The 56,883-nt window shown below is 66.0% G+C and carries 51 protein-coding genes (1 of these 51 only partly in view); 30 read left to right on the top strand and 21 right to left on the bottom strand.

The window, feature by feature from the left end; all coding sequences use genetic code 11:
* From EV560_RS00255 to EV560_RS00175, 17 genes are all read left to right on the top strand, one after another.
* A protein-coding gene (locus tag EV560_RS00255; RefSeq protein ID WP_165923250.1) for an ABC transporter substrate-binding protein crosses the window boundary here: on the top strand, positions 1–1,100 show its 3' portion. Its footprint begins 457 nt before the window's first position; 1,100 of the gene's 1,557 nt are visible here — the last part of the coding sequence; the start codon falls outside the window, past its left edge; the stop codon is at positions 1,098–1,100.
* A gap of 201 nt (positions 1,101–1,301) precedes the next feature.
* On the top strand, positions 1,302–2,279 hold the full coding sequence (locus EV560_RS00250) for an ABC transporter permease (protein ID WP_131852845.1): 978 nt from the start codon (positions 1,302–1,304) through the stop codon (positions 2,277–2,279).
* On the top strand, positions 2,276–3,112 hold the full coding sequence (locus EV560_RS00245; protein ID WP_131852843.1) for an ABC transporter permease: 837 nt from the start codon (positions 2,276–2,278) through the stop codon (positions 3,110–3,112). Before EV560_RS00250 ends, EV560_RS00245 begins: the two co-directional genes overlap by 4 nt.
* On the top strand, positions 3,112–4,719 hold the full coding sequence (locus tag EV560_RS00240; protein WP_131852841.1) for an ABC transporter ATP-binding protein: 1,608 nt from the start codon (positions 3,112–3,114) through the stop codon (positions 4,717–4,719). The genes EV560_RS00245 and EV560_RS00240 overlap by 1 nt, the downstream gene beginning before the upstream one ends.
* A 32-nt stretch (positions 4,720–4,751) precedes the next feature.
* A complete protein-coding gene (locus EV560_RS00235) occupies positions 4,752–5,627 on the top strand; it encodes a DMT family transporter (protein ID WP_207907928.1) in 876 nt (291 codons plus the stop codon).
* 83 nt (positions 5,628–5,710) lie between these two features.
* A complete protein-coding gene (locus EV560_RS00230) occupies positions 5,711–7,165 on the top strand; it encodes a methyl-accepting chemotaxis protein (RefSeq protein ID WP_131852839.1) in 1,455 nt (484 codons plus the stop codon).
* Positions 7,166–7,247: 82 nt separating this feature from the next.
* A complete protein-coding gene (locus EV560_RS00225) occupies positions 7,248–7,715 on the top strand; it encodes a response regulator (protein WP_131852837.1) in 468 nt (155 codons plus the stop codon).
* 188 nt (positions 7,716–7,903) lie between these two features.
* On the top strand, positions 7,904–8,185 hold the full coding sequence (locus tag EV560_RS00220; RefSeq protein WP_165923249.1) for an STAS domain-containing protein: 282 nt from the start codon (positions 7,904–7,906) through the stop codon (positions 8,183–8,185).
* A gap of 5 nt (positions 8,186–8,190) precedes the next feature.
* On the top strand, positions 8,191–8,550 hold the full coding sequence (locus EV560_RS00215) for a response regulator (protein ID WP_207907927.1): 360 nt from the start codon (positions 8,191–8,193) through the stop codon (positions 8,548–8,550).
* 18 nt (positions 8,551–8,568) lie between these two features.
* Positions 8,569–10,920 carry a chemotaxis protein CheA gene (locus tag EV560_RS00210; RefSeq protein ID WP_165923248.1) on the top strand — a complete coding sequence of 784 codons (2,352 nt, stop codon included), beginning with the start codon at positions 8,569–8,571 and terminating at the stop codon, positions 10,918–10,920.
* Positions 10,921–10,922: 2 nt separating this feature from the next.
* Positions 10,923–11,432 carry a chemotaxis protein CheW gene (locus EV560_RS00205; protein WP_165923247.1) on the top strand — a complete coding sequence of 170 codons (510 nt, stop codon included), beginning with the start codon at positions 10,923–10,925 and terminating at the stop codon, positions 11,430–11,432.
* Positions 11,433–11,503: 71 nt separating this feature from the next.
* Positions 11,504–13,489, top strand: a complete 1,986-nt coding sequence (locus tag EV560_RS00200) for a methyl-accepting chemotaxis protein (RefSeq protein ID WP_131852830.1) — start codon at positions 11,504–11,506, stop codon at positions 13,487–13,489.
* Between the two features lie 23 nt (positions 13,490–13,512).
* Positions 13,513–14,361 carry a CheR family methyltransferase gene (locus EV560_RS00195; protein WP_131852828.1) on the top strand — a complete coding sequence of 283 codons (849 nt, stop codon included), beginning with the start codon at positions 13,513–13,515 and terminating at the stop codon, positions 14,359–14,361.
* Positions 14,358–14,951 (top strand): chemoreceptor glutamine deamidase CheD, encoded by a 594-nt coding sequence (locus tag EV560_RS00190; protein WP_131852826.1) that lies wholly within the window; start codon positions 14,358–14,360, stop codon positions 14,949–14,951. The genes EV560_RS00195 and EV560_RS00190 overlap by 4 nt, the downstream gene beginning before the upstream one ends.
* Positions 14,951–16,054, top strand: coding sequence for a chemotaxis-specific protein-glutamate methyltransferase CheB (cheB, locus tag EV560_RS00185; protein ID WP_131852824.1), 1,104 nt, complete (start codon positions 14,951–14,953; stop codon positions 16,052–16,054). The genes EV560_RS00190 and cheB overlap by 1 nt, the downstream gene beginning before the upstream one ends.
* 10 nt (positions 16,055–16,064) lie before the next feature.
* Positions 16,065–16,448: a response regulator gene (locus EV560_RS00180; protein WP_131852822.1), complete on the top strand. Its 384-nt coding sequence runs from the start codon at positions 16,065–16,067 to the stop codon at positions 16,446–16,448.
* Between the two features lie 189 nt (positions 16,449–16,637).
* A complete protein-coding gene (locus EV560_RS00175) occupies positions 16,638–17,207 on the top strand; it encodes a glutathione peroxidase (RefSeq protein ID WP_131852820.1) in 570 nt (189 codons plus the stop codon).
* Positions 17,208–17,323: 116 nt separating this feature from the next.
* Here the strand turns inward: EV560_RS00175 and mog are convergent, their stop codons facing one another.
* Positions 17,324–17,869: a molybdopterin adenylyltransferase gene (gene mog / locus EV560_RS00170; RefSeq protein ID WP_131852818.1), complete on the bottom strand. Its 546-nt coding sequence runs from the start codon at positions 17,867–17,869 to the stop codon at positions 17,324–17,326.
* 139 nt (positions 17,870–18,008) lie between these two features.
* On the opposite strand from mog, the gene EV560_RS00165 reads away from it, so the two are divergent.
* The gene (locus EV560_RS00165; RefSeq protein WP_131852816.1) at positions 18,009–18,977 is read left to right on the top strand and encodes a hypothetical protein; all 969 of its coding nucleotides are present in this window, start codon (positions 18,009–18,011) and stop codon (positions 18,975–18,977) included.
* Here EV560_RS00165 and EV560_RS00160 read toward each other — a convergent pair.
* The 3 genes from EV560_RS00160 to fliK are packed head-to-tail and all read right to left on the bottom strand — an operon-like array spanning position 18,928 to position 22,069.
* Positions 18,928–20,100, bottom strand: a complete 1,173-nt coding sequence (locus EV560_RS00160) for a GNAT family N-acetyltransferase (protein ID WP_131852814.1) — start codon at positions 20,098–20,100, stop codon at positions 18,928–18,930. The two genes, EV560_RS00165 and EV560_RS00160, sit on opposite strands and share 50 nt — an antisense overlap.
* Entirely contained in the window at positions 20,097–20,390 is a 294-nt protein-coding gene (locus tag EV560_RS00155) for an EscU/YscU/HrcU family type III secretion system export apparatus switch protein (protein ID WP_131852812.1), read from the bottom strand. Before EV560_RS00155 ends, EV560_RS00160 begins: the two co-directional genes overlap by 4 nt.
* Positions 20,387–22,069: a flagellar hook-length control protein FliK gene (gene fliK, locus EV560_RS00150; RefSeq protein WP_131852810.1), complete on the bottom strand. Its 1,683-nt coding sequence runs from the start codon at positions 22,067–22,069 to the stop codon at positions 20,387–20,389. Before fliK ends, EV560_RS00155 begins: the two co-directional genes overlap by 4 nt.
* 164 nt (positions 22,070–22,233) lie before the next feature.
* Here fliK and EV560_RS00145 point away from each other — a divergent pair, with 164 nt between their 5' ends.
* Entirely contained in the window at positions 22,234–23,247 is a 1,014-nt protein-coding gene (locus EV560_RS00145) for an aldo/keto reductase (RefSeq protein WP_131852808.1), read from the top strand.
* A 170-nt stretch (positions 23,248–23,417) separates the two neighbouring features.
* Here the strand turns inward: EV560_RS00145 and EV560_RS00140 are convergent, their stop codons facing one another.
* Positions 23,418–23,789, bottom strand: a complete 372-nt coding sequence (locus EV560_RS00140) for a SpoIIAA family protein (protein ID WP_131852806.1) — start codon at positions 23,787–23,789, stop codon at positions 23,418–23,420.
* A 162-nt stretch (positions 23,790–23,951) separates the two neighbouring features.
* Complete coding sequence (locus EV560_RS00135) at positions 23,952–24,563, bottom strand: TetR/AcrR family transcriptional regulator (RefSeq protein ID WP_131852804.1); 612 nt, start codon at positions 24,561–24,563, stop codon at positions 23,952–23,954.
* Positions 24,564–24,665: 102 nt separating this feature from the next.
* Here EV560_RS00135 and EV560_RS00130 point away from each other — a divergent pair, with 102 nt between their 5' ends.
* Entirely contained in the window at positions 24,666–25,406 is a 741-nt protein-coding gene (locus EV560_RS00130; RefSeq protein ID WP_131852802.1) for a 3-oxoacyl-ACP reductase family protein, read from the top strand.
* Positions 25,407–25,434: 28 nt separating this feature from the next.
* Here the strand turns inward: EV560_RS00130 and EV560_RS00125 are convergent, their stop codons facing one another.
* The gene (locus EV560_RS00125; protein WP_131852800.1) at positions 25,435–25,755 is read right to left on the bottom strand and encodes a hypothetical protein; all 321 of its coding nucleotides are present in this window, start codon (positions 25,753–25,755) and stop codon (positions 25,435–25,437) included.
* 247 nt (positions 25,756–26,002) lie between these two features.
* On the opposite strand from EV560_RS00125, the gene EV560_RS00120 reads away from it, so the two are divergent.
* On the top strand, positions 26,003–27,112 hold the full coding sequence (locus EV560_RS00120) for an acyltransferase family protein (protein ID WP_131852798.1): 1,110 nt from the start codon (positions 26,003–26,005) through the stop codon (positions 27,110–27,112).
* Here EV560_RS00120 and EV560_RS00115 read toward each other — a convergent pair.
* Together EV560_RS00115 and EV560_RS00110 are read right to left on the bottom strand one after the other, a co-directional pair.
* Entirely contained in the window at positions 27,090–27,899 is an 810-nt protein-coding gene (locus tag EV560_RS00115; RefSeq protein WP_131852796.1) for an MBL fold metallo-hydrolase, read from the bottom strand. The genes EV560_RS00120 and EV560_RS00115 overlap by 23 nt on opposite strands.
* A gap of 91 nt (positions 27,900–27,990) precedes the next feature.
* Positions 27,991–28,545, bottom strand: coding sequence for a hypothetical protein (locus tag EV560_RS00110; RefSeq protein WP_131852794.1), 555 nt, complete (start codon positions 28,543–28,545; stop codon positions 27,991–27,993).
* Between the two features lie 140 nt (positions 28,546–28,685).
* On the opposite strand from EV560_RS00110, the gene ettA reads away from it, so the two are divergent.
* Positions 28,686–30,338, top strand: coding sequence for an energy-dependent translational throttle protein EttA (ettA, locus tag EV560_RS00105; protein ID WP_131852792.1), 1,653 nt, complete (start codon positions 28,686–28,688; stop codon positions 30,336–30,338).
* Here the strand turns inward: ettA and bchE are convergent.
* The 4 genes from bchE to EV560_RS00085 all read right to left on the bottom strand — a co-directional run bounded on the left by bchE (position 30,298) and on the right by EV560_RS00085 (position 34,789).
* On the bottom strand, positions 30,298–31,854 hold the full coding sequence (gene bchE, locus EV560_RS00100; RefSeq protein WP_131852790.1) for a magnesium-protoporphyrin IX monomethyl ester anaerobic oxidative cyclase: 1,557 nt from the start codon (positions 31,852–31,854) through the stop codon (positions 30,298–30,300). The two genes, ettA and bchE, sit on opposite strands and share 41 nt — an antisense overlap.
* A 132-nt stretch (positions 31,855–31,986) precedes the next feature.
* On the bottom strand, positions 31,987–32,865 hold the full coding sequence (locus EV560_RS00095; protein ID WP_131852788.1) for an SDR family NAD(P)-dependent oxidoreductase: 879 nt from the start codon (positions 32,863–32,865) through the stop codon (positions 31,987–31,989).
* A gap of 103 nt (positions 32,866–32,968) precedes the next feature.
* Positions 32,969–33,538: a TetR/AcrR family transcriptional regulator gene (locus EV560_RS00090; protein WP_131852786.1), complete on the bottom strand. Its 570-nt coding sequence runs from the start codon at positions 33,536–33,538 to the stop codon at positions 32,969–32,971.
* A 105-nt stretch (positions 33,539–33,643) separates the two neighbouring features.
* On the bottom strand, positions 33,644–34,789 hold the full coding sequence (locus EV560_RS00085) for an alpha-hydroxy acid oxidase (protein WP_131852784.1): 1,146 nt from the start codon (positions 34,787–34,789) through the stop codon (positions 33,644–33,646).
* A gap of 249 nt (positions 34,790–35,038) precedes the next feature.
* On the opposite strand from EV560_RS00085, the gene EV560_RS00080 reads away from it, so the two are divergent.
* The gene (locus tag EV560_RS00080) at positions 35,039–37,255 is read left to right on the top strand and encodes a glycoside hydrolase family 3 N-terminal domain-containing protein (RefSeq protein ID WP_131852782.1); all 2,217 of its coding nucleotides are present in this window, start codon (positions 35,039–35,041) and stop codon (positions 37,253–37,255) included.
* Between the two features lie 134 nt (positions 37,256–37,389).
* A complete protein-coding gene (locus EV560_RS00075; RefSeq protein ID WP_131852780.1) occupies positions 37,390–37,593 on the top strand; it encodes a cold-shock protein in 204 nt (67 codons plus the stop codon).
* 326 nt (positions 37,594–37,919) lie between these two features.
* Here EV560_RS00075 and EV560_RS00070 read toward each other — a convergent pair whose 3' ends face one another.
* On the bottom strand, positions 37,920–38,783 hold the full coding sequence (locus EV560_RS00070) for a DMT family transporter (protein WP_131852778.1): 864 nt from the start codon (positions 38,781–38,783) through the stop codon (positions 37,920–37,922).
* Between the two features lie 104 nt (positions 38,784–38,887).
* Here EV560_RS00070 and EV560_RS00065 point away from each other — a divergent pair, with 104 nt between their 5' ends.
* Positions 38,888–40,291 carry an aminotransferase-like domain-containing protein gene (locus EV560_RS00065; protein ID WP_131852776.1) on the top strand — a complete coding sequence of 468 codons (1,404 nt, stop codon included), beginning with the start codon at positions 38,888–38,890 and terminating at the stop codon, positions 40,289–40,291.
* 73 nt (positions 40,292–40,364) lie between these two features.
* Here EV560_RS00065 and EV560_RS00060 read toward each other — a convergent pair whose 3' ends face one another.
* The 6 genes from EV560_RS00060 to EV560_RS00035 form a co-directional block, all read right to left on the bottom strand.
* On the bottom strand, positions 40,365–40,853 hold the full coding sequence (locus tag EV560_RS00060) for a hypothetical protein (protein WP_131852774.1): 489 nt from the start codon (positions 40,851–40,853) through the stop codon (positions 40,365–40,367).
* 135 nt (positions 40,854–40,988) lie between these two features.
* Entirely contained in the window at positions 40,989–42,767 is a 1,779-nt protein-coding gene (locus EV560_RS00055; RefSeq protein WP_131852772.1) for a glycoside hydrolase family 2 protein, read from the bottom strand.
* The gene (locus EV560_RS00050) at positions 42,767–43,906 is read right to left on the bottom strand and encodes a hypothetical protein (protein WP_131852770.1); all 1,140 of its coding nucleotides are present in this window, start codon (positions 43,904–43,906) and stop codon (positions 42,767–42,769) included. Before EV560_RS00050 ends, EV560_RS00055 begins: the two co-directional genes overlap by 1 nt.
* Positions 43,907–43,938: 32 nt before the next feature.
* Positions 43,939–44,796, bottom strand: a complete 858-nt coding sequence (locus EV560_RS00045) for a carbohydrate ABC transporter permease (protein ID WP_131852768.1) — start codon at positions 44,794–44,796, stop codon at positions 43,939–43,941.
* Complete coding sequence (locus EV560_RS00040) at positions 44,793–45,722, bottom strand: carbohydrate ABC transporter permease (protein ID WP_131852766.1); 930 nt, start codon at positions 45,720–45,722, stop codon at positions 44,793–44,795. Before EV560_RS00040 ends, EV560_RS00045 begins: the two co-directional genes overlap by 4 nt.
* 131 nt (positions 45,723–45,853) lie before the next feature.
* On the bottom strand, positions 45,854–47,137 hold the full coding sequence (locus tag EV560_RS00035) for an ABC transporter substrate-binding protein (RefSeq protein ID WP_165923246.1): 1,284 nt from the start codon (positions 47,135–47,137) through the stop codon (positions 45,854–45,856).
* 123 nt (positions 47,138–47,260) lie between these two features.
* Between EV560_RS00035 and EV560_RS00030 the strand changes: the two genes are divergently transcribed.
* The 5 genes from EV560_RS00030 (at position 47,261) to EV560_RS00010 (ending at position 54,639) form a co-directional block, all read left to right on the top strand.
* Positions 47,261–48,295, top strand: a complete 1,035-nt coding sequence (locus EV560_RS00030; protein ID WP_165923245.1) for a LacI family DNA-binding transcriptional regulator — start codon at positions 47,261–47,263, stop codon at positions 48,293–48,295.
* A gap of 137 nt (positions 48,296–48,432) precedes the next feature.
* Positions 48,433–49,431: an ArsR/SmtB family transcription factor gene (locus tag EV560_RS00025; RefSeq protein WP_131854670.1), complete on the top strand. Its 999-nt coding sequence runs from the start codon at positions 48,433–48,435 to the stop codon at positions 49,429–49,431.
* On the top strand, positions 49,431–50,342 hold the full coding sequence (gene metF / locus EV560_RS00020) for a methylenetetrahydrofolate reductase [NAD(P)H] (RefSeq protein WP_131852760.1): 912 nt from the start codon (positions 49,431–49,433) through the stop codon (positions 50,340–50,342). The genes EV560_RS00025 and metF overlap by 1 nt, the downstream gene beginning before the upstream one ends.
* Before the next feature lie 131 nt (positions 50,343–50,473).
* Entirely contained in the window at positions 50,474–54,226 is a 3,753-nt protein-coding gene (metH, locus tag EV560_RS00015; RefSeq protein ID WP_131854669.1) for a methionine synthase, read from the top strand.
* Positions 54,166–54,639 carry a GNAT family N-acetyltransferase gene (locus EV560_RS00010; RefSeq protein WP_131852758.1) on the top strand — a complete coding sequence of 158 codons (474 nt, stop codon included), beginning with the start codon at positions 54,166–54,168 and terminating at the stop codon, positions 54,637–54,639. Before metH ends, EV560_RS00010 begins: the two co-directional genes overlap by 61 nt.
* A gap of 67 nt (positions 54,640–54,706) precedes the next feature.
* On the opposite strand, the gene EV560_RS00005 is transcribed toward EV560_RS00010, so the two are convergent.
* Positions 54,707–56,140, bottom strand: a complete 1,434-nt coding sequence (locus EV560_RS00005; protein ID WP_131852756.1) for a DUF1254 domain-containing protein — start codon at positions 56,138–56,140, stop codon at positions 54,707–54,709.
* Between the last annotated feature and the right edge of the window lie 743 nt (positions 56,141–56,883).

The following is a 56,883-nucleotide window of genomic DNA, read 5'->3' as shown; positions in this document are numbered from 1 at the left end:
GGCCGATGATCCTGTCACAGGAAGTCGCTTCGGCGCCGATGATCCCGAAGCACATCTATGACGGCACCGATTACCGCGCCAACCCGGCCAACAACACGCCGATCGGTACCGGGCCGTTCAAGCTGAGGGAATGGAAGAAGGGCTCCTACATCCATCTCGTCCGCAACGAGAATTACTGGCTGAAGGACCGGCCCTATCTCGACGAGATCTACTGGCAGATCATTCCCGATGCGGCGGCTCGCGCCGTTGCCTATGAGACCGGCAAGGTCGATGTGCTGACCGGCGGTTCGGTCGATGTCTACGATGTCGCGCGGCTGGCGAAGCTGCCGAATACCTGCGTGACCACCAAGGGCTGGGAGATGTTCGCACCCCACGCCTGGCTGACCCCGAATGTGCGCAACGGCATTCTCGGCAACAAGCAGTTCCGCCAGGGGCTGATGTACGCGATCGACCGCGAGTTCGGAAAGGATGTGGTCTGGGGTGGGCTCGGCAAGCTGCCGACCGGGCCGATCTCGTCCAAGACCAAGTTCTATTCGGCCGATGTGCCGAAATACAGCTATGACCCGGCCAAGGCGAAGGAACTGATCAAGGCCTCCGGCTACAAGGGCGAGACGATCAAGCTGCTCAACCTGCCCTATGGCGAGACCTGGAGCCGCTGGAGCGAGGCGATCAAGCAGAATTTCGAGGATGTCGGCGTCAAGGTTCAGATCGAGAACACCGATGTGCCCGGCTGGACCCAGAAGGCGAGCAACTGGGATTTCGACCTGAACTTCAACTTCCTCTACCAGCTCGGCGACCCGGCGACCGGCGTGGCGCGCTCCTATGTCTCGACCAACATCGCCAAGGGCAATCCCTTCGCCAATGTCGGCGGCTACGCGAATCCCGAGGTCGACAAGCTCTTCGCCGACGCGGCCGTCGCGCCGACCGACAAGGAACGCCAGGAACTCTATACCAGGATCCAGAAGATCCTCGCCGACGAGCTGCCTGTGCTCTGGCTGCTCGAGATGGATTTCCCGACGATCTCGCGCTGCAACATCAAGAATCTGGTGACGACCGGCATCGGCGTGAATGACGGGTTCAGGGATGCCTGGAAGGAGTGACGTGGCCGGCTGCTTGCCTTCTCCCCCTGCGGGAGAAGGTAGCGCGCAGCGCCGGATGATGGGTCGCGCTGCGCCTACCGAACGCCGGGCCCGTCATGCGCCGACACTGCAAACATCGCGCGACCCCTCATCCGTCAGCGCTGCGCGCTGCTACCTTCTCCCGCAGGGGGAGAAGGAAAGGCGGCGTTCCGGATGCCTTGAATGAACCTTGCCCAATTCCTCGCCGGAAGGCTGGCGAAGGGGATCGTCGTCCTCTTCGCCATCGCCATCCTGAACTTCTTCCTGATCCGGGCTGCGCCGGGCGATCCGGCGCAGGTTCTGGCCGGCGAGGCGGGGGCGGCCGATGCCAAGCTGCTGGAGCAATTGCGCGAGCGCTTCGGGCTCGACCAGCCGCTGCTGCACCAGCTCTGGATCTACCTGAAGGGCTATCTCACCTTCGATCTCGGCTTCAGCTATCGCCAGCAGCAGCCGGTGCTCGACCTCATCCTCGACCGGCTGCCGGCGACCTTGCTGCTGACCGGCGCGGCTTTTCTCGTCTCGCTCGGGTTGGGCACGCTGATGGGCGCGATGGCGGCGAGGCGGGCAGGGCGCTGGCAGGACAGCGCCATCACCACGCTGGCGCTCGTCTTCTACGCGACGCCGCTGTTCTGGATCGCGCTGATGAGCCAGATCGTCTTCTCGCTGAAGCTCGGCCTTGTGCCGAATGTCGGCTTCGAGACCATCGGTGCGAACTACACCGGGCTGTCGCGGGCACTCGATATCGGCCAGCATCTCGTCTTGCCGGCTCTGACGCTCGGCCTGTTCTTCACGGCGCTCTATGCCAGGATGATGCGGGCCTCGATGCTCGAGGTCGCCGGGGCCGATTTCGTCAAGACGGCGCGCGCCAAGGGGCTTTCGCCGTCGATCGTCTCGCGGCGGCATGTGGCGCGCAACGCGATCCTGCCGGTGGTGACGCTGGCCGGTCTGCAGGCGGGCCAGCTCGTCGGCGGCGCGGTGCTGACGGAGACCGTCTTCGCCTGGCCTGGCATTGGCCGGCTGATGTTCGATGCGCTGGTGCAGCGCGATTATTCGGTGCTGCTCGGCGTCTTCTTCATCTCCTCGGCCATGGTCGTCGGCTTCAACATCCTGACTGATCTCGTCTATCGGCTGGCCGACCCGCGCATCGAGGCGACGTCATGAGCTTTCTCAAGCGCTTCGCCCGCAATCGCGGCGCGGTCATCGGGCTTCTCATCCTGCTGGTCGTCCTGGTCTTCGCGCTGCTCGCGCCCATTCTCTATCCGCAATCGCCCTGGCGCCCCGTGGCACGGCCGTTCCTGGCGCCCTTCGTCATGGAACGCTTCCCGCTCGGCACCGACACGCTCGGGCGCAATATCGCCGCCGGCCTTGTCCACGGGGCGCGGGTCTCGCTGATGATCGGCATCGTGTCGACTCTGGTCGCGCTCCTGATCGGCGTGCCGCTCGGCGCAATCGCCGGCTATGCGGGCGGGTTTGTCGACGATGCGCTGATGCGCTTCACCGAGTTCTTCCAGACCATTCCGAGCTTCGCGCTGGCGATCGTGCTGGTCGCGATCCTGCAGCCGCAGCTCGGCTCGATCGTGCTCGCCATCGGCGTCGTCTCATGGCCGCCGGTCGCGCGGCTGGTGCGCGGCGAGGTGCTCTCATTGAAGACGCGCGAATATGTCCAGGCCGCCGTCACCATCGGCCAGTCGACGCCGCGCATCATCCTCAGCCAGGTGCTGCCGAACACGATCGCGCCGATCATCGTGATGGGCTCGCTGATGATCGGCTCGGCCATCCTGCTTGAATCCTCGCTCTCCTTCCTCGGCTTGGGCGACCCGAACCTGATGAGCTGGGGCTACATGGTCGGCGCCGGCCGCACCCGGCTGATCGACGCCTGGTGGATCAGCTTCTTTCCGGGGATCGCGATCTTCCTCACCGTGCTCGCGCTCAACCTTGCCGGCGAGGGGCTGAACGACGCGCTCAACCCGCGCCTGGCGCGGGGGAGGGAGTGATGGCGGATCCTGTCCTCGCCATCGAGGGGTTGCGGCTCGCCCTGCCGGCCATGGCCGACCGTCCCTATGCGGTCGAGGATGTCTCGCTCGCGATCGCGCCGGGCGAGACGCTCTGCGTCGTCGGAGAATCCGGTTCCGGCAAGTCGATGATCGCGCATGCCGTGATGGGGCTCCTGCCGAAGGCGGTTAACCCGGTCGCGGGCGCGATCCGTCTCGGCCGGCGCGACCTGCTCGCGCTCGACGAGGAGGCGATGCAGGACGTGCGCGGCCGCGAGATCGGCATGATCTTCCAGGAGCCGATGACCTCGCTCAACCCGGTGATGCGGGTCGCGGACCAGATCGTCGAAACCTTCGAGGCCCATCGGCTGCACGGCAAGGCGGAGCGCCATGCCCGCGCCATCGCGCTGCTGACCGAGGTCGGCCTGCCCGATCCGGAGCGGCTGGCCAAGGCCTATCCGCATGAGCTCTCCGGCGGGCAGCGCCAGCGCGTCATAATCGCGATGGCGCTGGCGCTCGAACCCAGGCTGCTGATCGCCGACGAGCCGACGACCGCGCTCGACGTCACCACCCAGGCGCAGATCCTCAAGCTGCTCGACAATCTTCGCCACAAGCACGGCACGGCGGTTCTGTTCATCACCCATGATTTCGGTGTCGTCGCCGAGATCGCCGACCGTATCGCCGTGCTCCAGCATGGCAGGCTGGTCGAGGAGGGGACGAGCGACGAGGTGCTGTCGCGGCCGGCGCGTGAATATACGAAGCGGCTGCTTGCGGCCGTGCCGTCGCTGACGCCGCCGGAGCGCCCGGCGTTGGCCGATACGACGCCGATCCTCAGTGTCGAGAAGCTCGGCAAGACCTATCGCAAGCGCTCCTTCTTCCGGGCCGCGCGTGAGGTGAAGGCGGCCGATGATGTCAGCTTCACGCTGGCCAAGGGCGAGACGCTCGGGCTCGTCGGCGAATCCGGCTCGGGCAAGTCGACGGTCGGGCGCTGCTGCCTCAGGCTGATCGAGCCCGATGGCGGCAGGATCATGCTCGGCGATCTCACGCTCAGCGATCTCGGATCCACGGCGCTGCGGCAGCAGCGCAAGCGCATCCAGATGGTCTTTCAGGACCCGTTCGCCTCGCTCAACCCGCGCCAGACGATCGGGCGGATCATTTCGGACGGGCCGGTGGCGCATGGCACGCCGCGCAAGCAGGCCTTGATGCGAGCGCAGGAGTTGCTGGAGCTGGTCGGCCTGTCGGCCAATGCGATCGAGCGCTATCCGCATGAATTCTCCGGCGGTCAGCGCCAGCGCATCGGCATCGCGCGGGCGCTCGCGCTCGAACCGGATGTGCTGGTGGCGGACGAGGCGGTCTCGGCGCTCGACGTGTCTGTGCAGGCTCAGATCCTGAGCTTGATCAAGGACATCCAGCAGCGGCTCGGCCTCGCCATCCTGTTCGTGACGCATGACCTGCGGGTCGCGGCACAGACCTGTGACCGCATTGCCGTTATGCAGCGCGGCAGGATCGTCGAGAGCGGCCCGACGAAGGCGCTCTTCGCCAGCCCGCAGCACGAGTATACACGCCAGCTTCTCGCCGCCGTGCCGGGCAGCGGACGGTTCGGGCCTTGAGCGAGAACGGCCCTTCAACTGTGAGCCCGCAGATGCCTACTCGCTCACTCATGCTCGTTCCGTTGCTCGGGCTGCTCTGGGGCCTCAACTGGCCGGCGGTGCGGATCGCGCTGACCGAGATCGCGCCCTGGACCTTGCGGGCGGGTGGCATGACCTTCGCAGGTCTGGTGCTGGTCGCGGTTGCCTGTGCGCGGGGCGTGCCGCTTTTCGTTCCGCGCAAGGAATGGGCACGGCTGTTCGTTGCCGGATTTCTCTCGATCGCCGCGTTCAATGTTCTGCTCGCCTTCGCGCAACTGGCGGCGCCGACCTCGCGCGCCGCGATCCTGACCTTCACCATGCCGATCTGGGCGACACTGCTGGCGCGCCTCGTGCTCGGCGAGGCGTTCGACCGCCGCCGCGTCATCGGGCTGGCGCTCGGTGTGGCCGGCCTTGCCTGCCTCGGATTGCCGCTGATCGTCGGCGGCGCGTTCTCGCTGGGTCTTGCGTTTGCGCTCGTCGCCAGCGTGAGCTGGGCGCTGGGGACGATCGTCACCAAGCGCTGGCCGGTGTTTGCGCCGGCCGTGACGGTGGCGGCCTGGCAATTGCTGATCGGGGGGGTGACGGCCGGCATCGGCATGCTGGTCTTCGAAGGGCTCCCGGTCCCGAAACGGCTGTCGCCGCATGTGTTGGCCGCGCTGGGCTTCCATATCGTCGGCGCGCAGGCGCTGGCCTATTTCCTCTGGTTCGTGGTGATCGCGCGGTTGCCGGCCGGGGTCGCCAGTCTCGGGACATTGATGGTTCCCGCGGTCGGCGTGCTCGGCTCGGTGCTGCTGCTCGGCGAGCGGCCGACGGCGACGGATTGGATCGGCCTCGTGCTGGTGATCGCGGCCTCGAGCACGATCATGATCCCGCGCCGAACCAAGGCGTAAACCGGTGGAAAGGCCGATTAACCGCTGATTTACCGCGTTTCCGTAAGGTGACGGAGGCCTCTTCCGAAGGGAAACCCGTCGTCATGCACGCACAGGCACTCAGGATGCCGGAGCCGGCCAACGAGGACCTGTCGCATGGCGGCGCGGCGGAGCGCGCCATCCGCGAGATCGCCGAGCGCTTCGGCAAGCTCGGAATCGAGATCACCGATATCTCCGGCCGAATCGGCGATGTCACCCAGCAGCTCGACGGCCAGGCCGAAGGGCTGCACCGGGTCGTGGTGGCGGTCGAGCAGGTGTCGCAGGCCAATCGCGCCATCCAGCAATCGGCCGAAGAGGCACAGAAGACCGCTTCGGTGGTGAGGAGCGGCCTGGAGCGCGTCACCGGCGCGGTCCGGCAAGGGCTCAATGCGGCGCAAGGCGATATCGAGACGCTCACCCATGGCGCCGAAGCGATTTCGGCCGCGCTGGCGGACGCTGTCGCGAATGCGCATCGGGCGCGGGAATCCAGCGATGCGATCCAGGCGATCACCCGCGAGATCCAGTTGCTCTCAATCAACGCCGGCGTCGAGGCGGCGCGCAGCGGTGCGGCGGGACGGGGCTTTGCCGTTATCGCCGCGGCGGTGAAGCAGCTCGCCGAGCAGACGCGCGAGGCAACGTCGGCCAGCACGAGGCAGCTCGACGCGCTGGTCGAGGCGGTCGACCAGCTGGCGCGGCGAAGCGCGGAGAATGCCGGAGCGGCCCGCCGCGCGAGCGAGGAAAGCCGAGGGATCTCGCAGCAGATCGGCGAGCTCGACAGTTTCGGCCGCTCCGTCGTCGAGCTGATCGGCGATATCGATGCGATCTCGAACCCGACGCGCGAGAACGCGATCGCCTTCGCCAAGGCTGGGCAGGATCTGAGGGTGCTGGTCGCGGGTGTCGATCAGTCGAGCGGAGATCTCGAGCAGGCCTCGCACCGGGCGGATTCACTGGTCTCGATCAGCGAGGCGATCCTCGGCTCGATCGCGGCCTCCGGCGTGCGCACGGCGCAGTCCGAGCTGATCGCGACGGCGATGGCGACCGCGCAGACGATCGGCGAGCTGTTCGAGGGCGCGCTGGCGCGCGGCGAGCTGCAAGGCGCCGATCTGTTCGACGAGGCTTATCGGCCGATTCCTGGCACCGATCCGGTGCAGCATATGACGCGCTTCGTCGCGCTCACCGACCGACTGCTGCCGCCGATCCAGGAAAAGTTGCTCGGCTCGGACAAGCGCATCGTGTTCTGCGCCGCCGTGGACCGCAATGGCTTCCTGCCGACGCATAACCGCAAATATTCGCAGGCACAGGGGCCAGACCCGGTCTGGAACAACGCCAATTGCCGCAACCGGCGCATCTTCAATGATCGTACCGGGCTTGCGGCGGCGCGCAACCAGAAGCCGTTCCTGCTACAGACCTATCGCCGCGACATGGGCGGCGGCCAGTTCCTGGTGATGGAGGACCTGTCGGCTCCGATCCGGGTCAAGGGCCGCCACTGGGGGGCGTTCCGCTTCGGCCTGACGGCCTGAGCCCGAGGGAACCATATTTCGCCGCGGCCGGATCAGCCGGCGCCGGCGCTGTCATGTTGTGTAGAGTATCCGAGCCCGCGTCATGCATATCGCGCCGTCATTCCCCAATCTCTCGGTGCTGCTGATCGATCCCAGCCCGCATTACCGGCGCATCATCCGGACGATGCTCTATCAGGCGCAGCTCCATCGCATCTTCGAGGCGTCCGACCTGTCGTCGGCGGCGACCACCTTCATCCAGAAGCAGCCGAACATCGTGATCCTCGATTGGGATCTGCCGGATTCCGGCAGCGTCAAATGCCTGGCCTCGATCCGCTCCTTCAAGACGTCGCCCTTCGCCAAGGCGCCGGTGCTGATCATGATGGAGCGTCCCGATCGTCGCTCCGTCATCCAGGCGGCCAAGCTCGGCGCGCATGAAATCATCACCAAGCCGATCTCACCCAATAATCTCTGGGCGCATCTTTCGGGCATCATCAACATCCCGCGGAAGTACAAGGAATTGAACGGCAGCATCACGCTGGTGCCGCGCGCGATCAGCAACGCGATGTTCTGAGCGGCGGTCTTGCGCGTGGTTTCCCCATCGGTTCGGGCCGGCATGCCGGCCGTTTGGCCACGCCGGTGCCCCGGGCATCATTTTCCTGCCGCATGCTTGCCTAAAAGGTTGACGCTACGGAGCCAAATTAGCGAAATCTTTACCAATTTGACGCGATCCTCGGCACGCCAATCATAGGTCGCGCTGCCGTGCTCATCACAGTCTCTCTTCCGCCTTTCCTTGGCCGCTCCGAGGCAGCCACGTTCCGCAACCAATTGCTTGTTGCGCTGGAGCAGAAGGAGAGCATCGCCGTCGAATGCGCCGAAGCCGGACCTCTACCCAGCCTCTGGATCCAGCTGCTGCACTCCGCCGCAAGCAGCGCGAAAGCTAAGGGGCTTACCGTGACGCTGCGAGCGGCTTCCGAGGAATGCCGCAAATCCTTGCAGGCGATCGGGTTCGATCCCGCCCAAAGCGCCCTCGTTGTGGAGTGATTTCGATGCGAATTCTGGCGATCGACGATACCAAGACGCTGCTCAGTCTTCTGTGCCTGACTTTGCGGAATGCCGGGCATGAGGTCGCGTCGGCCGAGAACGGCGAGGAAGGCCTGGTCCAGTTCGACAAGTTCCAGCCCGACCTGGTGATCACCGACCTCAATATGCCGCTGATGGACGGAATCGAGTTCACCCGCGCCTGCCGCGCCCGCCCGGCCGGCCAGAACACGCCGATCATCGTGCTGACCACCGAAAACGGCGCCGAGATCAAGGCCGAAGGCAGGCGCGCCGGCGCCAGCGCCTGGATGGTCAAGCCATTCGAGCCCAACACCCTGCTCGGCCTCGTCGCTCGTTACCAGAACTGAGGCCAGGCCGTGGATCCATTGGCGGAACTCAAACAGACCTTCTTCCAGGAATGCGAGGAACTCCTCGGCGCGCTGGAGCAAAAGCTGCAGGCGCTCGACGAGGGCTCTGTCGATCCGGAAGATGTTAACGCCGCCTTCCGTGCGATCCATTCGATCAAGGGTGGAGCCGGGGCCTTCGGCTGCACCGAGCTCGTCTCTTTCGCGCATGTCTTCGAGGCTTCGCTCGATCATTTGCGCTCGGGCCGCGTCGCCATCGAGGACGCGCCCTTCAGCCTGTTCCTGCGCTGCTCGGACGCAGTCGCCGATCTGGTCTCCGCCGCCCGCAACGACGAGCCGGCGCGGCCGCGCCCCGATCTGCTCGAGGCGCTTGCGGAGGTCGGCCAAGCCGGTGGTGCTGCGAAAGCCGCTCCCGCGCCTGTCGCTGCAGCTCCCGCGCCGACCGCCCCCGCCAAGTCTGCCCCTGCGCCTGCCAAGGCCGCCGCTCCCGCCAAGTCCGAGTCGGCCAAGGCCGATGATGCCCCTCTCGGTATCGCCGCCCTCGGCAACCTGCTCGCGATGGTCGAAGCCAAGACCGGCGCGGCCAGTGCCGCGGCCGATACGGGCTGGGATGACGAGCCGGCCGCCGCGGCTGCGCCGCCGACGCGCCCCGGCCGCGAGGTCCGCCTGCATATCCATCCCGACAGCGACCTGTTCCGCCGGGTGATCGAGCCGCGCGTCGCGCTCGCCGCGCTGCCGGCTGAGGATGTCGTCTCCGTCACCTGCGACATGAGCCGCGTGCCGTCGCTGGAGACGCTCGACGTCAGCGATTGCTGGATGCGCTTCACGGTGGTGCTGCACACCGAGATGTCGGTCGAGGAGATCCACGGCAAGTTCGATTTCACCCTCGCCGCCGAGGAGTTCGAGATCGAGATCGCGGCGATGCCGGCCAATGACGATGTCGAGCCCGAGCTCGCCGCGCCTGCCGTGGCCTCCGAGGTGCCGCAGAACGTCGCCGCCGACCTCTCCGCCATCCTGGCCAAGCTCGGCCCGGCTCCGGAGCCGGCCGAACAGCCCGATATCGCCCCCGCGCCGGCGGTGGCGACGCAGGTCGTGGCCGCGGCCCAGCCGGCCGCCGCGCCGCGCCCGGCCATCCGCCCGCCGGCCAATGACGCCGCCGCCGCGCGCCAGCGCCAAGCCGTCAGCGTGCGCGTCGATCTCGACCGTATCGACAAGCTGATGAACCTCGTCGGCGAGATCGTGATCACCCAGTCCATGCTGGTCGAATGCGTGCGCTCGCTGCCCTATGACGTCTACGCCAAGACGGCCGAAGGCATCCTGACCCTGTCGCGCCAGACGCGCGAGCTGCAGGACCATGTCATGGCCGTGCGCGCGCAGCCGGTGAAGGCGGTGTTCCAGCGTATGCCGCGCCTGGTGCGCGAGCTGGCACAGACGCTCGGCAAGGAAGTCCGGCTGGTGCTGGAGGGCGAGAATACCGAGGTCGACAAGACGATCATCGAGGAGCTCGCCGATCCGCTGACCCACATGATCCGCAACTCGATGGATCATGGCCTGGAAACCCCGGACGAGCGCATTGCCGCCGGCAAGGGACCGGAAGGCACGATCAAGCTGATCGCGGAGCATCGCGCCGGCCGTATCGTCATCTCGGTGACGGATGACGGGCGTGGCATCAACCGCGACAAGCTGCTCTCCAAGGCGCGTTCGCGCGGTCTCGTCGGGGCCGACGAAAAGCTTGCGCCCGAGGAGGTCGACCAGCTCATCTTCGCCGCAGGCCTGTCGACGGCCGAGGCGGTCAGCGACATTTCCGGCCGCGGCGTCGGCATGGACGTGGTGCGCCGCAACGTGGAATCGCTCGGCGGGCGCATCAGCGTCGATTCCGAGCCGGGCCGCGGCTGCAAGTTCACGCTCGCCCTGCCGCTGACGCTGGCCGTGCTCGAAGGCATGGTGATCCGCTGCGGCGAGGATCGCTACGTTATCCCGATCGCGAGCGTGATCGAGACGCAGCATCTCTCCAACACGCCGATCGAGCACCTGACCTTCGGCCAGGAAGTCCTGCGCTGGCGCGGCGAAGTCACGCCGCTCTACCGGCTCGGCGCGGTCATGGGCTCGTCCGGCAAGCCCGACGAGAACATCATCATCATCGCCGAGACCGAGCGCGGCGGGAATGTCGGCATCGCGGTCGACGAGATCGTCGGCCAGCAGCAGGTGGTCGTGAAGAGCCTCGAGGCGAATTACGGCACGGTCAACGGCGCCTCCGCCGCGACCATTCTCGGCGACGGTCTCGTCGCTCTCATCCTCGACGTCGATTCGATGCTGCGACTGGCGGCATCCGGCGGCCGCCAACCCGTCACCGAACTGAAAATGGCTGGATGAACATGACCCTCCCTCTCGGCGAAAAGCACTTCTCGTCGGCGCAGCCTGAATCGGCGGCGCGCCGCATCGTCACCTTCCGCGTCGGCGACCGGACCTTCGGAATCGATGTCGGCATGGTCCGCGAGATCAAGGGCTGGCAGGCGACGACGCCGCTGCCGCATGCGGCCCCGCATGTGCGCGGCGTGCTCAACCTGCGCGGCGTCATCCTCGCGGTCTACGACCTGCGCACCTCGATCGGACTCGGTGTCACCGACGCGACCGCGACCCATGTCATCGTCGTCGTCGATGTCGAGGACAAGACGGCCGGCCTGCTGGTCGACTCGGTCTCCGACATCGTCGACGTGCCGGTCAGCGCCGTTCGTCCTGCGCCGGACCTGGAGCGCGACGAGCATGGCCTGATCGAAGGCCTCGTCCTGCTCGACACCGAGATCGTCGCCTTGCTCGACCTCGCGGCCGTGATCCGTGACGGCGGCGCCGAGGCGCCGGCCGCGCGGCAGACGCGCGCGGCCTGACCGGCGTAGGGAACCGCGTATACCGAACTCGTCGCGCCCAGAACCGGGCGCGAGAAAGAAACGTCTCCAGCATGGGCAGCGCGCTCGGTTTCCTCTCGCGACTCTCGGTCAAGCTGCCGCTGATGTTCCTCGGCGCGGCATTCGTCGCCGGCGGCGCGGTGGGCGCCGCGGCGTATCATGTCGCCTGGAGCCGGCTGAACGATCTTGCCCAGCTCGGACTGAGCGCTGCCGATATCCAGGGCGCCGTCAGCGCCGCCGGACCGCAGATGCTGACGATCAGTGCCGCCGCGTTGGCCGGGATCGGCATTGTCGGCTGGCTCGCCGCCCGCACGATTTACCGGCCGATCGAGGCGATGCGCGATGCCGTCGGCCAATTGGCGCAGGGCGAGATCGTCGCCATTCCCGGCCTGACCCGGCGCGACGAGATCGGCGAGCTGGCGCGGGCCATGACCAGCATCCACGAAGCCGGCGTCGAGGCCGCCCGTATCCGCGCGGCGCTCGATGGCTGCCGCACCAATGTCATGGTCTGCGACGGGCAGAACCGGGTCGTCTACGTCAACAACTCCCTGCTGAAATTCTTCACCGAGGCGCAGGAGGATTTCCGCGCCGCTTTCCCGGGCTGCTCGGCCAAGGACATGCTGGGCCGGGTGATGGACGTGGTCTATCGCGAGCCGTTCTTCGGGCAGGTCGACGCTGCGCGCAACACGCGCTTCGCGCTCGGCCGCCGCACGGTCTCGCTGACGCTGAGCCCGGTCCTGCACGCCAATGGCGAGCGGCTCGGCACCTCCGTCGAATGGCTGGAGCTGACCGACGAGCTCGCCGCCGCAAATGAGGTCGCCGATGTCCTCTCGGCCGCGGTCGAGGGCGATTTCTCGCGCCGCATCCCGCTCGCCGGCAAGCCCGAGGCGCTCGCCCGCATCGCCGAGGGCATGAACCAGATCAATGCGCTGGTCGACGGCGCAGTCGGCGAATTCGCCGAGGTGCTGGGCAGCCTTGCCGAGGGCGATCTGACCCAGCGCATGGCCGGTGATTATCGCGGTCGCTTCGGCGAGCTGAAGCAGAGCCTCAACGGCACGCTCGCCCATCTCGGCGAGACGGTCTCGACCATCCAGGCAACCGCGGGCAATGTCTCGCGCACCGCGGGTGAGATCACGGCCGGAGCAGGCGACCTCGCCAAGCGAACCGAGGAAACCGCGACGAGCCTCGAGGAGACCGCCGCCACGACCGAGCAACTGGCGGCTTCGGTCAAGCAGAGCGCGAGCCGCTCGCGCGAGGCGACCTCGCTCGCCGGCGAGGCGATGAGCGTCGCCAATGACGGCAAGTCCGTGGTCTCGCAGGCCGTTGGCGCGATCGAGCGTATTGAGAACTCGTCGGGACGCATCTCCGAGATCGTCTCGGTGATCGACGACATCGCCTTCCAGACCAACCTGCTGGCGCTTAATGCCGCGGTCGAGGCGGCGCGCGCGGGCGAGGCTGGCAAGGGCTTCGCGGTGGTCGCGTCGGAGGTGAGGGCGCTGGCGCAGCGCTCAAGCCAGGCGGCCAAGGACATCAAGGGGTTGATCGTCTCCTCGAACGAGCAGGTCGGCGAGGGCGTCAAGTTCGTGCGCTCGACCGGCGCGGCGCTGGAGCGGATCGTCGCCGCCGCCGGCAAGGTCTCGGCCACTGTGGCCGATATTTCCTCCGCCAGCGCCGAACAGGCCCATGGCATCGAGGAGATGAGCCAGACCGTCGCCCATATGGACGAGATGACCCAGCAGAATTCAGCACTGGCCGAGCAGAGCGCCTCCTCGGCTACCGAATTGATGGGCGAGATCGCGACGCTGCGGGAGCTCGTCGCCTTCTTCCGCACCGAGACCGCCGAGGCCATTCCTGCCCGCCACCGGATGCCGGGCGAGCCCGCCCGCCTGCAGCGGCTCGCCGCCGCGGCGCTGGCCGAGCAGGCGCAGCCGCGCCGCTTCGAGCCGCGCCGGACCGAGCCCGCGCCGCAACAGGCCCGCGGCGCACCGCGGCGTCGCGCCGCCGGGGCCGGCCGGGCCGATGACTGGGCCGAGTTCTAGACCATGGCTGTAGAGTTGCGTTGATGCTCGCTCCCCAGATCATTCACGAGACGACCCTTTCCCGCGACGACATGGGCTTCATCGCGAAGCTCGTCTACGAGCATGCGGGCATCGTCATCCGCGAGCACAAGGAGGCGATGACGCGCGGGCGTCTGTCACGTCGCGTCAAGGCGCTCGGCCTCGGCTCGGTCGCGGAATACTGCGCCTTCCTGAAGACGCCGGCGGCCACCAGCGAGATCCCCGAGCTGATCAACGCCGTCACGACCAATCACACCGCCTTCTTCCGCGAACGGCACCATTTCGACCATCTGCGCCGGGACGTGCTGCCGAAGCTGGTTCAGGAGCGCGGCGGTCGGCGCGGGCGCATCCGGATCTGGTCCTCGGCCTGCTCGTCGGGCGAGGAGCCCTACAGCATCGCGGCGGTGTCGCGTGACGTGCTCGGCTCGCGCCATGATCTCGATTTCCGCATCCTGGCGACCGATATCGACACCGATATCCTCGATCGCGCCGAGGCCGGCATCTACCCGCTGGAGCTGTTCGAGCGCCTGCCCAGCGATATCAAGCCGCTGCTCAAGCTCGATGGCGGGGCCGGCCGTGGCGAGGGCCGCATCAGCGACGAGCTCCGCCGGCTGATCGCCTTCAAGCGGCTGAACCTGATCGAGACCTGGCCGATGCGCGGCCCGTTCGACGTGATCTTCTGCCGCAACGTCTTCATCTATTTCGATACGCAGACCAAGGCGGCGATCCTCGACCGCTTCGTGACGCTGCTTGCGCCGGGCGGCTTCCTCTATCTCGGCCATTCCGAATCGCTTCCCCAACCGCATCCGCAGCTCAGGCTCATCGGACGCACGATCTACGAGAGAACCCCATGAGCACGGTCCGGTCCTCTCGGCGCTATTTCGACCCGCGCTTCGAAGCGACGATCATCACCGTCGCGCCCGGCGAGCATGAGATCACCGCGGCCAAGGACGAGATCGTCGCGACGGTGCTCGGCTCCTGCATCTCCGTCTGCATGCGTGATCCGCAGGTTGGCGTCGGCGGCCTCAACCATTTCCTGCTACCCAAGAACAATGGCGGCAACGACGCTTCGGCCGGCGAGCGCTATGGCGATACCGCCATGGAAGTGCTGATCAACGGGCTGATGAAGCGCGGTGCCAAGCGCGGCCATCTCGAAGCCAAGGTCTTCGGCGGGGCACGTGTGCTCTCGGGCGCGACCATGCTCGCGATCGGCGACGGCAACATCGCCTTCGTGCTCGACTTCCTCAATCGCGAGGGCATCCCGATCGTCTCCAAGGATGTCGGCGGCACGCGCTCGCGGCGCATCCATTACCAGCCCGCCACCGGCCGGGCCTGGGTGCAGCATGTCCAGCCGAGCGCGCGCAGCAGCGAGCACGAGCAGGAAGTCGCCTATCTCAACCGGCTCAAGACCCAGCCCGTGGCTGGCGAAGTGGAGATCTGGTGATGAGCATGCCGACCTCCTCCTCCGGCCCGGTGAAAGTCCTCGTCGTCGACGATTCCGTGCTGATGCAGAAGCTGATGACGCAGATCGTCGACTCTGCGCCCGGCTTCAAGGTGATCGGTGTCGCCGGCAGCGCGGAGGAGGGCTGGGATGCGATCCAGGAGCTCAGGCCCGATGTCGTGACGCTCGATCTCGAGTTGCCGGGCCGGCACGGGCTGAAGCTGTTGGCGCGGCTGATGAAGCAGGATCCGCTGCCGGTACTGATCGTCTCGGCCTTTGGCGGGCCGGGCGCCGACAACACCCTGCAGGCGCTCGAACTCGGCGCCGTCGATTTCATCGAGAAGCCCGACGGCCAGACCCATACGCTCGAAGGTTTCATGAAGCATCTGGTCGCGGCGCTGCAGCGCGCCTCGGCCAGCCGCCGCATCTTCGCCATGGCGCGCGAGGCGGTGGTGCGCGAGACGGCGCCGGAGCGGGTTGCGCCGATGCGCGAGCCTGCCCGCGCCGCGGGCCGCGTCTCGTTGATCGCGATCGGCGCCTCGACCGGCGGTGTGCCGGCCGTGCAGGTGGTGATGCGCGATCTTGCCCAGCTGCGCATCCCGATCGTCGTCGTGCAACATATGCCGCCGGGCTATACCGCGAAATTCGCTGCGCGCCTGACTGCGGCGACGGGGCTCGACGTGCGCGAGGCGAGCGATGGCGAGCGCCTAAAACCGGGAATGGCGGTGGTCGCTCCCGGCGGGCCGCGCCATCTCGAGATCGAGGAGCGGCGCGGCGAGTTCACCTGCGTGCTCAAGGAGGGCCCGCTGGTCAGCGGACATTCGCCCTCGGTCGATGTGATGTTCCATTCGGTGGCCCGCAGCGTCGGCGCCCATTCGGTCGGCGTGCTGCTCACCGGCATGGGGCGCGATGGTGCTGACGGATTGTTAGCCATGCGGAAAAACGGTGCCGCTACGTTAATCCAAAGTGGGGAAACCTGTGTGGTAAACGGGATGCCGAAAGCAGCATTCGAGATCGGCGCCGCCGAGCGAGTCGTGCCGCTCGACCAGATCGGCGCCGCCGTCGGCCATCTGATCGGCGAGCGCCCGCATCAGCGCAGCGCCTGAGGAGAGCGAGATGAAGGCCAGAAGCGACTACCGGATCCTCGTGGTCGACGACCAGAAGAGCATGCGCGGGCTTGCGACCTACTTCCTGAAGCAGATCGAGTTCCAGGATATCGACGAGGCCGAGAATGCCCGCGAGGCGCTGATGAAGATGCAGCAGAAGCGCTACGACCTGCTGCTGCTCGACTGGAACATGGACGGCATGAGCGGCATCGACCTGCTGCGCGCCATCCGCTCAGTGCCCGAGCTGAACCAGATCAAGATCATCATGGCGACCTCGGAGCGCTCGGTCGACAAGATGGACGAGGCCACGACCAACGGCGCCGACCATTACGTCGTGAAGCCCTACGAGCTGCGCGACCTGGAAGTGCGGGTGAAGAAGGTCCTGGCCTGCTGAGATTGTCCGGCATCCTCGGCCCCTGTCCTGAGGAGCGGCGCGATCGCTGTTCAGGATAAGGGCCGGGACCGCCGGTCGAGCGATCTCACCATTGTGATCCGGCGCCCCCGGCCACACGGCTGCGGGGCGCTTTCATTTGGGGCAGTATGCGCCGCACAAGGGGAACGGTCGGATTCTGGAGAGCAGGCCATGTCGCTGCTTCGTCGTGACGTGCTGAGCTTGATCGGCGGGCTGGCTGTCAGCCCGGCGCTCGCCGTATCGGTCCCGGGGCCGGACGCGCCCGACGCCTATCATTTCGCCTTCGACCGGCTGGAAGGCGGGCGCATCGCGCTCGAAGCCTATCGCGGCAAGCCGATCCTGATCGTCAATACCGCCACCAATTGCGGCTATGCCGGACAGTTCGCTTCGCTGGAGCAGCTCTGGCAGCGCTATTCGGGCCGTGGCCTGATGCTGCTCGCCGTGCCGAGCAATGATTTCGGTGGGCAGGAGCCGCTGGAGGGCATGGCGATCGCGGAGTCGGCGCGGCAGGTCCATGGTGCGACCTATCCGTTCGCGGCGAAATCGACCGTGCGCGGGCCAGATGCCCATCCGTTCTATCGCTGGGCGGCGGCTCGGCGGCCGGCAGAGGTTCCGACCTGGAACTTCCATAAATACCTGATCGGCCGTGACGGCGATCTCGTCGGCGGCTTTGCGGCAGGAACCGATCCCGTCAGCCAGCAACTCGTACGCGCGATCGGCCAACAGCTCCACGCGGCCTGAGCACTTAGAGAATTTCCGCGCCTCTCCGAAGCGCGATAATTCTCTATCCCTTTGTTCTAACGCATTTTCTTCACGCGAATCGGTATCCACTTCGCTCGAAAATGCTCTGGCGCCTGTCAGGCCTTCGGCTTCTGACCCGGCCGGAAGGCGACGATCACGGCCGGGTCCGTCTCCAGATAGGGCCCCTCGATCAGGTCGATGCAATAGGGGATCGCCGGCATCACCGCGTCGAGGCATTCGGCGATGGCGCGCGGCCGCCCGGGCAGATTGACGATCAGCGCTTTGCCGCGAATGCCGGCGGTCTGCCGCGAGAGGATCGCGGTCGGCACCTTGGCGAGGCTGACCTGGCGCATCAGCTCGCCGAAGCCCGGCATCGGCTTCTCGACGACATCCTCGGTCGCTTCAGGCGTGACGTCGCGCGGTGCCGGGCCGGTGCCGCCGGTGGTGACGATCAGGCAGCAGCCCTCGTTATCGGCGAGCGCGGCAAGCGTCTGCGCGATGAGCTTGCGCTCGTCCGGGATGACGCGCGCCACGGGGGTCCAGGACGAGGTCAGCGCCCTCGTGAAATACTCCTGGATGGCGGGGCCGCCTTCATCGGCATAGATGCCGGCCGAGGCCCGGTCCGAGACGGTGACGATGCCGATCTTGATCTCGCTGGTCATGGTCCATCGCCGGTTGCCTTGCAGCGGGTATCGGACAGGCGGCCGCTCCGGTCAATGCAGGGCGGCCGCGCGACCCGGCTCGCGCCGCGCGCGTCGATCTGCTACCGCGCAGGCGATGATCGCGACTGCCGGACAGCCCATGAAGACGGCGCGCCCAACCGGCGCAGGCTTCGCAGCTGCTTTCGGCATCACGATCGCCGTCATCCTCGCGCTCATGAGCGGCCTGACGCTCTGGCGTGACCCGCTCTGGGTGTTTCGCGAGGCGCCGCCCTGGACGCGTGACGGGATGGGCGCGAGCCGCCTGCTCGATGTCGAGATGCGCCTGGTCAAGCCGCTGCAACTGGCCCGGATCAGGCCAGGGACCGTGCTCATCGGCTCGTCCGTGGTCTATCGCGGCCTCGATCCGCACGACCTTTCAAGGCAGGCGCCGCAACCGGCCTATAATGCCGGCATCTCCTCGTTGATGGCGGCCGAGCTGCCGACCATGGCGGCGCTGATCGTCGATGTCGGCAGCGTTCGGCGCGTCGTGCTCGGGCTCGACTATTTCATGTTCACGCGGATGCCGCCGCCTCCGCCACTGCGGCCGGCACTGGCGACGCGCTCCGGCCGTCTCGAGGCGTTCGCCGGCGCTGTGCTGAACCCGGATGCGATCGAGCGTCTTGCCCGCCGAGGGCAGGCCCGCACCGAGCCCGGCGAGTGGCGCGGCGACGGCTTCAAGATCACGCCCGATTTCGATGCGGCGCTGACGCAACGTGTCGCGACGGCCCAGGATATCGCCGCGATGGCGTATCGGCCGGAGCGGCTGCGCGATCTCGATACGGCCCTGACGCAGCTATCGGGCCTGGAGCTGTCGCTCTATCTCTCGCCGATGTGTGCGGCCCAGCGCCACCTGATCGCGCAAGGCGGACGCGCGGAGGAGCTTGCGCGCTGGCGCGCTGAGGTCGCAGCGCTTGCGGCCGCGAAGGGCCTGACGCTGCACGATCTCGTCGATGCCCATCCGTTCGAGGATTTCGACCCGGCGCATGGCTCCTCGCGCTTCTGGATCGACAATCTGCATTTCAAGCCCGAGCTGGGCCGCTGGATCCTGGCCCGGCTCGGCCTGGCTTGAGCGCCCGGCTGCGCAGCCTTCGCAGCCACATCCGGGCATTCGCGGCGAGATGGGCGCGGCTCGGGATCGCGCCGCCGATTGTCAGGATCGTGTTCGCCATCTGCCGGCGCTCGCCCCAGACATAGGTTCCGGCATCGACGCCGTCGCCGGCGCCGCTATCGAAGAAAGCGGGCGGCCCATCGCGGAAATCGGCCTGCAGCATGGCGATGGTCAGCGCCCGTCCGGGCGACATGCGTGCCTGTGTTTCGTCATAGGCGATCTTCAGGAAAAAGCGCGCGCCGCCGCTCTCGACGAGAAGGCCCATGGCGATCGGCTTGCCGTCGAGCAGGAGCGCATCGATCAGCACTGCATCCTGCGCGATCAGGAGGTCGACCAGCCGGTGGAAATAGGCCGAGACCTCCGGCAGGCAGGCGATGGCGCTGCCTGCCTCGCCCTTCCAGCCGGCGGCCTCGAGCGAGAGGAAGGTCTCGAAGGCCTCGCGGGCGGCATTGCCGCGCCGGCGCCCGAACGAGACCGAGCCGCTTTTGCCGATCGTCCGGAATTGCTGCATGCGCTTCTTGTAGCTGGAGCCCAGTGCGCGGCGGAGATAGCGCTCGGCATCGTCCCCGGGCTGGGCGACCATGACGGGGCGCTGCCAGGTCTCGTAGCTGGTGAGGCGGCTGCCTGTGATACGCATCGCCTCGATGAGCGCGGCGTGGCACGGACCCTCCAGCGGCAGCAGGGGCAGCGCGAGTATCTTCGGCAGATCGCTGGAGGCCAGGAGATGGCGCAGCATGGCGAGCGCGATATCCTCGGCATGGTCGCGGTCGAGCACCGGCTGCGACGAGACCTCGTAGAGCGGGATCAGGGGCGCCGTGAGCACGGTGGCGAAGCCGCTGCGCCAATCGCGCTGGCGCCGGAAGGCCCAGACGCCGGCGAGACTCTCCGATCCCAGCGCCTCGCTGCGCCAGGCACAGAGGATGACGATTTCCTCCTCGGGAACGAGCAGGGTCGTGGCGGATAGAGCCGCTGGTGACATATGTGGATTGGGCTCGACGGCGTGCCGGCTCAGCTCCGCGAAGGCCTGGCTGAGCCCGACATAATTGGCGAGGCGCGCCCGTCTGACGACGATATCGGCGCTCAAGATGGCTCGCCGCTCCGCTTGCGTGGCCGTAACTCGCCGCGCAGCGACAGCACGAAGGCGATGACTTGCGCCGCGGCGCGATAGAGTTCCTCTGGAATCTGGTCGTCGAGCTCGACCGCCGAGAGCGCCTGGGCCAGGATCGCATTCTCCTGGACCTCGACATCATGCTCGCGCGCCGTCTCGATGATGCGCTGGGCGAGTTCGCCGCGGCCCTTGGCAGTGACGCGCGGCGCGTTCTGGCCGTCATATTCGAGCGCGACGGCGATCTGCTGCGGCAGGGGCGTCGTCATGACAGGCGGTCCAGGAATTGTCCGGCGCCGGCTGGCCGTGCCTGCGGCTGGCCGGTATGGATATCGACCGTGCCGTCCTCGAACTGGGCAATGGCCAGGGCGGCCTGAAGATCGGGCACCGCGCCTCTTAGTGCCTGGCTCGTTTCCTCGCGCTCGGCCCAGAGCGAGACGCCGACGGCGCGGCCCTGCAATGTGACGACGCCCTGAAGCGGGCCCATTGGCTCAACATCGAAGGCGAAGCGCATTCGCCAGACTGGTCCCTCGGCGCCGTTCGGACTGCGTTGAGGCGGGTCGCGCTCGATCTGCAGCGGCATGATCGCGGTCCCGGCCTGGAAGGCGAGGGGGATTTCGGTAAGCCAGCGGGCATTCTGCTGCGCCTCGGCGCGCGGACCTTCCGGCGGCAGTGAGGCGAACTGCGCGAGCTTGACCCGGTCGAGCGCTGCCTCGGTCTGCTCCAGCAGGGTCTGGGCGATGACGACCGGCTTTTCCCCGGCGGCAAGGCTGGGCTCGGCGATCGGCTGCGGCGCGAGCGTGCCGTCGCGGCGCGGCGGCGCAGGGCGGGGCGCCTGCTGCTCCTGGTTGGCGCCATAGGCCTCGCCGACAAGGGCACGCGCCAATGTCGCGCGCGCCAAGTCCCTGGGAGCGGCCCGCGCCAACTCTGGCTCGACCAGCGGCTGAAGCATGTCCTTGAGGGCGCGCAGGCCGGCCTTGAGATCGAGCTGCGGGCCAATGCTCGCCGCAGGTGGATTGCCGCCGCCATCGGCCTGGCGCATTGGCGCCGTTGAGGCCTCGTGCGCTTCGAGGAAGAGGCCGGAGCGGGCGACGGCGGCTTGCAGCACCTGCTGCGTAATCGACCGGCGCTCGGCCGGCACGGCCTGCGCGAGGATCTGTTCGGCCACCTGCAGCAGAGGTTTTGGCAGCACCAGCGAGACCGAGCCATTGGCGAGCTGACGCAGATTCGCGAAGAGCGGCGCGAGCGAATCCTGTCGGCCGAGGGCCTGGCCGAGCAGCGGTCCGGCCAGGGCACGTGGCGAGGTCGCCGGGGCGGCCGGCGCAGCGGGAGATGTTTGCGCGGCCGTGCCCGCTGCCGCTGGCTGGGGCCCTTGAACGGGACGCGGCGCGACGATGACGGCCGGCCCCATGCTCTCGGCCTGTGGAGGCTGCGCGATCGGCGCCGGGCGGCCAGCGAGGATGATGGCGGCGGGCGCAAGCTGGGGCGAGGCGGGAGCCTGTCCAACTGGAGGCTGGACCACAGGGCTGCCGGCCGGTGCTGATGACGGGGTGCCGCCAGCAGGCATGGGCGTTGGCGTCGGGGCTGGCGCCGCGCCACGGCCCGGCAACGCGCCGTCGACGGGCGCCTGCTGCGGTGGCGTCGCTACCCCGGCTGCGGGTGGACGGGTTTCGATCAAGGTGGCGCGTAGGGCGCCGCCGGCTTCGTCCGGCGCGTCGATCCGCAGGGTCAGCGTCGTGCCCGGCTGGAGCGGCGCCTGCTTCGCCTCTGGCCCGGACAGGACGAGGGCAATCTTGACGCCGTTGACCAGCGCCGTCGCGTTGCCCTCATCGTCGAGCGTGAGCAGCCGCGCTTCCAGCGTCTTGCCGACCGCGATCCCGCTCTCGCTGGCGAGCGCGGATAGCAGCGTGGCGAAGGTCTGGCTCTGGACGAGCGCGGCGAGATTCATCGGGTAACGGCCATGGCGACAATGCGGCAGCTTCCCATGAAAGCTTAAGGATTTCCTTGCTCGGGGGGGCTTGGGCCGGCCGCGGAGCGAACCTGCGCCGGGCGCGCTGGCGCGGCAGCCTCGCCTGGGGCAGGTTGCGCCCAGAACTCTCGGGAACAACTCCTATGAACTATCGCCAGCTTGGCCGCTCCGGTCTCAAGGTCTCGCCACTGTGCCTGGGCACGATGATGTTCGGCGGCGCGACCGATGAGCCCGAGTCGCGCCGGATCATCGATGCGGCGCGCGATGCGGGCATCAACTTCATCGACACGGCCGATGTCTATAACGATGGCCGTTCCGAGGAGGTGACCGGCCGCGCCATTGCCGCCCAAAGGCATGACTGGGTGCTAGCGACCAAGGTCGCCAACGTGATGGGGCCGAGCCCGAACCAGGCCGGCCTGTCGCGCAAATGGATCATGCAGGCCTGCGACGACAGCCTGCGCCGGCTCGGCACCGAATTCATCGACATCTACTACCTCCACAAGGAGGACCACACAGTGCCGCTGGCGGAGACGGTGCGGGCGGTGGGCGATCTCGTGCGCCAGGGCAAGATCCGGCATTTCGGCGTCTCGAACTACCGGTCCTGGCGCGTCGCCGAGATCTGCCGGCTCTGCGACGAACTCGGCATCGACAGGCCGGTGGTCAGCCAGCCCTATTACAACGCGATGAACCGCATGCCCGAGGTCGAGCACCTCCCGGCCTGTGGCTTCTACGGGCTTGGGGTCGCCTCCTATTCGCCGTTGGCGCGTGGCGTGCTGACGGCGAAATACGAGCCGGGTCAGACCCCGCCGGAAGGCACGCGGGCAGGCCGCGCCGACAAGCGCATCATGCAGACGGAATGGCGCGAGGAATCGCTGATCATCGCCCGCACGATCCGTGACCATGCCGCCAAGCGAGGCCTGACCCCGGTGCAGTTCGCGGTGGGCTGGGTGCTCAACAACAGGCTGGTGACATCGGCGATCGCCGGGCCGCGCACCTTCGAGCAATGGCAGGCCTATCTGGCCGCGCTCGACGCCGATTTCACGGCCGAGGACGAGGCGCTGGTCGATGAGCTCGTGCCGACGGGCCATCCCTCGACGCCAGGCTATAACGACCCGTCCTATCCGATCGAGGGGCGGGCGGCGCGGAAAACCGGGTGAGGACGGTCTAGATCGCCGCGCGTCCTTTCGGACGCAAAGTGGCGATCTATCCCTTTGATCTGGCATCGGATTGGCCCGAAAAATGGATTCCACTTTTCGGTCCGATGCTCTAGCTTCCTGTTTCGCATGGGCTTTTCCGAAAACCGCAATCCACTTTTCGGGCCGATGCACTAGCGGTCCCTGGCTTCCAGCCACGCCAGGGCCTGTGCCCTGTCGCTGGACGGAAACTGACGGATCTCTGCTGCCACGAAATGCCTGGCGATGTGCGGCATGATCTTGAGGAATTCGCTGTCGGTTACGGCAGCGATGCGGTCGATCTGGCGATGGTGATCTCTCACGAACCGCAGATGTGAGACGAGCGCGCCGAAGCTCTCCCAGCCGGGGAATTCCTTCGCCAGGATCATCAATCCGGTCAGGTGGCCGTTCGCTGCGATATAGGGATCGATCTCCTGGGTGAGCTTCTGAAAGTCGGATGCTTCCAGCGGCCCTTCGGGCGAAAGGATGCCGATGCCCTTATCTTGCCGCAGCTCGAAATGGATCATCGTCCTTCTCCCATTCCGCAGGTACTCGACATCATAGGCGATGATGAGCTGCTCTGGTCCAACTTTCCGATGGTCTTGAGGTCCTCCAGGTCGACCTTCAGCTAGACCAAGACTGTAACGAGCCGCCGGTCATAATAGGGCTGCTGCAACCCGGAAGCATTCCTAAGCCGCCGCCCGCGTCAGTCCCTCCCAGGCCGCCATCGCTCCTCGGGCGATCGCCTCCAGCTGTGGCCGCGTGGCGCCGTCGCGGGCCTGGATCGACATGCCCTGCTGGACCGTGACATAATAGCTCGCGATCGCTTCGGCATCGAGGCCGGCGTCAAGCTCGCCGGCGGCGGCTGCCGAGCGCAATCGCGCCGCGATGGCCGTCACGCTTTGCGCTCGCATCTCGCGCAGCTTCGCGCTGGTCTCGTCGCCGACGCCGACCGCATTCACCGCCGAGAGCACGACCATGCAGCCCGGTGGCCGGCCGGGGCGCGTGAAGACGGCGGCGCTCGCCATCAGGTAGCCCTCGATCGCTTCTCGTGCCGTGGCGGCCAGGCTCAGTGGCCCGGCGATCTCGTCGCTCTCGCTGGCCTCGTAAAGATCGACGGCTTCACGATAAAGCCCCTCCTTGCTGCCGAAGGCGGCGTAGAGGCTGGGCGAGCCGATGCCCATCGCTTCGGTGAGATCGGTCAGCGAGGCCGCCTGATAGCCTTTGTCCCAGAAGACCAGCATCGCCTTTTGCAAGGCTTCGGCACGATCGAAGGCACGCGGCCGGCCGCGCTCGGACATGGTCAAAACCTTTCTGTATCGATCACCAGATAATGTTCTTGACGGGTGGCGGCAAGCGATTTAGCTATTTGTGTATTGATCACTACAGAAAAGGCTTCCAGCATGTCTCGTCTCACCGGCAAGAAGGCACTGGTCACCGGCGGCAGCCGCGGCATCGGTGCCGCCATCGCATTGCGTCTGGCCCAGGAGGGCGCCGATGTGGCGCTGACCTATGAGCGCTCGGCCGAGAAGGCCGGCGAGGTCGTGCGTGCCATCGAGGCGCTCGGGCGCAAAGGGGTCGCGATCGCGGCCGACAGCGCCGATCCGGCTGCGATCAAGGCCGCCGTCGACAAGGCCGCGGCCGCGCTCGGTGGGCTCGACATCCTCGTCAACAATGCCGGCATCTTCCGCGGAGGCCCGGTCGCCGAGTGGAGCCTTGCCGATATCGATGCGACCCTGGCCGTGAATGTCCGCGCCGTCGTGCTCGCTTCGCAGGCGGCTGCAGCGCATCTTGGGGAAGGTGGCCGGATCGTCTCGATCGGCTCTTGCCTTGCCGACCGCGTGGTCGAGGAAGGCGTGACGCTCTATGCGATGAGCAAGGCGGCGCTGATCGGCTTCACCAAGGGGCTGGCACGCGATCTCGGGCCGCGCGGCATCACGGTCAATGTCGTCCATCCCGGCTCGACCGATACCGACATGAACCCGGCCGCCGGAGAGCGGGCCGATGCCCAGCGTGCCAGGATGGCGATCCCGCGCTATGGCAAGCCGGAGGATATTGCCGGAATGGTCGCCTATCTTGCCAGCGAGGAAGGGCGCTTCGTCACTGGCGCGGGCTTCGCCATCGATGGCGGCGTCAATACGTAGGTGGCGTCGCGGAAGCGCTCTCTTTGCCCTAGTTGATCACGCAGAAGCCGCCGACCACGACCTCGCTGCGGCACCAGGGTTTCGCGGCGTCGGCCGTCGTGACCTTGAGCAGGGTGGGTTCAGCGCTCGACGGCGGGAACGGCACATGTGTCGGCGCGCTCGCCTTCGCATCGGCCGGTTTGGATGAGCCTCCCATCCGCGGTACGACGACCAAAGAGTTGCCGCTTCGCGCCGGCGTAGCCGGGGCTGCGTGGGACGAACGGCTGCCGCCGAAGCGCATTTTCGCAGCTTCGGCGCTGGCCGGCAGAAGCGCGGCGGCGATGACGATAGTCGCGGCAAGCCGGATCATGCTGATCTCTCCCAGGGAGCAGCCAACCTGCCGCAAGGTGAGGTCGCAGCCAAGCACAGCTTCGGATCAGCCTGAGCAAGCAGTTAAACTTGTCGAATGCAGATCATACCCTTGGGCAAGACAGCCAAGGGGTGGGGCCTATCCTTTACGAAAGCTTGCCCGATCTCCCACATTTTTCCGCGATTGGTCTAACCTCGTGCTAAAGCGCGGCATGGCAAGGTGGCCCGTCTGACGGGAGTGCCTTCACATGTCGGAATTTGCCGGACCGGTGCGCAATTCGGTCCCGGTTCGCCTGGATTGGGTCGATACCGCCAAGGGATTCTGCATGATCCTCGTCGTGCTGATGCATGTCGTCGCCGGTTTCGAGGTGTCGCTGGAGCGGACGAACTGGATCGATCCGTTCATCGATTGGGCCAAGCTCTTCCGGATGCCGGGCTTCTTCCTGCTCTCGGGCCTGTTCGTCTCGCGGCTGGTCGAGCGCGACTGGCCTGAATTCCTCGACCGCAAGATCGCGCCCTTCGTCTATTTCTACCTGCTGTGGCTCGCGATCAATTGCGTGCTGAAATTCCCGACCTGGGGCGACGGCGATATCGGAACGCTCCTGGGCGCCTATGCGCTCGGCCTCGTCCAGCCCTTCGGCATCCTGTGGTTCATCTATCTGCTGGCCGTCTTCTTCGCCGTTACCAAGCTTATCCGGTACCATCCGCTCGCGACCTGGCTGGCCGCGGCCGCGCTGGCGCTCGTTCCAGTGGAGACGGGCTGGCTGCTCGTCGATCGCTTCGCCGAGTACTACGTCTTCTTCCTGAGCGGGGCCCTGTTCGCATCGAAGATTTTTGCGATGGCCGACTGGGTCCGAAGCAATCGTGGCGCAGCGCTGCTGTTCTGGCTGGCCTGGGTCGCAGTGACCGCCTTCCTGACCAGTCTCGGCGGCTATGCGGCGATCTACGAGACACCGGGCGCCGCCCTCATCCTGGGCCATGCGGGCGCGCTCGGCATCATCACCCTGTCCGTCTTCCTGGCCGGGCGCGTGGGCTGGCTGGACTATTGCGGCCGCAACTCGCTGCCGATCTATCTCGCCTTCTTCATCCCGATGGCGTTGACGCGGGTGCTGCTGATCAAGTCGGGCCTGTCCTTCGATGCCGGCGAAGTGTCGCTGCTGCTGACGGTGGTTTGTGTGATAGTGCCGCTGGCGGTGCACAAGCTGCTGGCGGGAACGCCGCTCGCCTTCCTGTTCGAGCGACCGCGCGCCTTCCGCATCGCACCCAGGCGCGCCGCAAGCGAGCGCGCCGTGGCGAGTGGGCGTGAGACCGTCTCGGCCGGTGTTTCGGCCGGCGTCAATGCCCCGGCAGGACGATGATGGTCGGCTTGGCCGGCAGCGTCGCCTTCGAGACGACAAGCTCGGCCGTGTCGCGCCGCTCGACCGGCCAGAGGTCCTGCGAGCGGCCCAGGAAGCGGTTGAGCGTGCCGCCGCCGAAGAAATGCATCGGGATCATCAGCTTGGCCTGGAGTGACTTCAGCACCTCCAGCATGCCCTCCTGATCGAGCGTGTAGCTGCCGTCGACCGGGAAGAGCACGATATCGACCCGGCCGAGCGCGCGCAGATGGCCGGGCTCCAGCGGGTGATGCAGATGGCCGAGATGGGCGATGCAGAGATCGCCGATCTCGAAGACGAACATCGAGTTGCCGTCGAAATCGGTCGAGCCTGAATAGGAGCGGATATTGGTCGGGACATTGCGCACGCGCATGTCGCCGAGGGTGATGTCGTGCTTGGCCGGGCCGGCGCCGGACGGGTCCCAACCGCGCAGCAGCTGCTTGATGGCGGGATCGGGATGCGTCGAATAATGGGTCGAATGCGCCTTGTTCATCGTGGCGATATCGGGCGTGCCGGGCGGGCGGACATAGTCGTTATAGTCGGTCGCGGCGCGGATGCCGCCCGGCGTCTCGATGATGAAGGTGGCATGGCCGACGAAGGTGAGCCGGACCTCGTCCTTGGCGAGCGCGGCGCGCTGGATCGGCAGGCGCAAGCTCGCCATTTCCGGCCGGCAGCCCGGCTCGTCCGATTGGGCACGGGCAGGAGAGGCGAGCATCGCGCCGAAGCCGGCCAGGAGAAGGATGGCTCGCAGCAAGATTTTCGACAGGGTCATCGATGGCTCCCGCGCCGCTCCGGATAGCGAGAGCTTAGGCAAAAGCCGGGCCGTTGAAAGCCGTCTGGCGGTTTCGTGAAGGCGCCGGCGCTTAGCCGGAGGGCGGCGCGTCGGTCTCGACCGCGATGGTTGCGCGGGCGAGGCGATCGAAGAGCGTCCTGCGGCGGACGATCGGCAGCCAATCATAGAGAAACATCTCGGCCGGCCGCCAGATCACGACCCAGCCGATGATGACGAAGCTCTCCTGCACGACGCGGGTAAAGGGGCTCTCGAGATAATGGCCGAAGCTCCAGCTCAGGAGCAGGCAGAGCGCCAGCACGACGAAGCCGATCAGCAGCGCCCGGCGCCCGTCGCGGAAGAGCTCGCGCAATGCATGCGACTCGGCGCGGGCGCGGGCCTCGAACCACTTGCCGATAGCGGTCGCGAGATCGGCCGCGAGTTTCTGGTCGCCACCAAGTGCGGGAAGGTGGATCACGATGCCGATCGGCTTGTCCTTCGGCAGCTCCTGCGCCCATTCGACGATGAAGCGCTCGGCCTCTGCGGAAAGATCGCGCTCGCGGAAGGGGAAGGGGTCGAGCGTGTTGAAGAGCTGGGCACTGTCGCGCAGGCGCAGCTCGATCGGACCCGGATTGTTCGCCGCCGGCATTGCCTTGCCCGCCTGTTCTCGATGGCGCCGTTTGCCATGCCTGCGTCCGGAGCGGTTGCGATGCGCGGCGCGCCTCGTTACATACGCGCCAGATTTCCCGAAAGCCTCAGGCCCTATCCGCAAGCGGAGCCCGCACGCCCATGTCCCGTCAGTTCATCTACCATATGCGCGGCCTGTCGAAGACCTATCCGGGCGGCAAGCAGGTGCTCAACAACATCCACCTGTCGTTCTACCCGGATGCCAAGATCGGCGTGCTCGGCGTCAACGGCGCCGGTAAGTCGACCCTGCTGAAGATCATGGCCGGGTTCGACAAGGAATGGACCGGCGAGGCCTGGGTCGCTGAAGGCGCGCGCGTCGGCTACCTGCCGCAAGAGCCGAAGCTCGACGAGAGCCTGAGCGTGCGCGACAACGTCATGCTCGGCGTCGGCCCGCAAAAGGCGATCCTCGACCGCTATAACGAGCTCGCCATGAACTACTCGGACGAGACCGCGGACGAGATGACCAAGCTCCAGGACGAGATCGAGGCCAAGGGCCTGTGGGATCTCGATTCCAAGGTCGATCAGGCGATGGACGCGCTGCGCTGCCCGCCTGATGACTGGGAGGTCGGCAAGCTCTCGGGTGGCGAGCGCCGCCGTGTCGCGCTCTGCAAGCTGCTTCTGGAGCAGCCCGAGCTGCTCCTGCTCGACGAGCCGACCAACCATCTCGACGCCGAGACCACGGCCTGGCTCGAAGGCCATCTGCGGACCTATCCGGGCGCGATCCTGATCGTCACCCACGATCGCTACTTCCTCGACAACGTCACCAGCTGGATCCTCGAGCTCGATCGCGGCCAGGGCATCCCCTACGAGGGCAACTACTCGGCCTGGTCGGTGCAGAAGCAGAAGCGCCTGGCCCAGGAAGGCCGCGAGGACGCCTCGCGCCAGAAGATGCTAGAGCGCGAGCAGGAGTGGATCTCGGCCTCGCCGAAGGCGCGCCAGGCCAAGAGCAAGGCCCGCATCCAGCGCTATGACGAACTGGTGCAGAAGGCCTCGAACAAGGGGCCGGATACCGCGCAGATCGTCATCCCGATCGCCGAGCGGCTCGGCAACAACGTCGTCGATTTCGAGAACCTGTCGAAGGGTTTCCAGGACAAGCTCCTGATCGACGGGCTCTCGTTCAAGCTGCCGCCGGGTGGCATCGTCGGCATTATCGGGCCGAACGGCGCCGGCAAGACCACGCTGTTCCGCATGATCACCGGACAGGAGAAGCCGGATTCCGGTTCGATCACGATCGGCGAGAGCGTCCAGCTCGGCTATGTCGACCAGAGCCGCGATTCGCTCGACGACAAGAAGAACGTCTGGGAGGAGATCTCCGGCGGCAACGACGTGATCTATCTCGGCAAGAAGGAGATCAACTCCCGCGCCTATTGCTCGGCCTTCAACTTCAAGGGCGGCGACCAGCAGAAGAAGGTCGGCATGCTCTCGGGCGGCGAGCGCAACCGTGTCCACCTCGCCAAGATGCTGAAGAGCGGCGCCAATGTCCTGCTGCTCGACGAGCCGACCAACGATCTCGACGTCGACACCTTGCGGGCGCTGGAAGAGGCGCTGGAGGATTATGCCGGCTGCGCCGTGATCATCAGCCACGATCGCTGGTTCCTCGACCGCATCGCGACCCATATCCTCGCCTTCGAGGGCGACAGCCATGTCGAATGGTTCGAGGGCAATTTCGCCGATTACGAGGAAGACAAGAAGCGCCGCCTCGGCATCGACAGCACTATCCCGAAGCGGATCCAGTATAAGAAGTTCTCGCGCTGAGCGAGGCAGGGGCGCGCGGCCGACGCGGCGGGAGGGCGAGCGCGTTCTCCTCCGCATCCTGCGGTGCGCCCCAGAAGGCTTCGAGGCTCGGGCCGTTGCGGGTTCGCGCCGCCTGACGAACGAAGTCGACGATTTCGTGGAACCAGACGCGCCGGCCCATTTTTGTGTACCAGCGCATGGCTTCGCGGATCTGCGGATCGGGGTGCAGCAGGATGCGCGCCAGCGCCTTGGGGCGGGTCTGAACCAGGACCTCGATCGCCTTGACCCAGGCCAGCAGCACGGCCGGTGAGAGCCGCGTTTCCAGCACCTGGTGCTTGTAGTCCCATTTCGTCCGGTCGGTCTGGATGATCCGCCGTTTCGCGACGTCGCGGAAATACGGCGTCCAGCGATGCGGGGTGGCGTAGAGCAACTGAATCTGGTCAGGGTCGTAGGTCAGGATCTGGCGCAGGCCGCGCCAGAGATCGGTATGGGTCTCCTCGCCAAAGCCGACGACCCAGGTCGCCATCGAGATGATGCCGTGCCGCCGCAGCAGGTTGATCGCCTGCCGGTCGGTCGTCGTGCTGCCGCCCTTGCGGATGGCGTTCAGCGTCGCCTCGTCGGTATTCTCCATGCCGAGCAGCCAGCGAACGATGCCGGCGCGCTTGTAGAGATGCAGGATGTCGGCGTCGCGCACGATATCGTCGGCCCGCGTCGAGCCCGCGATCTGAACCGGGACGTTCTCGGCGATGAGCGCTTCGAGAAAGGCTTTCCAGGCCTTGCGCGAGGAGGTCGGGTTCTCGTCGGCGAGGTTGATGAATTCGACGCCGTGCTCGCGATGGAGCCTGGCGATCTCGCGGGCGAACACGACGGGATCGCGATGGCGCCAGCGCGTCCAGAAGCCGCGCTGGCCGCAATAGGTGCAAGGGTGCGGGCAGCCACGCGAGAACTGCAGCAGCACGGCGCGCCTTCCGCCCCAGTAGCTGTAGCGGCGATGGTCGATCAGCTCCCAGCCGATGCGGCAGGCGTCGAGATCTGCGATCATCTCGGCGGGCGGCGTTGCGAAGGGGCGCCCTTCTTTCCTGAAGGCGATGCCGCGCACGCGCTCCAATGGCTCGTCGCGTTCCAGCGCGGCAACCAGCGCAGGCGCCGTCACTTCTCCCTCGCCGCGGACGATGGCGGCAACATGCGGTTCGCGAGCCAGCACGTCGCGCCAATGGTAGCTGGGATAGACGCCGCCATAGACGATCCGGATCGCCGGATCGAGCCGAGCCACGGCCGCAGCGGCTGCGCAAATGATCGGATGGCCGGATGTCGAGCCGGAATGCCCGAACATCACGATATCAGGCACATGTCCGCAGATCCGCAGGGCGAGCGCCTCGCTTCCGGGCGTATCGAATTCGCCGTCGATGAGCGTGACATCATGACCGGCATCGATGAGCGGGCCGCCTATGGCCAGCAGACCGAGCGGTGGCAGATGGTCGTCCGGGATGCGCGATCCGATTGCGGGATGGGGGACGTTGACGAGAACGATCTTCATGGCGGCATCCAACGGGCGGGCTAAGGGGGCGCGGCCGAGTAGGGCCGCGCCCCAGGGCGCCCGTTGGACGAATCTCAGGTCATTCGTGCAGAATTGGCGCAGTTTGGCCTGAGGCCGGCCCGCGCGAATCCGCTACTCGGCCCTGCCGCTCAACAGCTTCTGCAGCGCGACCAGATCGGTCCCGTCGAAATCGGAGGAGGCGCTGACGCTGGCCCATTCCGCCGCCTCCTTCTGCCTTACCCCGTCCGCCCGGGCGAAGGTGTAGAGCGCGTCGCTGCCGAGGAGGAGATGGGCCGGCAGCGTCTCACGCTCGGCGAGGTCGAGAATGATCCGCGCGATCTTGGCGGGATCGCCGATCTCGTGGCCGACATAGTTCTTCAGCAGGGCGAGGACCGCGCCGACGCTCGGCTCGTAGTCAGGCAGCAGGGCAGGCGCGTTGCCACGGGCGATCTCGCCCCAGTCGGTGCGCATGCCGCCGGGCTCGACCGAGATCAGCTTGACGCCGAACGAGGCCGTCTCCTTGGCCAGCACCTCGGTGAAGCCCCCGACAGCCCATTTCGCCGCCTGATAAGCGCTGAGGCCCGGCGTGCTGTTGCGACCGCCAACCGAGGAGATGTTGATGATGTGGCCCGAGTGCCGGTGGCGCATGCCGGGCAGCACGGCACGGATCAAGTTCACGACACCGTAGAAATTCGTGTCGACCTGGGCGCGGAAATCTTCCGCCGTCGTCTGCTCGAATGGCGCGGTATGGCCGAAGCCGGCATTGTTCACGAGCACATCGATACGCCCGAACGTGTCGATGGCGACGCTGGCCGCCGCCTTGGCCGCCTCGGCGTCGGTGACGTCGAGCGCGAAGGGGAGAAGCGTATCCGGATAGCGCGCCTGCAGATCGGCAAGACGGCCGGGATCGCGTGCCGTGGCGACGACGTTGTTGCCGGCGGCCAGCGCCGCCTCGGTGATAGAGCGGCCGAGGCCGCGGGCGCTGCCGGTGATGAGCCAGGTCTTGATCATGATCTTGCCTTTCAGTGGATTGTGTCAGCGAATCTTGAGTGAGTGCTTGCTCATTTAATTGCCATTCGAGGGTCGTTCCCTGCGTCTTCTCCGCTTGTCGGATTTATGTGGCGAGGCCGTGCCAGAGCACGTCGAAGCCGGCCTTCTTGTAGTGCTCGCGCTGTCCTGGATCGCGCGCGATGAGCTCGATGGTGGCGTCGGTCAGCGCTTCCAGGATGGCGCCGACGAAGGCCTGCGGATGGTCTTTCAGCACGCCATCCCGCCGACTGCGCTCGAGCATGGCGCTGATCTCGCTGAAGGCGGCCGAACCTTGGCGGCGGCTCGCCTCGCTGATCCGATCGGAGACGGCGAGCTGGCGCAGGGCCTTGCGCTCGGCAGAGTGGTCGATGCCCCAGTCGACGAAGCTGTTCCAGACATGCTCGAAGCGCTCACGAGTACCGGCCGCAACCGGGTAGCCCTTCAGTGTGGTCGCGGCGAGATCGGCCTTCAGCTCGAGATAGAGCTGGTTGAGCAGCTCATCCTTGCTGGCGAAATAGGTGAACAGCGTGCCCTCGGCGAGGCCGGCATCCCGAGCGATCCCGGCTGTCGGCGCACTGATGCCTTGCGCCGCCACCAGCTTGATGGCGGAGGCCAGGATCGCTTCGCGCTTTGCTTCGCTGAGGGGGCGGGCCATGGTTGCTCTAAATGAGTGAGTAGTTGCTCATTTATTTAGGTGGAGATGGCGGAGAGTCAAGGGGGCGCGATCGCTTGCCGGCGCGCCCCTCAAATCCGTGCTGGCTCAGTAGGTTCCGGGCACCAGGATGCTCTTGTCGACATCCAGGATATCGCGCTTGCCGCAGAGCGCCATGGTGATGTCGAGCTCCTTGCGGATGATGTCGAGCGTGCGGGTGACGCCTTCCTCGCCCATCGCGCCGAGTCCGTAGAGGAAGGCGCGGCCGATGAAGACGCCCTTGGCGCCGAGCGCAATCGCCTTCAGCACGTCCTGGCCGGAGCGGATGCCGCCATCCATCAGCACTTCCATGCGCCCGCCAACGGCGTCCAGGATCGAGGGCAGGGCCGCGATCGAGGAGAGGGCGCCATCGAGCTGGCGGCCGCCATGGTTGGAGACGATCAGAGCGTCGGCGCCGCTCTTCACGGCGAGCTCGGCGTCCTCTGGATCGAGGATGCCCTTGAGGATCAGCTTGCCGCCCCAGAGGTCCTTGATCCACTTGACGTCGTCCCAATTCAGCTGCGGGTCGAACTGCTCGGAGGTCCAGGAGGAGAGCGAGGAGAGGTCGCCGACGCCCTTGGCGTGGCCGACGATGTTGCCGAAACTCCGGCGTGGCGTGTCGAGCATGCCGAGGCACCAGCGCGGCTTGGTCATCAGGTTGAGGATGTTGACGAGCGTCGGCTTCGGCGGGGCGGAGAGGCCGTTGCGGATATCCTTGTGACGCTGGCCGAGGATCTGCAGGTCGAGCGTCAGCACCAGCGCCGAGCAATGGGCGGCCTTGGCGCGCTGGATCAGGCGCGTGATGAAGTCGCGATCCTTCATCACGTAAAGCTGGAACCAGAAGGGCGAGCCGGTGTGGTTGGCGACGTCCTCGAGCGAGCAGATGCTCATGGTCGAGAGCGTGAAGGGCACGCCGGCCTTGGCGGCGGCGCGGGCAGCGAGGATCTCGCCATCGGCGTGCTGCATGCCGGTGAGGCCCGTCGGGGCGAGCGCGACCGGCATCGAGACCGGCTGGCCGATCATGGTCGAGGCGAGCGAGCGGTTGGTCATGTCGACCGCGACGCGCTGGCGCAGCTTGATCCTGGCGAAATCGCTCTCGTTGGCGCGGTAGGTACCCTCGGTCCAGGCGCCGGAATCGGCGTAATCGTAGAACATGCGGGGGACACGGCGCTGAGCGAGGACGCGCAGGTCTTCGATGGTCAAGGGCTGGGACATTGCTCTGGCAGCTCCGCAGGACGGTCGAGGAGCGCTCGGTCGCACGGAATTTTCGGCGAGGCAACAGTCGTTCGCGTCACAGTGCTCCAGCGCCCCGGGTTTAGGTTCTCCCCCGGGAAACAGGCGCGAGCTGAACCCAATTCGCTTGCATCGGAGACCTCCTCGTGCCGCGCCGATGCAACCGTTGGGCTGCTCCGGCCGTTCCAGTAGGGCCGATCCGCCCGCATTGCCACTTCAAGGGATCTTTCCATGGGTTTGCGGCTTGCCGCTGCGCTGCTGTTCTGCGTCCTCTCCCTGCCGTCCCTCGGGCAAGTGCCCGCCGCTCCGGAACCCGTCACCTGGAAGACCGGCCGGGAGGCCGCCGCCATCGAGCGCCGGGTCGAGGCGCTGCTGAAACGGATGACGCTGGAGGAGAAGGTCGGCCAGCTTCACCTGTCCGGCCGCGGCGAAGGCTTCAATGCCGCCCGCATTCGCGAGGGCCGGATGGGCGCGGTGATGAATTTCGTCGTGCCGCAGGAGATCGCCGAGGTCCAGAAGGCGGCGCGGGAGTCGCGGCTGAAGATCCCGCTGATCATCGGGCTCGACGCCGTCCATGGCTTCTCGACGTATTTTCCGCTGCCGCTCGGCCAGGCCTCGAGCTGGAATCCGGAGCTGATCGAGGAAGCGGCCTATTGGACCGGGCGCGAGGCGCGCGCGGCCGGCATCAACTGGACCTTTGCGCCGATGGTCGACATCTCGCGCGATCCGCGCTGGGGCCGTGCTCTCGAAGGGGCGGGCGAGGATCCTTATCTCGGCTCGGTCGTAGCCGCCGCCCGCACGCTTGGCTATCAGCGCGGCGGCGTCGCGACGACGGTGAAGCATCTCGCCGGCTATGGCGCGAGCGAGGCCGGACGCGACTACAATTCAGTGTGGATCCCGACCAGCCAGCTCTTCGACATCTACCTGCCGCCGTTCAAGGCCGCGTTCGATGCGGGGGCGATGACGACGATGGCCGCGTTCAATGCGCTGAACGGCATGCCGACCACGGCCGACCGCAATCTTCTGACCGGGCTGCTGCGCGGCAGGTGGAGGTTCAAGGGTCTCACTGTCTCGGATTTCGGCTCGATCTCGGAGCTCAAGCAGCACGGCATCGCAGGGGACGATGCGGAAGCTGCGCGCAAGGCTCTGCTCGCCGGCATCGACATGGACATGATGGGGGATGCCTATGACAAGCACCTCGCCGACGAGGTGAAGGCCGGACGCGTGCCGCTGGAGGCGGTCGACGAAGCCGTGCGCCGCGTGCTCAGGGTCAAGTTCCATCTCGGCCTGTTCGAGCGACCGGATGTCGATGTCGCTGCCGCGCCTAAGCTGATGCAGACCGAGGAGGCGAGGCAGGTGGCACGCCGCGCTGCACGCGAGGGCATCATCCTGCTCAAGAACGCCAATGAAACCTTGCCGATCAAGCCTACGGTGAAGTCCGTTGCGGTGATCGGCGCCATGGGGGTGCCGGAGGCCGAACGGGTCTGGACCGATCCGGCCGGGCTCGGCCGGCGCATCGGCCAGTCGCTGCCGGAGGCCCTGAAGGAACGGCTGCCAGCCGATGTCGACGTGACCTACGAGCCGGCCTTCACCAGGAACTGCGGCACCGAATTCGCCGACAAGGATGCCGCGATCCGCGCCGCGGCGGCGAGCGACCTCATCATCGCCATGCTCGGCGAGGATTGCGAGTTCCTCGGCGAGGCGTCCTCGCGGGTCAATCTCGGCCTGCCGGGCGTGCAGCAGGAACTGCTCGAGGCGCTGGTCGCGACCGGCAAGCCGGTCGTGCTCGTCTTGGCCACCGGCCGCCCGCTGGTGCTGACCTGGGCCGACAGCCATGTCGCGGCGATCGTGCAGACCTTCCACGGCGGCACGGAAGGCCGCGCGGCGATCGCCGAGATGCTGAGCGGGCAGGCAAATCCATCGGGCAGGGTGCCGATGAGCTTTCCGCGCTCGGTCGGCCAGATCCCGGTCTATTACAATCACCTGCCGACCGGCCGGCCGCAGACGAGAGTCGGCGAGCGCTATGAGTCGATCTACATGGACGAGCGCAACGAGCCGCTCTACCCGTTCGGCTTCGGCCTGTCCTATAGCCGCTTCACCTACGCCAATCCGCGTGTCGAGCGCGAAGCCGTGCCGCTGAACGGCACGGCGAAGGTCTCCGTCGACGTCAGCAATGCCGGGCCGCGCGATGGCCAAGAGGTGGTACAGCTTTATATCCACCAGCCGGTGGCGAGCCGCTCCCGTCCGGTCAGGGAGCTCAAGGGCTTCAAAAAACTATTGCTCAAAGCAGGGGAAACGGCGACCGTGAGGTTCGATGTGCCGGCAAACCAGCTTGGCATGCACGACGATGCCGGCCGCTACATTATCGAACCGGGACAGATCGACATCTATCTCGGTGGGTCTTCATTGGCCGAATCAGTGACGAAAATCACATTGATAGAGCGCTAATCAATATCACTGAGTGCATGCCTGCCCTTTGCTCTCGACATGGAAGGATTTTCGGTCAATCCTTCCATGGCGGGACGTTCGCATGCTTTGCATGCGGAGGTCTCGAACGACGCGGGGCTATAGAGGATGCGGCGATGGCGACCGGAACCGTGAAGTGGTTCAATACTGAGAAAGGCTTTGGGTTCATTCAACCTGCGGATGGCGGCAAGGATGTCTTTGTGCACATCACTGCCGTCAAGGAAGCAGGCATGATGACCTTGACCGAAGGGCAGAAGGTCTCGTTCGAGCTGAAGACCGAACGCGGCAAAACAGCGGCTGGTTCGCTGAAACTGCTCTGAACGCCTTGGGCCTGGCTGATTTTGTGACGATCGCACTACGATTGCGACGATGACAGACAGCTTTGCCTGCGGCGTGGTCGCGGGTGTTTCTCGGCTCCAGTCCTGCCGGCTGGTCCTATACTTGTCATGGCGGCCGCGGAGCGGTTGCTGCTCATCGGTCCGGTCTACCGGGCGATCTGCACCACCCCGCTTCGCGGCCTCCGCCGCTCCGCTTTACTGTCCTGACATCGACTGTTCTGCAAAGCGGGCCAGCCAAGACATTTCCGCGTTTCTGCTTTAGCGCATTCTCTTCGCGCGAACCGGTAGCCACCTCGCTCGAAAATGCCCTAACGCGCGAAGCGCCGGGCGCCGGCCACGCAAAGCGCGACGCCGGCCGCGACGGCGAGCATCGGCCAGCTCACCACTTCATGCAGCAAGGTCGCCGCCAGCAGCAGGCCGAAGAAGGGCTGCAGCAATTGCAATTGCCCGACCGAGGCGATGCCGCCCTGGGCCAGGCCGCGATACCAGAAGACGAAGCCGATCAGCATGCTGAACAGCGAGACATAGGCGAGGCCGAGCCAGGCCGTGCCACCGATTTGCGCGAGCGATGGCGGCAGGGTCAGCAGGCTCAGCCCGACCATGACCGGCAAGGACAGGACCAGCGCCCAGCAGATCACCTGCCAGCCGCCGAGCCTGCGCGAGAGCGCCGCTCCTTCGGCATAGCCGAGGCCGCAAATGATGACGGCAGCGAGCATCAGCAGGTCGCCGAGCGGCGAGGCGGTGAAGCCTTGCGCCATGGCGAAGCCGGCGACGAGTGCGCTGCCGATGCAGGAGAACAGCCAGAAGGCCGGGCGCGGGCGTTCGCCGGCGCGCATGACGCCGAAGGTCGCAGTGGCGAGCGGCAGCAGGCCGATGAAGACGATCGAATGGGCTGCGCTGACATGTTTCAGCGCGAGGGCAGTCAGCAGCGGGAAGCCGACGACCACGCTGATCGCCACGATCGCCAGCGGCCTCAGGTCGGCGCGCGCGGGGCGGCTCTGCCTGAAGGTGAGCAGCAGGGCGAGGGCGAGCAGACCGGCGATCGCAGCGCGGGCCACGGTCAGGAAGATCGGGTCGAAATCGACCACGGCCACGCGTGTCGCCGGCAGCGAGCCGCTGAAGATCAGCATCCCGAGAAAGCCGTTCAGCCAGCCGCTCAGCGTCTTGTCCATGTGGTGCACTCCGATTGCGGATTGCATTGATCGGAGCGCGCAACTTATCTAGAGACGCTTTCGGACAGTTGGGGCAAACTGTACTGCTCGGGAGGGCGATACAGATGACGGATCAGCTCGCGCGGCTGCAGGATGACGACACGCTTGTCGGCCAGGTCATGCAGGCCGTCCGGCAGCGCATAGCCGGGCGGACGCTGGTGCCGGGCGCCAAGCTGCCCTCGATCCGCGGCTTTGCCGAGACCATGGGTGTCTCCAAATCGACGGTGGTCGAGGCCTATGACCGGCTGGCTGCGGAGGGGGCGATCCGGCCGAGGCGCGGCTCGGGCTTCTATGTCGCGGGCCGCTTGCCGCCCTTGTCGCTGGCGGAGACCAGCCCGCGGCTCGACCGCGCGGTCGATCCGCTCTGGATCTCGCGGCAATCGCTCGATGGCCGGGAGGATGTGCTGAAGCCGGGTTGCGGCTGGCTGCCGGCCGCCTGGCTTCCGCAGGAGAGCTTGCGCCGGAGCTTGCGGGCGCTCGCCCGTACCGAACCCGCCACGCTCGCCGATTACGGCACGCCGCTCGGCCTGCCGACGCTGCGGCAGCTCTTGTCGCGGCGCATGGCCGAGCATGGCATCGACGCCGCGCCCGAGCAGATCATGCTCACCGAATCCGGCACGCAGGCGATCGACCTGCTTTGCCGATTCCTGATCGAGCCGGGCGATACCGTGCTGGTCGATGATCCCTGCTATTTCAACTTCCATGCGCTGCTGCGGGCGCATCGGGCGAAGATCGTCAGCGTGCCCTATACGCCGTCCGGGCCTGACATCGCCCAGTTCGAGCAGGTGCTGATCGAGCGCCGGCCGCGGCTCTACATCACGAATTCGGCGCTGCATAATCCGACCGGCGCGACCCTTTCGCCTGTCACCGCGCACCGCCTGCTCAAGCTCGCGGAGCAAGCGGGCCTGACGATCGTCGAGGACGATATCTTCGCCGATTTCGAGCAGGAGCCAGCGCCGCGGCTTGCGGCTTTCGACGGGCTGCAGCGGGTGATCCATATCGGCAGCTTCTCGAAGACGCTCTCGGCCTCGGTGCGTTGCGGCTTCATCGCGGCTCGGCCCGACTGGATCGAGGGGCTGATCGACCTCAAGATCGCCACCTCCTTCGGCGCCAGCCGCCTATCGGCCGAATTCGTGCTCGGCGCGCTCAAGGACGGGACCTATCGCAAGCATATGGACGGGCTGCGTGTCCGGCTCGGCCGTGCGATGGGGGAGGTCGCTGCAAAGCTGAAGGCGATCGGCATCGAGCCCTGGATCGAGCCGCGCGCCGGCATGCTGCTCTGGTGCCGTTTGCCGGAAGGGCTGGATGCGGCCGAGATTGCGCAGCGCGTGCTGGCGGAGAACATCGTCCTCGCTCCGGGCAATGCCTTCAGCCTGTCGCAATCGGCCGGCCGCTTCCTACGCTTCAATGTCGCGCAGTCGGGCGATCCGCGCATTTTCAGCGCGCTGGAGAACGCGATGAGGGGATGAGGATGCTGCAGTTTCTCGGCCGAGCTCAGGCCGCAGTGAAGCTGTGGAGGACGGGGCGTTCGGATCCCAGCTATTACTGCCGACGCTTGATTGCCTCCTTGAGCAACGCCACTGCCGCATCAGCATTCGCCTTCGGACCCTTGAGGCCGACAGCGACATAGTCGTTGCCGACGATGGCTCCGGATTGCCATTCGCCACCCATTTTCTTGCCCATGATCTCCATGACCGGTGTCCGGGCGACATAGGCTTTCGCGCCGATATTGGGCAGGGACCGGAACCCCTCCCAGCTTTCGAAGCCCCAATTCTTGAGTTGCAGGGCATTGCCCGCTGGAAACACGCTTATGCTCATCTTGTTGTCCGCGCCTTCACCGGACCAGGAGCATGCGGACGAGCCTGGCAGGAGGCCGCTCTCTGCATTGCCGACGGATGCGCCGACATAGGCAGCGGCCTCGTTCTGCGTGAATAGCTTGCATGTCGGGTTGTCGGCGCCCTGGGCTGCCAATCGGCCGCTGGATGCCGCGAGCAGGATTGTCGCCAAAACGGGGAGCATCAGTTTGCGCACGAGTTTGGCCTCCTGTTTCGACACAGGGGAGGCTACTGCGCCACGCGGGCGGCGTCCTGATGCAAATGAAGGATATCGGAGCGCTCGCGCATCGGATGGGGAGGCTGCCGCGCCGGGATAGGCCTGTCGGGAACTTCAGCCCTGATTTCTGTAGAGCTCGGCCAATACAGCGAATGCCGCCTTTTTTGTCGTCTTGTCCTCCGCAATCAGGCCCTTGCGGTTGAATCCCCGCTGAAAGCCCGTCTGGCGCCTTTCCGAACGGAAATCATAGAGGAGCCAGGCGGCCATGCCCCTGATCCACGGCGTCCTGGCGATGACGGCCATCTGGAGCCGGTAGAATTCGGCCTGCCAGTCTTCGCTGAAGAGAACGCGTCCTGCGCCGCGATGGCCAAACAGCGCGTCTGCCCCGGTCTCGCTGATGACAACGGGCTTGCCAGGGTCGGAATTCGCGACGAGCCGCTCGAGATTGGCGACGTCCGGCTCATACCATCCGAAGTACTCGTTGATCCCGATGACGTCGAGATGATCCGCCAGCCGATCCTCGATCGCGAAGCGCTCGCGGTTGATCAGGCAGGCTGCCGCGACGAGGCGGGTCGGGTCGGCTAGCCGCGCCCGCGTCGCAAGCCCCGCCATGAAACGGTAGCGCTCGTCGGTATCGGCATTCTCATTTCCGACTCCCCACATGACGATGCTGGCGCGATTGATGTCACGGGCGACCAGCTCCAGAAGCTGGTTTTCGGCATCGGCATAGGTCTCGGCATTGCCGAAGTCGATCGCCCAGTAGACCGGTATCTCGGCCCAGAGCAGGAGGCCTTCCTCATCGGCGATGAGTGCGACCAGCTCGTGATGAGGATAATGCGCAAGTCGCAGGAAATTTGCCCCGAGTTCGCGGGCGTGCCGGATGCGGCGGCGGATGTCGGCTTCGTTGCTGGTCTTGCCAAGCGTGACATCGTCCTCGTGGACGCAGGCACCGGCAAGGAAGATCGGCTCGCCATTGAGCAGGATCGTGGTGCCCTCGGTCCTGATCTCGCGGAAGCCGACCCGGTCTCGCCAGAGATCGGCGCCATGGCGGATTTCGACCTCATAGAGCTTCGGTGAAGCCGGCGACCAGAGCTGCGGGGCAGCCTCCAGCGTCAGGCGTCCCTCGCCAGCCGTAATGGCGACGGATGCCTCGACGCCCAGCTCCGGAATGGTGATCACCGCGCTACCGTCAACGGGGTCCGACAGCTTGACCGTCATGGCGATGGCGCGGAAGCCGCTGCCCGGCACAAGGGCGATTGCGGCCTGCCTGATGAAGGTCGCAGGCAGGCGCAAAAGCTCGACCTCGCGATAGAGCCCGCCATAGTTGAACCAGTCGAAATGATGCATCGGGACGCGGTCGGCGCGCCGGCGATTCTCGACCATGATCTGCAGCCGGTTCGACCCGGGCTCGAGCGCCTGCGTGAGCTCCAGCGAACAGGGGGTCGATCCGCCGCGATGACCACCGACGAAGCGTCCGTTGACGAATACCAGCAGACTATAATTTGCACCGGCGATCTGCAGGAACGCGCGCTCGCCGGAAGCGCCAGACCTCCAATCGAGGTCGCGCGTATACCAGGCCGCCCCCTCGAAATAGGTCCACTCGGGCTTGAGCAGATTCCAGCAGGAGGGGACCTGAACGAGCTCGCCGGCCTCGATCTCGTAGTCGCGCGGCGTCGGCCATTGCGACGGCGGAGTGTCGTCCTCGGCATACCATTTCTGGCGCAAACCCTCGTCGAACAGGTCGAGCGTCATCCGCCATGGGCCGGCGAGGCTTTCGACCGGGCGGCCACCGCCCTGCACGAGCGTCGCAGCGGTCACGTAGCCGGCCGCGAAGCCGTCGGCATAGCCCTCATCATGCAGATGGGCGAAGGGGTCGATCGCTGCCTTGCCCATTAGCCCTGCGTCTCCTTCCGGTAGCCGATGCCGACCATGCGCCGGAACGCCCAGGGCCAGCGGCCCGGCCAGAGCAAATCGGCGATCATGGCGACCGCGATCCAGCGGAACCAGGTCGCGAAGGTGTTGGACAAGCCCTGCGGTTCCTCATAGCCCCTGACCCAGCCATCCTGCCGGCGCACGCCGTCGCGCGTATCGGCGAAGCCGCCATCCGGGTTCTGGAAGGACAGCAGCGCTTCGAGCAGTTCCAGGCACCATTGCTCGATCGCGGCGCGGCGATAGCCGAGCATGGCGTGGCCGTTGACGAGAACATCGACGGCGTCGACATCGATGCAGGCGCTGTCGATGGCGGGCGGCAATGTCAGGCAATAGTCGAGCGCGCGCTCGTGGAAGGGCAGTGGCCTGCCGGTCTCGTACCAGAGATGGAAGTTGTGCATCGACCCGGCGAAGGCATGGAGCAGCTTCAAGGGATCGGACAATTGGCCGACGCCCCAGAAACCGGTCGAGGGCTCCTGGAGCCGATCATGCCAGGCGAAGAGCGTTTCAAGCGCGGCGTCGACCTGTGCCTTGACCGCAGCGTTCCCGTCCCGCGCCATCAACAGCAGGAAGCTGCCGAGATTGACGATGTTGTTGCCCTCCTGCCAGGGGTCGCGCAGGTCCCGCAGGCTGAGCCAGGCGCCGAGTTCCTTCACATCGAGGAAAGGCTCGGCGAAGGCGAGCAGCGGCTTGCGCGCCGGGTCGAGCGCCTCGATCGCCCCCAGGGAATAGTTCGTGACGTGGAAATCGATATAGCGCCACGTCTCGGTCCGATCGGGCTTCTTGAAGACGGCATCATCGGTCATGCCGGCGATGCGGAAGCGGCCGTCGGACAGGCGCCAGCGCTCGAACCACGCGACCAGCGTCGCGCGCTCGTCCGCTGACCAGTCGTCGAGGCCACCGATCAGCGACAGGAGGTTGATGCCGTTGTAGCTGCCCGGCAGGAGCATGCCGGGCCATTTGCCCGGGTCATGCTGCGCGCTGATGCGCATGACGCCCCGCGGCTCGCCAACGGCCTGCATGGTCGCGAGCCAGTCCAGTGTCCGGACTCGTGCAGCTTCGACACGTTGGGCCAAGGCCTCGCGCGCGTCATCGACCGCCATGTCCGTGCGTTTAGCCTGTGTCGCCGCCTGCATCATCCCTTCACCGCTCCTGCCGCCATGCCTGCCATCACGCGCTTCTGGGCGATCAGAAACAGGATCGCCACCGGCAATGTGGTGATCACGGACAGCGCCATGATCCCTTGAAAATTCGCGCCGAGCTCGCCGTTCATCGCCAGCAGCGCCACCGGCAGCGTGTAGGTGTCCGGCGTGCGCGAGATCACCAGAATCGGGAACCACTGCGCCCAGTTGAGCAGGAAGGAGATGATCGCCACCGTCGCCACGACCGGCGCCGCCATCGGCATCACCACCTTGAACAGCACCTGGGCTTCGCTTGCCCCGTCGATGATCGCGGCCTCGATCACCTCGGGCGGGATCGCCCGGAAGAACTGCTCGAACAGGAAGAACTGGATCGGCCCCAGCGCCAGGAACAGGATGATGCCCGAATAGGAGCCGAGCAGGCCAAGCTTGAACATGACCAGATAGACCGGGATCACCAGCAGCATATAGGGATACATGACGGTGATCAGGAAACCGTAGCGCAGGATGCTGAAGCCCGGCAGCCGGGGCTTGCGCACCAGGGCATAGGCGCCGAGCGCGGTGACCGTGACGCCGAGAATTGTCGAAGCGCAGGTTATCGCGACCGAGTTCAAGCCGTAGCGCCAGAGCTCGACCCCGCCGATGCGTCCGATCTCGGATAGAATCGAGAGATCGAAGCGCTCGGGCAACAGGCGCAACGGCGCCGAGAGCATCTCGCGGGTCGAGCGGAAAGCCGAGACCAGCATCCACCAGTAGGGATAGAGGAAGAGCAGGCTGACTCCGCCGGCGAGCGCATAAGCGCCGGCATAGGCGAGCGGCGAATGCCAGCCCGAAGGAGCGTCGGTGTCCTTCATCCGACTCTCCTGTCGCCGATGCGAAAGGCCGTCAGCGAGATCAGGATGACGATGGAAAAGAGGATCGTCGCCATCGCGGTCGCCTCGCCATAGCGGCCCTGGTCGAAGAGCTGGTAGGCGTAATAGCTGACGAAGTTGGTCTGGTCGCTTGGGCCGCCCTTGGTCATGACCACCACGACCGTGAAGGTCTTGAGGAACTGGATCAGCGCATAGACCGTGTTGATCATCAGCGCCGGGCGCAACTGCGGCAGGACGACGTAACGCCAGCGCTGCCAGGTGGTCGCGCCGTCGATATGGGCCGCCTCCTCCAGGGCCTTGTCGCGGATCGAGAGGTTGGCGAGGAAGATGATCACGTAGAAGCCGGCATGGTGCCAGAGCTCGGCGATGAGCACGGCCAGCATCGCCGTATTGGGGCTCGACAGGCCGCCGAAAGCCGGCAGGCCAAGGAGATCGAGCCCGGCATTGATGGCCCCGAAGGAGCGGTCGTAGAGCCAGCGCCAGACGACATAGCCGGCGACATCGGGCGTCACCACCGGCAGGAAGATGGCCAGGCGGAAAAACAGATTGCCGCGCTTGAGCAGGGTCGAGTCGAGCAGCGTCGCGAAGCCCAGTGCGAAGGCGAGGTTCGCGACAACGGAAAGCGCCGTATAGACCAGCGTGCGCGCCAGCGAGGCAAGAAAAACGGGATCGGCCAGTACGGCGGCATAGTTGGCGAGGCCGACATAGCTCGGGTTGGGCTTGAGCGCGCTGGCCGAGGCCGTGAACGAGACCTGGATCGAAAGCAGGATCGGCCAGATCCCGAACAGGATGGTCAGCGCAGCGAACGGCGCCACGAACAGATAGAAGACGCGATGCCCCCACGCCTCGTCGAGGCGACCGGCAAGGCCGGTTCGCTCATGCGCGATGGGGAGAGTGAGGCTGGTCATGCCTGGTTCCGAAAATAGTGCGTGACATGGCAGCGGACTGGCTCGCCCGAGGTGGCGTGATCGCCGAAGGCGCGCCGGATCCCGAGGCTACCCGGGATCACGGCCAGGATGCCGGCGGCACGCAGGGGGGCTCAGCCTTTCGACAGCTTCGCTGCGAGATCCCGCATCTCCTTGGCGGTCTCGGCGATGAAGGGTTTCCAGTCGGCCGGCGGATTGGCGAGGCCAGCGAGCAGCTTGCGGTGGAAGGCCGCCTCGAGCTCCGGGTAGAAGGGGTGGATCGATTCCGGGAAGTCGTAGGCGACAAGCTGGCCCTGGGCCTTGGCGAAGAATTGCTGGCGGTCGGAGAGCGTCGAAATGTCGAGATCCTTGCGCACGCCTGCCCCGACCGCCTCCAGCGAGGCCTGCTGCGCCTGCTTGTCGAGCAGGAACTTGGCGAATTCGACGGCAAGCGCCTTGTTGGGCGCGTTCTCCGGCACGGCGACGCCGCGCATGCCGCCGATCACCACCGCATTCGTCTCGCCTTCGGCGAAGCGAGGCCAGGGCCCGGAGATGAAATCGCCGTTCAGGACATTGGCGCCGTCCCATTTCTTCACGTTCCAGTCGCCGACGCGGAACATCCCGGCCCGGCCGCCCTCGATGACCTGGTACATCTCGTTGAACGAATGGTTGATCGTGTCGGGTGCGACGAATTTGTAAGACGAGTAGGTCTTTAGGAATTCCTCGAGCACCTGGGCATGTTTCGGCTCGTCGATGGTGATTTGGCCCGCAGGGTCGATCAACGTGTGGCGCACGCCCGTGCCGAAGGTGAACAGATCGAGCATATGGATCAGGTCGCGCGGCTTGGCGGCCTGCAGCGCGAAGCCGAAGGTGTCGGCCTTGCCATTGCCGTCCGGATCGGCGTCGCGGAATTTCACGGCGATGCGCTTCGCATCCTCCCAGGTCTCGGGGAATTTCTCGCCGGTCTTGTCGAGCCAGCTCTTGCGCACGCCGAGAGCCATCTGCACGCGCTGGACCGGCAGGATGATCATCTTGCCCTTGTAGGTCGCGACCTTGAGATCGTCCTCGGCCAGGAAGCCCTTGTCGGTGATGCCGGCGAGTACCGGCGTCATGTCCATGACCTTGCCGGTCTGGCTCTCGACACGGATGACGCGCTCGTAATTGTTGAAGATCAGGTCCGGCGCGGTGTCGGTGTTGAGCGCGCCGATCACCCGGCCGAACCACTGGTCCGTGGGGTAGGAGAGCGAGCGCACGGTGACCCCGGGCCTGCTCTTGGCGAATTCCGCGCCGGCGGCCTGGAACCACTTGATCCCGTTATCGCCGAGATCGTGCCAGACCGTCAGCTCCTGCGCCTTCAGCGGTGCGCAGAGCAGCATGGCGGCGCAGAAAGCTCCGCTCAGAACCTTGGCCAGTCGCATGGTCGATCCTCCCCGGGGTCCATTGTTGATTATGTTACGTAAACGTTTTCGTTGACTTATCATAAGGCGAACTCGATCAAGACATCAAGGGGCCTGGAGATGGGCCTGGGCGGAGGGACGCAAGTGGCTGGCAAAGCGCGACAATCGATCCGAAGCGGGGCCGCTGTGCCAGAGCGCGGCGTCTCGATCCGCGCGGTGGCGGAGCGCGCCCAAGTCTCGATCGCGACGGTCTCGCGTGTCGTCAACGGCGTCGCCAACATGGCCTCGCCAGAGACGGTTGCGCGGGTCAGGGCGGCGATCGCCGATCTTGGCTACAGGCCGAGCAGTGCCGGACGGTCGCTACGCCAGCGCCAGAGCCGGCTGGTGGCCGTGATCGCAGCCAATCTCGGTAACCCGGCGATGACTGCGATCGCTGCCTCCGTCGAGGTTGCGCTCCGCACGCGCGGCCTCGTGCTGGCACTGTGCGACAGCCATGACCGGGCCGAGTTGCAGGATGAATATCTGCTGGAGATGCGCGCGCATCTCGTGCGGGCGACGGTGCTGCTCGGCGTTGTGAAGAGCCCTCAGCTCGACATGATGCGGGAGGCCGGCGAGCCCTTGATCTTCGTGAACCGACGCTGCCCCGGCGACGACGGCCAACCCTTCATCGGCATCGACAACCGCCAGGCCGGCCGGGATGCGGCCAGCTTCTTCCTCAGGCGCGGCGTGCGCGACATCGCGGTGATCCACGGTCATCTCGACTCCTCTGCGACGGTCGAACGCATTGGCGGCATCGCCGAATCCTTCGTCGCGGCAGGTGCGCCGCTCCCGCCCGAACGTTTCCTGACCACCGCCGGAGCGGAACATCTGGAGATCGGCTATCGGGCCGCAGGGGCGTTGCTTGAGGCGGGCACGCTGCCGGCCGGTTTCGCCTGCGCCAGCGACATGATCGCTTTTGGCGCGCATCGCCGGCTGGTCGAGGCGGGCCTCGAGGCGGGCGGCACGCCGCACCTGCTCGGTTTCGACGACAATCCCCTCAATCCCTGGATCGCGCCGTGGCTGTCATCGATCCGGATTCCGTATCCAGCCTATGGCGAGGCGCTCCTGACGATGATGGACCCAGACGCTCCGCGCGAAGTCATCTTGCGGCATGAGGTCATCGATCGATCGGTAGCCTGACTTTAGTGCTGGCGCATCGTCTCCGAGTTCGAGCGCACGCTTGTTGAGGGCTTGCGCGATCGCGATGTTCGATATAAAGATATCTTTATATCTTTTTTCGAACGATCGCGGAGATCAAGCGCTTGCGTCAGCCCACCATGCTCTCCTCGGCATCCCTGCTCGCGGGCCTGCGCGCCGCCGGCGAGGAGACGCGGCTGCGGATCGTGGCCCTGCTGGCCGAGGGCGAGCTTTCGGTCTCCGATCTCACCGACATTCTCGGCCAGTCGCAACCACGCATCTCGCGCCATCTCAAGCTTCTGGCCGAAGCCGGGCTGGTCCGGCGCTATCGCGAGGGCGCCTGGGCCTTCTTTCGGCTCGACGAGGCCGGCGCGGGCGGTGCCTTCGCCGCCTCGCTGGCGGCTTGGCTCGATCGCTCCGATCCGGTGCTGGTGGCCGATCGGGAGCGGCTCGCCGCGGTCCGGGCGGCGCGTGCGGACGCGGCGCAATCCTATTTCGCCAGCGTGGCCCGCGACTGGGACAGGCTGCGCTCGCTGCATGTCCCGGATGATGCGGTCGAGGCCGCTGTCGAGGCCGCGGTCGGCGAGGGCTCGCCCGGCGCGATGCTCGATCTCGGCACCGGCACCGGCCGGATGCTGGAACGGATCGCGCCCAAGTTCGGCCGGGCGGTCGGTGTCGATGCCAGCCATGCCATGCTGGCGGTGGCGCGGGCCAATCTGGAGAAGGCGGGGCTGTCGCGCGTCGAACTGCGCCAGGGCGATATCCATGCACTGCCCTTCGCGCGCGGCTCGTTCGATGTCGTGGTGATCCATCAGGTCCTGCATTTCCTCGAAGACCCGGGCCGGGCCCTGCGGGAGGCTGCGGCCATGCTCGCGCCCGGAGGCCGGCTGATCGTGGTCGATTTCGCGCCGCATGAGATGGAGTTCCTGCGCAGCGAGCACGCGCATCGCCGCCTCGGCTTCTCGCGTGCCCAGATCGCAGGCTGGTTCGCCGAGGCCGGGCTCGTCTGCGATCTCGCCGAGGAAGTGACGGCGGCGGACGGTGCGCCCGGACAACTCTCAGTAATGCTCTGGCGCGGCCGCGACCGCCGCCAGCAAGGTGATTTCCCGTTGCGCCAAACCCAGTTCGAGGTGGCCTGATGAACGCTTTCCGCCCCAGCCGGCATGGCTCGCGCCGTCCCCGCGTCTCCTTCGAGTTCTTTCCGCCGAAGACCCCGGAGATGGAGGTTGCGCTCTGGGAAAGCGTGCGCCGACTAGAGCCGCTGAAGCCCTCCTTCGTCTCGGTGACCTATGGCGCCGGTGGCTCGACGCGCGAGCGCACCCACAACACGGTCAAGCGCATGGTCGATGAGACCGGCCTCAAGCCGGCCGCGCACCTGACCTGCGTATCCGCCACCTGCGGCGAGGTCGACGAGGTCATTCGCTCCTACTGGACGGCGGGCGTGCGCCATATCGTTGCGCTGCGCGGCGATCCGGCTGGCGGGCTCGGCACGGCCTATGAACCGCATCCGCAGGGCTATCACCAGACCTGCGATCTGGTGGCCGGCATCCGCAAGATCGGCGATTTCGAGGTTACGGTCTCGGCCTATCCCGAGAAGCATCCTGAAGCCGCTTCGCTCGATGCCGATATCGACGCGCTGAAGAAGAAGGTCGATGCCGGCGCGACGCGCGCCATCACCCAGTTCTTCTTCGATAACGACGTCTATTTCCGCTATCTCGACAAGGTCCGCGCCCGCGGCATCGACATCCCGATCCTGCCCGGGATCGTGCCGGTGCAGAACTTCAAGCAGACCGCGAATTTCGCGACCAAGACCGGCGCGAGCGTGCCGCAATGGCTGGCCGACCGGTTCGAGGGGCTGGAAGACGACGCAGCGACGCGCCGGCTGGTGGCTGCGGCGGTCTGCGCAGAGCAGGTGCTCGACCTGATCGACCGCGGCGTTTCCGACCTGCATTTCTACACGATGAACAAGGCCGATCTGGTCTATGCGATCTGCCATCTCGTCGGCCTGAAGCCGGACAAGAGCGTGCAGCAGCAGGCGGCTGCGGAGTAAGGAGCGTCATTGCGAGCGCGGCGAAGCAATCCAGGGGCCTCGCGCACTCCCCCTGGATTGCTTCGTCGCTCCGCTGCTCGCAACGACGGAAGAGACGATACGAAACGAGTGTCATGACGAAAGCGTCCGTGATGTCAGACTACAAGCCCACACCCGTCGACGGCGCCGAGATCGAGCGCGCTTTGCGCCAGGCCGCCTCCGAACGCATCCTCGTGCTCGATGGCGCGATGGGGACGCAGATCCAGAACCTGAAGCTCTCCGAGGCCGAGTTCCGGGCCGAGCGCTTCAAGGGCTGGAACCATGACCTCAAGGGCAATAACGACCTTCTGGTGCTGACCCAGCCGGAGGCGATCCGCGACATCCATCTCGCCTATTTCAGGGCGGGCGCCGATATCGTCGAGACCAATACCTTCTCCTCGACCGCGATCGCCCAGGCCGATTACGGCATGGAAGAGCTGGTCTACGAGCTCAATGTCGAATCGGCGAGGCTGGCGCGCGAGGCGGCGATGCTCGCGCAGAAGGCCGATGGCCGGCGCCGCTTCGTCGCCGGCGCGATCGGCCCGACCAACCGCACGCTCTCTATTTCGCCCGACGTCAACAATCCCGGCTTCCGCGCCGTGAGCTTCGACCAGGTGCGCGAATCCTATGCCGAGCAGGTGCGCGGGCTGATCGATGGCGGCGCCGAGCTGATGCTGATCGAGACCATCTTCGACACGCTCAATGCCAAGGCGGCGATCGTGGCGATCGAGGAGGTCTATCGCGAGCGGGGCATCCGCCTGCCGGTGATGATCTCCGGCACGATCACCGATCTCTCCGGCCGAACCCTCTCGGGCCAGACGACCGAAGCCTTCTGGAACGCGGTGCGCCATGCCCGCCCGCTGACCGTCGGCCTCAATTGCGCGCTCGGCGCGCGCGAGATGCGGGCGCATATCAAGGACCTGTCGCGCGTCGCCGAGACGCTGATCTGCGCTTATCCGAATGCCGGCCTGCCGAACGAGTTCGGCCTCTATGACGAGCGACCGGAGGCGACCGCCGGCATGCTGGCCGAGTTCGCCGATGCCGGCCTCGTCAACATTGTCGGTGGCTGCTGCGGCACGACGCCGGGTCATATCGAGGCGATCGCGCAGGCCGTCGCCGGCAAGGCGCCGCGGGCCATTCCCTCGCCCAAGCCCTATCTCAGGCTTGCCGGGCTGGAGCCGTTCACGCTCGACGAGACGATTCCCTTCGTGAATGTCGGCGAGCGCACCAACGTCACCGGCTCGGCCAAATTCCGGAAGCTGATCACCAATGGCGATTATGCCGCGGCGCTCGATGTGGCGCGCGACCAGGTCGCCAACGGCGCGCAGGTGATCGACGTCAACATGGACGAGGGCCTGCTCGATTCCGAGAAGGCGATGACCGAGTTTCTCAACCTGATCGCCTCGGAGCCGGACATCTCGCGCGTGCCGATCATGGTCGACTCGTCGAAATTCCATGTCATCGAGGCCGGACTGAAGACGATCCAGGGCAAGCCGATCGTCAACTCGATCTCGATGAAGGAAGGCGAGGAGGCGTTCCTCGAGCATGCTCGCATCTGCCGGAACTATGGCGCGGCCGTCGTCGTCATGGCCTTCGACGAGAAGGGCCAGGCCGATACCTACGAGCGCAAGATCGAGATCTGCACGCGGGCCTACAAGCTGCTGACCGAGGTCGCGGGCTTTCCGCCGGAAGATATCATCTTCGATCCGAACATCTTCGCTGTCGCGACCGGGATCGAGGAGCACGATAATTACGGCAACGACTTCATTGAGGCGACGAAGACGATCCGCGAGACGCTACCGGGCGCACATATCTCGGGCGGTGTCTCGAACCTGTCCTTCTCGTTCCGCGGCAACGAGAAGGTCCGCGAGGCGATGCATTCGGTCTTCCTGTACCATTGCATCAAGGTCGGCATGGATATGGGCATCGTCAATGCCGGCCAGCTCGGCAGTTATGACGATCTCGATCCGGAATTGCGCGAGCTTTGTGAGGATGTGGTCCTCAACCGGCGCAAGGATTCGACCGAGCGCCTGCTCGAGGCCGCGCCGCGCTTCAAGGGCGACGGCTCGCAGGCGGTCTCGGGCAAGGATCTCGCCTGGCGAGAGGCTGATGTGCACAAGCGGCTCGAGCACGCGCTGGTCAACGGCATCACCGAGTTCATCGACCGCGATACTGAAGAGGCGCGGCTCCAGGCCGACAAGCCGCTCCATGTCATCGAGGGGCCGCTGATGGCCGGCATGAACGTGGTCGGCGACCTGTTCGGCGCCGGCAAGATGTTCCTGCCGCAGGTGGTGAAATCGGCTCGCGTGATGAAGCAGGCCGTCGCCTATCTGATGCCTTACATGGAGGAGGAGAAGCGCCTGAATGGTGGCGCCGAGCGCTCTGCCGCCGGCAAGGTGCTGATGGCGACGGTGAAGGGCGATGTCCACGATATCGGCAAGAACATCGTCGGCGTCGTGCTCCAGTGCAATAATTACGAGGTCATCGATCTCGGCGTGATGGTGCCGACGCAAAAGATCCTGGACACTGCGCGCAAGGAGAAGGTCGACATCATCGGTCTCTCCGGCCTGATCACACCCTCGCTCGACGAGATGGTGACCGTCGCCTCCGAGATGGAGCGCGAGGGCTTCGATATCCCGCTGCTGATCGGCGGGGCGACGACGAGCCGCGTCCATACCGCGGTGAAGATCCATCCGGCCTATGATCGCGGCCAGACTGTCTATGTCACCGACGCCTCGCGCGCGGTCGGCGTCGTTTCCAGCCTGCTTTCGCAGGACCAGAAGCCGGGCTATGTCGAGGGCATCAAGACCGAATACGCCAAGGTCGCCGATGCGCATCGCCGCTCGGAGGCGGACAAACAGCGCCTGCCTCTGGCCAAGGCGCGCGCCAACGCCTTCAAGCCGGACTGGGCGGGCTACAAGCCGCCGAAGCCGAGTTTCCTCGGCACGCGTGTCTTCGGTACCTACGACATTGCCGAGCTGGTGCCGTTGATCGACTGGACGCCGTTCTTCCAGACCTGGGAGCTGAAAGGCCGTTTCCCGGCCATTCTCGAAGACGAGAAGCAGGGCGAGGCGGCGCGTGCGCTCTGGGACGATGCCCAGGCCATGCTGAAGCGCGTGGTCGAGGAGCGCTGGTTCAATCCCAAGGCGGTGATCGGCTTCTGGCCGGCCAATGCGGTCGGCGACGATATCCGCCTCTATACCGGCGAGAGCCGGCAGGAGGCGCTGACGACGCTGCACGGGCTGCGCCAGCAGCTGTCGAAGCGCGACGGCAAGCCCAATATGTGCCTGTCCGACTTCGTCGCGCCCGAGGGCGGGGCGGCCGATTATGTCGGCGCCTTCGTCGTGACGGCTGGTGCGGAGGAGGAGCGCATCTCCGAGCGCTTCGCCCGCGATAACGATGATTACCGCTCGATCATGGTCAAGGCGCTGGCCGATCGCATCGCCGAAGCTTTTGCCGAGCGCATGCACCAGCGCGTGCGCACCGAGTTCTGGGGCTATGCGGCGGACGAGAATTTCTCGAACGAGGACCTGATCCGCGAGGAATACCAGGGCATCCGCCCGGCGCCGGGCTATCCCGCTCAGCCCGACCACACGGAGAAGGCGACGCTGTTCGAGCTGCTCCAGGCCGAGCGCCGCGTCGGCGTCAAGCTGACCGAGAGCTTTGCGATGTGGCCGGGTTCCTCGGTCTCGGGACTCTACTTCTCGCACCCGGACGCCTACTATTTCGGCGTCGCCAAGGTCGAGCGCGATCAGGCCGAGGATTATGCCGCGCGCAAGGGCATGGCGATTCACGAGGTCGAACGGTGGCTGTCTCCGATCCTGAACTACGACCCGGCGAGCTACCGGCTGGAAGCGGCGGAATAAGCCTGCGGGCGGCGACGCCCGCCGACCTGCCGCGCATCCACGCCATCCGGCATGGCGTGACCGAGAACATCCTTCGCGACCGGTCCAAGGTCAGCGATGCCGAGGTCGCCTGGTATATGGAGCAGGCGGTCTTCCTGGTCAGCGAGGCCGATGGCGAGATCGCAGGCTTCACCTGCGCCAACCATCAGTCCGCCCTTGTCTGGGCGCTGTTCATCGACCCTGCGCATGAGGGACGCGGGCACGGCCGGGCGTTGCTCGATGCGGCGCTGGCGCGGCTCGTCGAGAACGGGCACCGCCAGGCCTGGCTGACGACGGGCGCCGGCACGCGGGCCGAGCGCTTCTATCGCGAGCATGGCTGGCGCGACATGGGGCGGCACCTGGACGGGCAGGTGGTGTTCGTAAGGGAACTCTGACCGGCGCTGGGAACGCACCGGCAGGGACAGTGCTCACTTGCTCGGTGAGCACTGCTGTAGGATCGCGCTATTGGCCGGCCACGCTGGGAAGTCCCTGGCCTCGCCTGACGGGAGGCGGGTTCCATTTTCCCGCCAGCGCTTCCGACTTGGGTCCATAGAGGCGCATCGTCAGGTTGAAGGCTCCCTGTGGCGCCGGCAGCCAGTTCGCTTCCTTGTCCTGGCCGGGGCTTTCGCTTTGGATATAGAGGGTGAGGGAGCCGTCAGGGTTGTAGTTGAACGGCATCCAGCTGCTGACGGCGAAGCGGTTCAATGTGTTGGCGACCTGGAAGCCATCGGAATCGTAGAGCGTGACCGACCAGAATGCATTCACAGGCGGCGCCGCGCCCTTCTCGAACTGCAGCGTGTATCGGTTGGTGCCATCGAGAGGGCGGCCCGCCTCGTCGCCGAGATTGAGCGGATAGATTGCGTCCTCCGGCAAATTCGCTCCGAGACCGAGCTGAGCCACGATCGCGCGCTTGAGATAGTAATTGCCGTAGACTCCCATGGTGTCGGTGTTCATCGACCAATGGTTGGCGACGCGCGCGAGTGTCTCGACCTTCCACTCCATCAGCCTGCGTGCAGTGTCGGGCGCGGCTTCTAGAGCCTTTTTGACTACCGGCGGGGCCTTGTCGAAGTCAAAATCCTTGCCGCGCTCGATGCCGAGGCGCTTCATCTGCGCGATGATCGGCTCATCGGTGAGATGTGACGGATTCTGCTTGAGGAGCTCGGCTGCATAGGCGAAGTATTTCGCCGGGGGCATGGTATCGACCTGGACCTTCGGCGCGGTCTTCATGTCGACGCTCGGATCGATCTTCACCTCGACCGGCTTCGGCGTCTTGCCCCAGTCCGAGAGCATTGCGAGCTTGTAGCCGGCCTGGATCTTGTGAACGGCGTCATAATCGGGCGGGCCATCCGTCTTCGTGCGGCCGATGATCCAGACAAAAGGTGTCGGGGCGGTGATGCGCTCCAGCCCATCGGGCACCGCGCCGGTCCAGCCTTGCGGAGCAACCAGGAAACTGCGCGCCTGCGTGCCGGTCGTGCGCCATCCCGGCGAGGCAAAGACATCCGTCCACATATCGAGCATCGGCAGCAGGTAGTAGCGTCCGCCGGTGTCGGGAACCGAGACAACGACCGGCTCCTTCGTCATGTCCAGCCATGCGACCGAATACAGAGTGTCGAAGTTCGGGCGGACCACGTCCCTGAAATTGGCCGGAGGAAATGCCGGCACGTTCACGAAGGTGTTCATCGGGCCGCGCCCGAGGGCTTTTCCCGGCTCGATATTGGTCGCCTGTCGCCGCGTGATGTCCATCGTCACGAGCGGGTAGAAGTAGATATACGCGTCGGCGGCGATTGACCGGGCCTCGTCCTCGGAGATCGCTGGCGGTGTCTGAGCTGCTGCGCCTTGCGCTGCGAAAAAGCCTAAAAACAGAGAGAACGAGAGTAAAAGCGAGCTTTTATTCATCCTAACCCCCAAATTTCGCAAAGGCATTTCTGTGGTCGTCGCTCCGTCCAGAGAATTTTCGCGGTTCCCGGAATCGCGAAAATACTCTAACCTTTTGTTCTGACGCATTTTCTTTACGCGAACCGGTATCCACTTCGCTCGAAAATGCTCTAGTCGCCCGGAAACGCAATGCGGCCGGGGGCAGGCTCCGCCAAGAGAGCCGAGCACACCATTACGAGCACACCATTATATGACACGAGAACTCGCCGTATACTGAAATCGCTCGACGAAAGCTTGTTGCGAATAGTGCTGACTGCGCGGGTCGGCTGATCTGCCCAGGCACGCGTCGCTCACGCATCGGGGCGATTTCAATCGGCCTCGGCCTGCTTCAGTTGCCCGGCTTGATCGCTACGCTTCGGGCCACGACTTCGATTGCCGGCTTCAGGGCTGCGAAAGCATCCCTCTCGATGGTGACGGACATGCCGATCATCCGGCCACTCCTCGCAATCGCCTGATAGCGCGGGGCCGGTGAACAACCGGCCGGCCGACCCAGCGCAAGCGATCGAGGTCATTCCTAGGGGACGGGCGGGCTACCGGCCCATCCCCTTTGATCTGCCAGCATTCGGTGAGTTTATGGCTCCAGACGAGCCTCCTGCGAACGACCGCTAACGACCGATACCGTTGAAAAAGTCGGCCTGCGAGCGAGGCGATCACGGGCGGCGATTTGCCGGCGAGCGTCTTCGCCCGTCACGCGGCCCTGATTT

This window comes from Allobosea sp. BK604, from assembly GCF_004341515.1.
Taxonomy (GTDB): Bacteria; Pseudomonadota; Alphaproteobacteria; order Rhizobiales; family Beijerinckiaceae; genus Allobosea.
This window is presented reverse-complemented; position numbering and strand designations above follow the sequence as displayed.

Coding starts and splice junctions, on each gene's coding strand:
- cheB (WP_131852824.1), top strand. CDS start 14,951: ATGAGCATGCCGACCTCCTCCTCCGGCCCGGTGAAAGTCCTCGTCGTC.
- EV560_RS00140 (WP_131852806.1), bottom strand. CDS start 23,789: ATGATCCATTTCGAGCTGCGGCAAGATAAGGGCATCGGCATCCTTTCG.
- EV560_RS00090 (WP_131852786.1), bottom strand. CDS start 33,538: ATGGCCCGCCCCCTCAGCGAAGCAAAGCGCGAAGCGATCCTGGCCTCC.
- EV560_RS00180 (WP_131852822.1), top strand. CDS start 16,065: ATGAAGGCCAGAAGCGACTACCGGATCCTCGTGGTCGACGACCAGAAG.
- EV560_RS00200 (WP_131852830.1), top strand. CDS start 11,504: ATGGGCAGCGCGCTCGGTTTCCTCTCGCGACTCTCGGTCAAGCTGCCG.
- EV560_RS00240 (WP_131852841.1), top strand. CDS start 3,112: ATGGCGGATCCTGTCCTCGCCATCGAGGGGTTGCGGCTCGCCCTGCCG.
- EV560_RS00115 (WP_131852796.1), bottom strand. CDS start 27,899: ATGACCCTGTCGAAAATCTTGCTGCGAGCCATCCTTCTCCTGGCCGGC.
- EV560_RS00190 (WP_131852826.1), top strand. CDS start 14,358: ATGAGCACGGTCCGGTCCTCTCGGCGCTATTTCGACCCGCGCTTCGAA.
- EV560_RS00095 (WP_131852788.1), bottom strand. CDS start 32,865: ATGATCAAGACCTGGCTCATCACCGGCAGCGCCCGCGGCCTCGGCCGC.
- EV560_RS00120 (WP_131852798.1), top strand. CDS start 26,003: ATGTCGGAATTTGCCGGACCGGTGCGCAATTCGGTCCCGGTTCGCCTG.
- EV560_RS00025 (WP_131854670.1), top strand. CDS start 48,433: ATGCTCTCCTCGGCATCCCTGCTCGCGGGCCTGCGCGCCGCCGGCGAG.
- EV560_RS00070 (WP_131852778.1), bottom strand. CDS start 38,783: ATGGACAAGACGCTGAGCGGCTGGCTGAACGGCTTTCTCGGGATGCTG.
- EV560_RS00110 (WP_131852794.1), bottom strand. CDS start 28,545: ATGCCGGCGGCGAACAATCCGGGTCCGATCGAGCTGCGCCTGCGCGAC.
- EV560_RS00050 (WP_131852770.1), bottom strand. CDS start 43,906: ATGGCGGTCGATGACGCGCGCGAGGCCTTGGCCCAACGTGTCGAAGCT.
- EV560_RS00085 (WP_131852784.1), bottom strand. CDS start 34,789: ATGTCCCAGCCCTTGACCATCGAAGACCTGCGCGTCCTCGCTCAGCGC.
- EV560_RS00040 (WP_131852766.1), bottom strand. CDS start 45,722: ATGACCAGCCTCACTCTCCCCATCGCGCATGAGCGAACCGGCCTTGCC.
- EV560_RS00035 (WP_165923246.1), bottom strand. CDS start 47,137: ATGCGACTGGCCAAGGTTCTGAGCGGAGCTTTCTGCGCCGCCATGCTG.
- EV560_RS00250 (WP_131852845.1), top strand. CDS start 1,302: ATGAACCTTGCCCAATTCCTCGCCGGAAGGCTGGCGAAGGGGATCGTC.
- mog (WP_131852818.1), bottom strand. CDS start 17,869: ATGACCAGCGAGATCAAGATCGGCATCGTCACCGTCTCGGACCGGGCC.
- EV560_RS00125 (WP_131852800.1), bottom strand. CDS start 25,755: ATGATCCGGCTTGCCGCGACTATCGTCATCGCCGCCGCGCTTCTGCCG.
- EV560_RS00235 (WP_207907928.1), top strand. CDS start 4,752: ATGCCTACTCGCTCACTCATGCTCGTTCCGTTGCTCGGGCTGCTCTGG.
- EV560_RS00145 (WP_131852808.1), top strand. CDS start 22,234: ATGAACTATCGCCAGCTTGGCCGCTCCGGTCTCAAGGTCTCGCCACTG.
- metH (WP_131854669.1), top strand. CDS start 50,474: ATGTCAGACTACAAGCCCACACCCGTCGACGGCGCCGAGATCGAGCGC.
- ettA (WP_131852792.1), top strand. CDS start 28,686: ATGTCCCGTCAGTTCATCTACCATATGCGCGGCCTGTCGAAGACCTAT.
- EV560_RS00065 (WP_131852776.1), top strand. CDS start 38,888: ATGACGGATCAGCTCGCGCGGCTGCAGGATGACGACACGCTTGTCGGC.
- EV560_RS00075 (WP_131852780.1), top strand. CDS start 37,390: ATGGCGACCGGAACCGTGAAGTGGTTCAATACTGAGAAAGGCTTTGGG.
- EV560_RS00225 (WP_131852837.1), top strand. CDS start 7,248: ATGCATATCGCGCCGTCATTCCCCAATCTCTCGGTGCTGCTGATCGAT.
- EV560_RS00205 (WP_165923247.1), top strand. CDS start 10,923: ATGACCCTCCCTCTCGGCGAAAAGCACTTCTCGTCGGCGCAGCCTGAA.
- EV560_RS00055 (WP_131852772.1), bottom strand. CDS start 42,767: ATGGGCAAGGCAGCGATCGACCCCTTCGCCCATCTGCATGATGAGGGC.
- fliK (WP_131852810.1), bottom strand. CDS start 22,069: ATGAATCTCGCCGCGCTCGTCCAGAGCCAGACCTTCGCCACGCTGCTA.
- EV560_RS00195 (WP_131852828.1), top strand. CDS start 13,513: ATGCTCGCTCCCCAGATCATTCACGAGACGACCCTTTCCCGCGACGAC.
- EV560_RS00230 (WP_131852839.1), top strand. CDS start 5,711: ATGCACGCACAGGCACTCAGGATGCCGGAGCCGGCCAACGAGGACCTG.
- bchE (WP_131852790.1), bottom strand. CDS start 31,854: ATGAAGATCGTTCTCGTCAACGTCCCCCATCCCGCAATCGGATCGCGC.
- EV560_RS00175 (WP_131852820.1), top strand. CDS start 16,638: ATGTCGCTGCTTCGTCGTGACGTGCTGAGCTTGATCGGCGGGCTGGCT.
- EV560_RS00245 (WP_131852843.1), top strand. CDS start 2,276: ATGAGCTTTCTCAAGCGCTTCGCCCGCAATCGCGGCGCGGTCATCGGG.
- EV560_RS00155 (WP_131852812.1), bottom strand. CDS start 20,390: ATGACGACGCCCCTGCCGCAGCAGATCGCCGTCGCGCTCGAATATGAC.
- EV560_RS00080 (WP_131852782.1), top strand. CDS start 35,039: ATGGGTTTGCGGCTTGCCGCTGCGCTGCTGTTCTGCGTCCTCTCCCTG.
- EV560_RS00135 (WP_131852804.1), bottom strand. CDS start 24,563: ATGTCCGAGCGCGGCCGGCCGCGTGCCTTCGATCGTGCCGAAGCCTTG.
- metF (WP_131852760.1), top strand. CDS start 49,431: ATGAACGCTTTCCGCCCCAGCCGGCATGGCTCGCGCCGTCCCCGCGTC.
- EV560_RS00005 (WP_131852756.1), bottom strand. CDS start 56,140: ATGAATAAAAGCTCGCTTTTACTCTCGTTCTCTCTGTTTTTAGGCTTT.
- EV560_RS00215 (WP_207907927.1), top strand. CDS start 8,191: ATGCGAATTCTGGCGATCGACGATACCAAGACGCTGCTCAGTCTTCTG.
- EV560_RS00130 (WP_131852802.1), top strand. CDS start 24,666: ATGTCTCGTCTCACCGGCAAGAAGGCACTGGTCACCGGCGGCAGCCGC.
- EV560_RS00045 (WP_131852768.1), bottom strand. CDS start 44,796: ATGAAGGACACCGACGCTCCTTCGGGCTGGCATTCGCCGCTCGCCTAT.
- EV560_RS00165 (WP_131852816.1), top strand. CDS start 18,009: ATGAAGACGGCGCGCCCAACCGGCGCAGGCTTCGCAGCTGCTTTCGGC.